General features: G+C 68.7%; 47 protein-coding genes and 1 pseudogene (2 of these 48 only partly in view). 20 read left to right on the top strand and 28 right to left on the bottom strand.

Annotation, left to right across the window (positions count from 1 at the left end; translation table 11 throughout):
* Positions 1-1,337 carry the 5' portion of a CocE/NonD family hydrolase gene (locus OHA61_RS37830; RefSeq protein ID WP_406307606.1) on the bottom strand. The gene continues 292 nt to the left of window position 1, outside the view, so only the first 1,337 of its 1,629 coding nucleotides appear in the window; it begins with the start codon at positions 1,335-1,337; its stop codon lies off the left edge, out of view.
* Positions 1,338-1,515: 178 nt separating this feature from the next.
* On the opposite strand from OHA61_RS37830, the gene OHA61_RS37835 reads away from it, so the two are divergent.
* Both OHA61_RS37835 and OHA61_RS37840 read left to right on the top strand, forming a co-directional pair.
* Positions 1,516-2,232, top strand: coding sequence for a TetR/AcrR family transcriptional regulator C-terminal domain-containing protein (locus tag OHA61_RS37835; protein ID WP_406306919.1), 717 nt, complete (start codon positions 1,516-1,518; stop codon positions 2,230-2,232).
* Positions 2,233-2,491: 259 nt separating this feature from the next.
* Positions 2,492-2,713: a DUF5999 family protein gene (locus OHA61_RS37840; protein ID WP_361910560.1), complete on the top strand. Its 222-nt coding sequence runs from the start codon at positions 2,492-2,494 to the stop codon at positions 2,711-2,713.
* Positions 2,714-2,744: 31 nt separating this feature from the next.
* On the opposite strand, the gene OHA61_RS37845 is transcribed toward OHA61_RS37840, so the two are convergent.
* From OHA61_RS37845 to OHA61_RS37855, 3 genes are all read right to left on the bottom strand, one after another.
* On the bottom strand, positions 2,745-2,891 hold the full coding sequence (locus OHA61_RS37845; RefSeq protein WP_406306920.1) for a hypothetical protein: 147 nt from the start codon (positions 2,889-2,891) through the stop codon (positions 2,745-2,747).
* A gap of 78 nt (positions 2,892-2,969) precedes the next feature.
* A complete protein-coding gene (locus OHA61_RS37850; protein WP_406306921.1) occupies positions 2,970-5,405 on the bottom strand; it encodes a SpoIIE family protein phosphatase in 2,436 nt (811 codons plus the stop codon).
* A gap of 2 nt (positions 5,406-5,407) precedes the next feature.
* Positions 5,408-7,537, bottom strand: coding sequence for a SpoIIE family protein phosphatase (locus OHA61_RS37855; protein ID WP_406306922.1), 2,130 nt, complete (start codon positions 7,535-7,537; stop codon positions 5,408-5,410).
* Positions 7,538-7,794: 257 nt separating this feature from the next.
* On the opposite strand from OHA61_RS37855, the gene OHA61_RS37860 reads away from it, so the two are divergent.
* Positions 7,795-9,231, top strand: a complete 1,437-nt coding sequence (locus tag OHA61_RS37860; RefSeq protein WP_406306923.1) for an amidase — start codon at positions 7,795-7,797, stop codon at positions 9,229-9,231.
* 32 nt (positions 9,232-9,263) lie between these two features.
* On the opposite strand, the pseudogene OHA61_RS37865 reads toward OHA61_RS37860, so the two are convergent.
* Both OHA61_RS37865 and OHA61_RS37870 read right to left on the bottom strand, forming a co-directional pair.
* Positions 9,264-9,450 (bottom strand): annotated as a pseudogene (locus tag OHA61_RS37865) (type III effector protein); the annotation flags it as partial.
* A 72-nt stretch (positions 9,451-9,522) separates the two neighbouring features.
* Positions 9,523-9,798: an isoamylase early set domain-containing protein gene (locus tag OHA61_RS37870; RefSeq protein WP_324988494.1), complete on the bottom strand. Its 276-nt coding sequence runs from the start codon at positions 9,796-9,798 to the stop codon at positions 9,523-9,525.
* 583 nt (positions 9,799-10,381) lie between these two features.
* Here OHA61_RS37870 and fusA point away from each other — a divergent pair.
* Entirely contained in the window at positions 10,382-12,484 is a 2,103-nt protein-coding gene (gene fusA, locus OHA61_RS37875; RefSeq protein ID WP_406306924.1) for an elongation factor G, read from the top strand.
* 97 nt (positions 12,485-12,581) lie between these two features.
* Here the strand turns inward: fusA and OHA61_RS37880 are convergent, their stop codons facing one another.
* On the bottom strand, positions 12,582-13,016 hold the full coding sequence (locus tag OHA61_RS37880; protein WP_406306925.1) for a nuclear transport factor 2 family protein: 435 nt from the start codon (positions 13,014-13,016) through the stop codon (positions 12,582-12,584).
* A 237-nt stretch (positions 13,017-13,253) separates the two neighbouring features.
* Positions 13,254-14,786 (bottom strand): HD domain-containing phosphohydrolase, encoded by a 1,533-nt coding sequence (locus tag OHA61_RS37885; RefSeq protein ID WP_406306926.1) that lies wholly within the window; start codon positions 14,784-14,786, stop codon positions 13,254-13,256.
* A 102-nt stretch (positions 14,787-14,888) separates the two neighbouring features.
* Here OHA61_RS37885 and OHA61_RS37890 point away from each other — a divergent pair, with 102 nt between their 5' ends.
* The 6 genes from OHA61_RS37890 (at position 14,889) to OHA61_RS37915 (ending at position 23,434) form a co-directional block, all read left to right on the top strand.
* Entirely contained in the window at positions 14,889-15,746 is an 858-nt protein-coding gene (locus tag OHA61_RS37890; RefSeq protein WP_406306927.1) for a type 1 glutamine amidotransferase domain-containing protein, read from the top strand.
* Positions 15,747-15,862: 116 nt separating this feature from the next.
* On the top strand, positions 15,863-17,794 hold the full coding sequence (locus OHA61_RS37895) for an NAD-binding protein (RefSeq protein WP_406307607.1): 1,932 nt from the start codon (positions 15,863-15,865) through the stop codon (positions 17,792-17,794).
* Positions 17,795-17,875: 81 nt separating this feature from the next.
* On the top strand, positions 17,876-19,510 hold the full coding sequence (locus OHA61_RS37900; protein ID WP_406306928.1) for a LuxR C-terminal-related transcriptional regulator: 1,635 nt from the start codon (positions 17,876-17,878) through the stop codon (positions 19,508-19,510).
* A 126-nt stretch (positions 19,511-19,636) separates the two neighbouring features.
* On the top strand, positions 19,637-20,758 hold the full coding sequence (locus tag OHA61_RS37905) for a flavin-containing monooxygenase (protein ID WP_406306929.1): 1,122 nt from the start codon (positions 19,637-19,639) through the stop codon (positions 20,756-20,758).
* Positions 20,759-20,777: 19 nt separating this feature from the next.
* Complete coding sequence (locus tag OHA61_RS37910; protein ID WP_406306930.1) at positions 20,778-21,170, top strand: tetratricopeptide repeat protein; 393 nt, start codon at positions 20,778-20,780, stop codon at positions 21,168-21,170.
* A gap of 185 nt (positions 21,171-21,355) precedes the next feature.
* Positions 21,356-23,434: a SpoIIE family protein phosphatase gene (locus OHA61_RS37915; RefSeq protein ID WP_406306931.1), complete on the top strand. Its 2,079-nt coding sequence runs from the start codon at positions 21,356-21,358 to the stop codon at positions 23,432-23,434.
* 12 nt (positions 23,435-23,446) lie between these two features.
* Here OHA61_RS37915 and OHA61_RS37920 read toward each other — a convergent pair whose 3' ends face one another.
* On the bottom strand, positions 23,447-24,067 hold the full coding sequence (locus OHA61_RS37920; protein ID WP_324988508.1) for an L-threonylcarbamoyladenylate synthase: 621 nt from the start codon (positions 24,065-24,067) through the stop codon (positions 23,447-23,449).
* 134 nt (positions 24,068-24,201) lie between these two features.
* Between OHA61_RS37920 and OHA61_RS37925 the strand changes: the two genes are divergently transcribed.
* The 4 genes from OHA61_RS37925 (at position 24,202) to OHA61_RS37940 (ending at position 27,638) form a co-directional block, all read left to right on the top strand.
* On the top strand, positions 24,202-24,726 hold the full coding sequence (locus OHA61_RS37925; RefSeq protein ID WP_406306932.1) for a GNAT family N-acetyltransferase: 525 nt from the start codon (positions 24,202-24,204) through the stop codon (positions 24,724-24,726).
* 264 nt (positions 24,727-24,990) lie between these two features.
* On the top strand, positions 24,991-25,911 hold the full coding sequence (bla, locus tag OHA61_RS37930) for a class A beta-lactamase (RefSeq protein WP_406306933.1): 921 nt from the start codon (positions 24,991-24,993) through the stop codon (positions 25,909-25,911).
* Positions 25,912-25,972: 61 nt separating this feature from the next.
* A complete protein-coding gene (locus tag OHA61_RS37935) occupies positions 25,973-26,533 on the top strand; it encodes an HAD domain-containing protein (RefSeq protein WP_406306934.1) in 561 nt (186 codons plus the stop codon).
* Between the two features lie 127 nt (positions 26,534-26,660).
* Positions 26,661-27,638: a glycosyltransferase family 2 protein gene (locus tag OHA61_RS37940; protein WP_406306935.1), complete on the top strand. Its 978-nt coding sequence runs from the start codon at positions 26,661-26,663 to the stop codon at positions 27,636-27,638.
* Here OHA61_RS37940 and OHA61_RS37945 read toward each other — a convergent pair.
* On the bottom strand, positions 27,613-29,115 hold the full coding sequence (locus tag OHA61_RS37945; RefSeq protein ID WP_406306936.1) for a DUF6056 family protein: 1,503 nt from the start codon (positions 29,113-29,115) through the stop codon (positions 27,613-27,615). The two genes, OHA61_RS37940 and OHA61_RS37945, sit on opposite strands and share 26 nt — an antisense overlap.
* A gap of 122 nt (positions 29,116-29,237) precedes the next feature.
* Here OHA61_RS37945 and OHA61_RS37950 point away from each other — a divergent pair, with 122 nt between their 5' ends.
* Complete coding sequence (locus OHA61_RS37950) at positions 29,238-30,077, top strand: alpha/beta fold hydrolase (protein ID WP_406306937.1); 840 nt, start codon at positions 29,238-29,240, stop codon at positions 30,075-30,077.
* Positions 30,078-30,127: 50 nt separating this feature from the next.
* Here the strand turns inward: OHA61_RS37950 and OHA61_RS37955 are convergent, their stop codons facing one another.
* From OHA61_RS37955 to OHA61_RS37975, 5 genes are all read right to left on the bottom strand, one after another.
* Entirely contained in the window at positions 30,128-31,144 is a 1,017-nt protein-coding gene (locus tag OHA61_RS37955) for an ABC transporter ATP-binding protein (protein WP_406306938.1), read from the bottom strand.
* 44 nt (positions 31,145-31,188) lie between these two features.
* A complete protein-coding gene (locus OHA61_RS37960) occupies positions 31,189-32,292 on the bottom strand; it encodes an ABC transporter ATP-binding protein (protein ID WP_406306939.1) in 1,104 nt (367 codons plus the stop codon).
* Entirely contained in the window at positions 32,289-33,299 is a 1,011-nt protein-coding gene (locus tag OHA61_RS37965) for an ABC transporter permease (RefSeq protein ID WP_406306940.1), read from the bottom strand. Before OHA61_RS37965 ends, OHA61_RS37960 begins: the two co-directional genes overlap by 4 nt.
* A gap of 111 nt (positions 33,300-33,410) precedes the next feature.
* Complete coding sequence (locus OHA61_RS37970; protein ID WP_406306941.1) at positions 33,411-35,174, bottom strand: ABC transporter substrate-binding protein; 1,764 nt, start codon at positions 35,172-35,174, stop codon at positions 33,411-33,413.
* Positions 35,175-35,214: 40 nt separating this feature from the next.
* Complete coding sequence (locus tag OHA61_RS37975; protein ID WP_389374121.1) at positions 35,215-36,210, bottom strand: ABC transporter permease; 996 nt, start codon at positions 36,208-36,210, stop codon at positions 35,215-35,217.
* Positions 36,211-36,571: 361 nt separating this feature from the next.
* Here OHA61_RS37975 and dnaK point away from each other — a divergent pair, with 361 nt between their 5' ends.
* Positions 36,572-38,452 (top strand): molecular chaperone DnaK, encoded by a 1,881-nt coding sequence (gene dnaK, locus OHA61_RS37980; protein ID WP_406306942.1) that lies wholly within the window; start codon positions 36,572-36,574, stop codon positions 38,450-38,452.
* Positions 38,453-38,524: 72 nt separating this feature from the next.
* On the opposite strand, the gene OHA61_RS37985 is transcribed toward dnaK, so the two are convergent.
* From OHA61_RS37985 to OHA61_RS37995, 3 genes are all read right to left on the bottom strand, one after another.
* A complete protein-coding gene (locus tag OHA61_RS37985) occupies positions 38,525-39,976 on the bottom strand; it encodes an FAD-dependent oxidoreductase (RefSeq protein ID WP_406306943.1) in 1,452 nt (483 codons plus the stop codon).
* Positions 39,973-41,157 carry an MAB_1171c family putative transporter gene (locus OHA61_RS37990; RefSeq protein WP_406306944.1) on the bottom strand — a complete coding sequence of 395 codons (1,185 nt, stop codon included), beginning with the start codon at positions 41,155-41,157 and terminating at the stop codon, positions 39,973-39,975. The genes OHA61_RS37985 and OHA61_RS37990 overlap by 4 nt, the downstream gene beginning before the upstream one ends.
* 214 nt (positions 41,158-41,371) lie before the next feature.
* The gene (locus tag OHA61_RS37995; protein WP_406306945.1) at positions 41,372-42,592 is read right to left on the bottom strand and encodes an MAB_1171c family putative transporter; all 1,221 of its coding nucleotides are present in this window, start codon (positions 42,590-42,592) and stop codon (positions 41,372-41,374) included.
* Positions 42,593-43,254: 662 nt separating this feature from the next.
* Between OHA61_RS37995 and OHA61_RS38000 the strand changes: the two genes are divergently transcribed.
* On the top strand, positions 43,255-44,934 hold the full coding sequence (locus OHA61_RS38000) for a S8 family peptidase (RefSeq protein ID WP_406307608.1): 1,680 nt from the start codon (positions 43,255-43,257) through the stop codon (positions 44,932-44,934).
* A 103-nt stretch (positions 44,935-45,037) separates the two neighbouring features.
* Here OHA61_RS38000 and OHA61_RS38005 read toward each other — a convergent pair whose 3' ends face one another.
* The 3 genes from OHA61_RS38005 to OHA61_RS38015 all read right to left on the bottom strand — a co-directional run bounded on the left by OHA61_RS38005 (position 45,038) and on the right by OHA61_RS38015 (position 46,763).
* A complete protein-coding gene (locus OHA61_RS38005) occupies positions 45,038-45,556 on the bottom strand; it encodes a DUF3592 domain-containing protein (RefSeq protein ID WP_406306946.1) in 519 nt (172 codons plus the stop codon).
* Positions 45,557-45,580: 24 nt separating this feature from the next.
* The gene (locus OHA61_RS38010) at positions 45,581-46,003 is read right to left on the bottom strand and encodes a hypothetical protein (RefSeq protein WP_406306947.1); all 423 of its coding nucleotides are present in this window, start codon (positions 46,001-46,003) and stop codon (positions 45,581-45,583) included.
* 130 nt (positions 46,004-46,133) lie between these two features.
* Complete coding sequence (locus tag OHA61_RS38015) at positions 46,134-46,763, bottom strand: TetR/AcrR family transcriptional regulator (RefSeq protein WP_406306948.1); 630 nt, start codon at positions 46,761-46,763, stop codon at positions 46,134-46,136.
* A 65-nt stretch (positions 46,764-46,828) separates the two neighbouring features.
* On the opposite strand from OHA61_RS38015, the gene OHA61_RS38020 reads away from it, so the two are divergent.
* Entirely contained in the window at positions 46,829-47,485 is a 657-nt protein-coding gene (locus tag OHA61_RS38020; protein ID WP_406306949.1) for an O-methyltransferase, read from the top strand.
* An 89-nt stretch (positions 47,486-47,574) separates the two neighbouring features.
* Here the strand turns inward: OHA61_RS38020 and OHA61_RS38025 are convergent, their stop codons facing one another.
* On the bottom strand, positions 47,575-48,189 hold the full coding sequence (locus OHA61_RS38025; RefSeq protein WP_406306950.1) for a dihydrofolate reductase family protein: 615 nt from the start codon (positions 48,187-48,189) through the stop codon (positions 47,575-47,577).
* A 126-nt stretch (positions 48,190-48,315) separates the two neighbouring features.
* Positions 48,316-49,506 carry a damage-control phosphatase ARMT1 family protein gene (locus OHA61_RS38030; RefSeq protein ID WP_406306951.1) on the bottom strand — a complete coding sequence of 397 codons (1,191 nt, stop codon included), beginning with the start codon at positions 49,504-49,506 and terminating at the stop codon, positions 48,316-48,318.
* Between the two features lie 255 nt (positions 49,507-49,761).
* Between OHA61_RS38030 and OHA61_RS38035 the strand changes: the two genes are divergently transcribed.
* The gene (locus tag OHA61_RS38035; protein WP_406306952.1) at positions 49,762-50,163 is read left to right on the top strand and encodes a DUF4234 domain-containing protein; all 402 of its coding nucleotides are present in this window, start codon (positions 49,762-49,764) and stop codon (positions 50,161-50,163) included.
* A 76-nt stretch (positions 50,164-50,239) separates the two neighbouring features.
* Here OHA61_RS38035 and OHA61_RS38040 read toward each other — a convergent pair whose 3' ends face one another.
* The 3 genes from OHA61_RS38040 to OHA61_RS38050 all read right to left on the bottom strand — a co-directional run bounded on the left by OHA61_RS38040 (position 50,240) and on the right by OHA61_RS38050 (position 53,434).
* Positions 50,240-51,382: a N(5)-(carboxyethyl)ornithine synthase gene (locus OHA61_RS38040; protein ID WP_406306953.1), complete on the bottom strand. Its 1,143-nt coding sequence runs from the start codon at positions 51,380-51,382 to the stop codon at positions 50,240-50,242.
* 115 nt (positions 51,383-51,497) lie between these two features.
* On the bottom strand, positions 51,498-52,313 hold the full coding sequence (locus tag OHA61_RS38045; protein WP_406306954.1) for an alpha/beta fold hydrolase: 816 nt from the start codon (positions 52,311-52,313) through the stop codon (positions 51,498-51,500).
* A 245-nt stretch (positions 52,314-52,558) separates the two neighbouring features.
* Positions 52,559-53,434 carry a helix-turn-helix transcriptional regulator gene (locus tag OHA61_RS38050; RefSeq protein ID WP_406306955.1) on the bottom strand — a complete coding sequence of 292 codons (876 nt, stop codon included), beginning with the start codon at positions 53,432-53,434 and terminating at the stop codon, positions 52,559-52,561.
* A gap of 387 nt (positions 53,435-53,821) precedes the next feature.
* On the opposite strand from OHA61_RS38050, the gene OHA61_RS38055 reads away from it, so the two are divergent.
* The gene (locus OHA61_RS38055; protein WP_406307609.1) at positions 53,822-54,727 is read left to right on the top strand and encodes a helix-turn-helix domain-containing protein; all 906 of its coding nucleotides are present in this window, start codon (positions 53,822-53,824) and stop codon (positions 54,725-54,727) included.
* Positions 54,728-54,866: 139 nt separating this feature from the next.
* On the opposite strand, the gene OHA61_RS38060 is transcribed toward OHA61_RS38055, so the two are convergent.
* Entirely contained in the window at positions 54,867-57,344 is a 2,478-nt protein-coding gene (locus tag OHA61_RS38060; protein ID WP_406306956.1) for an alpha/beta fold hydrolase, read from the bottom strand.
* Between the two features lie 49 nt (positions 57,345-57,393).
* A protein-coding gene (locus OHA61_RS38065) for a nuclear transport factor 2 family protein (RefSeq protein ID WP_406306957.1) crosses the window boundary here: on the bottom strand, positions 57,394-57,671 show its 3' portion. It continues 124 nt past the right edge of the window; only the last 278 of its 402 coding nucleotides appear in the window; its start codon lies off the right edge, out of view — the gene reads right to left on this strand; its stop codon occupies positions 57,394-57,396.

A 57,671-nucleotide genomic window follows, 5' to 3' on the forward strand; every position in this document is an offset into this window, starting at 1 on the left:
CGGCCTTGTGTGTCCACGTCGCACAGGCGGGTGAAGACGTCGGCATGACCGGTGTCGGTGGAGATACTCAACCGCGCGCAGACCGGCCCGAGGATGTCCACGGGCTCGGTCAGCGGGGGGCCGGTGAACGTCAGTACGTCTTCCCGCGCCTCCAGGGTGCTGTTGTCGCGAGGACCGGCGGTGCGGGAGAGCAGAGGGCCGCCAAGGGAGGGGGTGGGGTCGTCCGGGTCGTAGCGGAACGACGTCAGTGGTGCGCAGTCCGTGGGACCCTGCTGGGTGAGATGCCCTTCTGGGGTGGGAAACCACGGGCTGACGGCCGTGGCCGGTGGCCAGTCGTCGAGGTCCCGCCAGACGTTTTCGCCGCCTATGTGCGCGCGCACCCTTGTGGGACGGAGGCCGGAGGGATCGTCGTACAGGTGGGCGCGCAGCCAGGCGAGGCTCTCGGCGAACACCTCGGGCCATCCCTGTTGCAGGGCGGAGGTGTGGGTCCAGGGGCCGACGAGCAGGGCGGTCTCGCATCCGGCCTGACGCAGCCGTTCGTACTGCTCGAAGGTCTGGTCGGCCAGCGCGTCGTGCCATCCGGTGATCAGACTCGTGGGCACGCGGAGCCGCTCCGCCGACTGAGCCAACGACGCGCCGCGCCAGTACGCGTCCTTGGCGTCCGGGTGTGTCATCACGTCGTCCAGCCAGGGCACTTCGCCCCCCATGGCCGACACGTACGCCCCGCGAAGTGGCCGCGCGGTGGTGACATCGCGCAGGCGGCGCTGCAGGCGCAGTGTCGCCCTCAGGAACGGTGCCATGCCCTGGTGCTGGTAGGTCATACCCGCGCAGACAGCGAGCGCGTTCTCCAGGCGTAGCGCACCGTCCGCGTGGAACAGGGCGTGGGGATCGTGCAGGCCCACCTGCACCACCATCGCTTTGAGTTCTGGCGGCGGGTTCGCGGCAAGGGCCCATTGGACGTAGCCCAGGTAACTGGGGCCGACGGTTCCCAGTGTTCCGTTGAACCAGGACTGCTCGCGCAGCCAGGACACCGTGGCCCGGCCGTCGGCGCCCTCGTTGCGCCACAGGTCGAACGTACCCCCCGAACCGCCGGTGCCGCGGCAGCTCTGCAGGACCACGTGAAAACCCTGTTCGGCGAAGAGCAGACCGTACATGGGGGACCACGGCAGGCCCCTGCCATACGGCGAGCGCACCAGGAGGGTGGGGAAGTCGCCCTCTGCGCGCGGGAAGTAGTGGTCCGTGATCAGCGGGCTGCCGTCGGCGGCCGGCACCACCTGCCCCGGCTCCCACCCGACGTCGTGCAGTTTGGCCGGCAGGCGGCGCCACATCGCCCTCATCATCCGTGAGGCCAACGGTGGTTTACCTGGAGGCGGTGCCCAGGTCGGCCTCGGAACAGGACCGTGCGTGCGTGATGTCATCGTTCCCCCCCCTGCATTTCCGTACGGTGTACGATAATAGAGGATGCTTGACTGAGGCCCGCGAGGTTCGCCGTGATCAGGAAGAGGAGCGTGGACCATGCCCCGCGACGGAGCAGCCGGCGCCCCGGGCATCGACCCCCAGCAGCTCTGGCTGCGCCCTGTGCAGCCGCGCAGAGGCCGCAAGCCTGTCCATAGCCGAGAGGCCATCACCGCGGCGGCCGTCGCCCTGGCGGACACGGAGGGGCTCGAAGCAGTCACCATGCGGCGGGTCGCAGCCAAGGTCGGAGCCGGCGTCATGTCGCTCTACAGCTACGCCCCCGACAAGGAGACGTTGCTGAACCTGATGGTCGACCACGTCAGCGGCGAACTGCCGACCGCGAGCACGCCCGTCGGCGACTGGCGCGCCGACCTGAAGGCCATCGCCCACCTCCAGCGCGCCCTCATGCTGCGACACCCCTGGCTGCCCGTCGCCCTGTCCACCCGCCGCGTCCCCGGCCCTCATACCCTGGCCTTCCTGGAACGCGCGCTCGCCGCCCTGCGGCCCACCGGACTGGACGGTGCGGCGAAGGTGGAAATCTTCGCCCAGCTCACAGCATTCGTGGCCGGACACGTCGGGCATGAGATCGCGCAGGCCGCAGCCTCGGATTCTCCGGACCGAGCCGCAGCCGAAGCCCGTTACCTCGCCGCCGTCGCCGCGGACGGCCACCATCCGGAACTCGCCGAAGCCCTCTCCGCCCCCGGACGCCCACTCGCCCCCGAAGCCACCTTCGCCCGGTTCCTCAACCGCCTGATCGACGGTCTCGACACCGACTGATCCCGCTCCGCCTTTCATCGTGGCGAGGCGGGCGGTGGTGCCGTGCCAGGGCTGTGTCAGATCCGGGTGCCAGGCTGTCGCGTACGAAGGAATGCCGCACAACGACCGCCGCGGGCCGGTGAGTTCTCGTTTCCGGCCCGGTCACATCCAGTGACACAAGCGGTACGAACAGAGCGCACCATCATGCGTGAGACCCGCGAAGCCAAGTCCAGCAGCAAGGATCAGCGAGTACCGGACGATCAAGAATCGGAGACGTGAGATGTGTTCACATCGGCCCGCATGCCCCACCGCCGACCATCCCGACCGTGACGCCGCCCGCGTCATCGCCGCGCATCCCGAGCAGGGCTGGAGCCTTCTGTGCAACGGCACGGTCGTCTTTGACGACACCGGTGAGCTGCTGCCGGGCGGTGAGATCATTCCGCCGCATCGGCCTGTCATCACGACAATGCCCTCCCGCGGGCGGCTGGCCGTCGCGGCCTGAGGCCACAGCGAATCGGTGGCGGGGTCCGTGCTCAGGCGGTCAGGTCCTGGCAGAAGGGGCAGAGCTGGTAGCGGCCATCGTTCACCACGCTCCCCCAGCCGCGGCACTCGTCGCAGTCGCGAGCCAAGGCGATGTTCGCGCGGGGGGCAGGAGCGTTGGGGTGGGCTCCGGTGTTCATCAAGTCATGTTCCTCGGGTAGAGGGCTATGCATGGCAAAAGTATGCCATTTGGTGCATAGACATGCAAATATGGGCCCTCATACCGGCTGCTCGGTCCAGATCGTCTTGCCGTCGCGCGTGTACCGCGTCCCCCACCTCTCCGTGAGCTGGGCCACCAGGAAGAGTCCGCGGCCGCCCTCGTCGGTGGATCGGGCCCGGCGGAGGTGCGGTGAGGTGCTGCCGGTGTCGGACACCTCGCAGATGAGGTGGCCGTCACGGATGAGCCGCAGGGTGATCGGCCCGCCGCCGTACCGATAGGCGTTGGTGACCAGCTCGCTGACGATCAGCTCCGTGGTGAAGGCCATCTCGTCCAGTCCCCACTGGGCCAGTTGGGACGCCACCAGCGCCCGGGCCCGAGCGGCGGCGGTGGGCTCGACGCGCAGCTCCCACGTGGCCACTTGCTCCGCCGCAAGGACGCGGGTACGGGCGATGAGCAGAGCCACGTCGTCGGCGACGTCGTCGGTGGGCCGGTCGTGCAGCAGCGCGACCTCGATCGCCCTGCACGTGTCCTCCAACGAGCGGGCGGGTGCCGCAAGCGCCGCGGACAGATCGGCCAGACTCTCGTCGACGTCTCGCTTCCGGCCCTGGATGAGGCCGTCCGTGTAGAGGGCCAGGAGGCTGCCCTCGGCCAGTTGCAGCTCGGCGGCCTCGAACGGCAGCCCTCCCAGGCCCAGCGGCGGACCTGCGGGGATGTCGAGGAGGTGGACCTGCCCGCCCGGGGTCACCACCGCGGGCGGCGGGTGGCCGGCCCGGGCCAGGGCGCAGTGCCGGGAGACCGGGTCGTAGATCGCGTACAGGCAGGTCGCGCCGACGACTTGAGGGGAACGTTCATCGGTCGGCTCCTGCTCGGCGGCCAGTCGGTCCACCAGATCATCGAGGTTGGACAGGACCTCGTCCGGGGTGAGGTCGAGATTCGCCAGGGTGTGTACGGCAGTACGCAGCCGGCCCATGGTGGCGGCTGCGTGGATGCCGTGGCCGACCACGTCGCCGACGACGAGGGCGACGCGAAGCCCGGAGAGCGGGATGACGTCGAACCAGTCGCCGCCGACACCGGTCGTGGCGTCGGCAGGCAGATAACGGTGGGCGATTTCGACCGCCGGGTGCCCGGGAACCTCGTGCGGGAGCAGACTGTGCTGCAGGGTCAGTGCCGCCTGGTGCTCCTGGGTGTAGCGGCGCGCGTTGTCGATGCAGACGGCGGCGCGGGAGGCGAACTCTTCGGCGAGAGTGAGGTCGTCCGCCTCGAACGGCTCGAGCCGCCGGGACCGCCACATACTGATCAGGCCGAGCACGAGTCCCCGCGCCACCAGAGGCACCACCATCAGCGAGTGGATGCCCAGTGCGCGAGCGCGCTCAGCCCGGTCCGGGTCCATGGTGAGCCACGTGTTGGCGCCCTCCAGATGCGCGTCGAGGATGGGACGCCGGTCGGCCAGGCACCTCGCCTGCATGGTTTCCGGCGGGATGTGAATCGTGTGTCCCAGCGGATACATCACCTCCGCCGTGTCCGACAGAACGCTGCGGACCGCCGTCCGGCGCAGGGGGCCGAGCACTCCTCCCTCAGTGGGCTCTTCGCCGCGGGTCACCGGCTCCAGCAGGTCCACGGAGACGCAGTCGGCGAGGTCCGGGACCGCCACCCCGGCCAGTTCGTCCGCCGTCTTCGCCACGTCCAGCGTGGTTCCGATGCGGGCGCTGGCCTCGTTGAGCAGGGCGAGGCGGCGCCGGGCCCGGTAGCGGTCGGTGACGTCCTCGACCGTCTGCGTCACCCCGAGGATCCGCCCGGAGGAGTCGTGCATCCGGAACGCCGATACCGATACGACCAGTTCACGGCCGGGATCCCGCCGCAGACGGGCGGGCTGCTCGGTGAAGATCGACGACTGGCCCGTCTCCAGGACCTCCCGCAACTGCCTCTCCACCGTGTCGGTGTCCTGCTGGATCAGGAAGTCGCTGGTACGCAGCCCGCGGTGCTGCTCGACCGATATCTCGCTGAACCTCGCGATCGCCCGGTTCACCCGCAGGATCGACAAGTCCGGGGCATGGACGGACAGACCGATGGGGGAGCGGCGGAAGAGTCCGTCCAGGACCGACCGGTCCGTCTCCCACTGGATCACCTCCTCCGCCGGCGCACCGACGAGAAACCACTCGCGTGGGGAGTCGTCGCCCCTCGCGATGACCCTGGCGCGACAGCCGAATTCCATGCGACGGCCGTCGCGGTGCCGGACGGGCACGATCCCGTACCACCCCAGGTCCCGTACGCATTCCGCCACCGCGTCCATGACGACCTCGTAGTCGCGGGGATCGAGCAGGAAACCGACCGCCGGCCGCCCGAGCGCTTCCTCGGGCGGATAGCCGAGCAGCTCCTCGGCCCGCTCGCTCCAGCCGACGACCCTCCCGCGGTCGTCCAGCACCCCGCAGGCGGCACGCCGCACCGCGAACGGGTCGTCCGGGCCCTCGCTGAACGTCGTCACCGGTGTGTCCATCACTACCACCCTGGCACTTCCCGGGCGGGACCGCCCATGCGATAGGGCTCGGGGTGATTCCTCACCGGCGCCGGTCGAGGCAGAGTTCTCGCCAGGAGCACCGCCACATCGTCCTGCGCCGCGGAGGGCAGCAGCCGGCCGAGGACGCGGTCGCAGATCTCCTCCAGAGGGAGGTCGAGGTTCCGCAGCGCCTGGGCGAGTTCCTGCATGCCCTGGTCGAGGTCTCTGTCGCGGGCTTCGATGAGGCCGTCGGTGTAGAGCACCAGCAGACTTCCGGGGGGCAGGGGCACCTCTTCGGTCCGGAAGTCCTGTCCCCCCGTTCCCAGGGGCGTACCCGAGGGGCCGTCGAGGAACGCGATCGCCCCCCGGGCGTCGACCAGCGCCGGGGGCGGATGGCCCGCCCTGGCGATCAGGCAGCCGCCGGCGGCCGGGTCGTGGACCGCGTAGACGCATGTCGCCATTTCGTTCTCGCCCAGATCGGCCACGGCGGCATCCAGGGAGCGGAGCATCTGAGCCGGGGGGATGTCGAGGCGTGCCAGCGTTCGCACCGCTGTGCGCAGCTGGCCCATGACCGCCGCCGCATGGATTCCGTGCCCCATGACGTCCCCGATGACAAGACCGGTCCTGCCCTCGGGCAGGGTGATGACGTCGAACCAGTCGCCGCCGACCTCGTGGTCGCTGGCGGGGAGGTAGCGCCCGGTGAGTTCCAGGCCGCTCACGTCCGGCAGCGCGTAGTTCGTCAGGCTGCGCTGCAGAGTGAGGGCCGCCTCCCGCTGGCTGGTGTACATGCGGGCGTTGTCGATGTTCAGCGCCGCCCGGGCGACCAGTTCGTCCATGAGTACGCAGTCCTGCTCGTCGAAGGGCTCACGGCTGCGGGTACGCGTCACCACGACCGCGCCGAGCACCTTGCCGCGGGCCACCACGGGGATCAGCCGCGCGCACCCGATGCGGGCACTGAGGTAGGCCCGCAGCCGCTCGGCCTGCGGATCGGGGATCAGCTCGGGGATGTCGGCCTGGTAGAGGTTCATGGGGCGCCCGTCCGCGATGACCTGCTCGTACACAGAGCCGAGGGGGACCTGGAAGGTCATGCCCGGCGCCAGTTTCGCGGTGGGGGCGGACGGGTCGGGGAAGGCGGCCGCCATACGACGCACGACGCCCTGGGTGGATGCGGCGGCGTCATCGGGGTCGAGCACCGCCTCCAGCAGCTGTACGTCGGCCGAATCGGCCAGCTGGGGCACCAGCACCTGCACCACTTCCTCGGCGGTCTGGCGCAGGTCCAAGGTGGTACCGATGCGCTCGCCGGCCTCGGCCAGCAGGGCGAAGCGCTGCCTCGCCCGCTCGGCCTCGGCCTGCGCCTGCTGCCCGTCGGTGATGTCGATCAGGGAACCGATCAGTCCAAGCGGCCGCCCGTCGTTGCCGAGCAGCGGAGCATAGGAGCAGGACCAGGTCCGGTCGTGATCGGGATCGCCCGCGGTACGACCGGTGCGGCGTACGTCGACCACCGCCTTGCGGCGGTCCAGCACCTGCTGCATCACCATCTCCAGCGCGGCGGCGTTGACTCCCGGTGTGATCTCGGCCGGCCGCTTGCCGAGGTGCTGGGCCGCGGAGACGCCATTCATTCGCGCGAGCGCGTCGTTGACCCGCAGAAAGCGCAGATCGGGGCCGAACATGGCCAGACCGATGGGGGACTGGGTGAACAGGCCTTCCATGGCCGCCAGCGAATCGCGCATTCTCAGTACCGCCGAGGTCTCCACCGCGATGGCCAGAATGCCTGTGCCGCCCTGCGGATCCGCACTCGGGCAGATCCACATCTCCATCGGCACGAGGTATCCGTCGCGGTGCACCAGAGGGAGGGCTCCGACAACCGCCTCACCGGCCATGACCTTCTGCGTCAGCTGATCGGCGAGCTCCCGTTTGGGCTCGGGGACCAGCGTAGGAATCCCGTACTGGCCCAGCAGCTGCTCCGGCGCGTAGCCGAGCAGCTCCCGGGCGGCGAGCGACCACTCCACGACGCGGCCCTGCGCATCCGCCCGCCACAGTGCGATGGGGAGCAGGTCACGGAGCACACCCGCGTATCCGACCGCCGACAGGGGGTGGTCCGGCACATCACTCGTCGACTGGTGTGTGTCCACGCGATGACCTCACACCGGGGGGTGGGGGCCTCTGCCTGCCGACCACTCCCTGGCGATCTTCCGGTGGGGTGCAGCTTTCGGGTGCCGTTATGCACATATCAGCCTATCCGAGGCGGTGCACGGTCGATCGGTGCCGGTTCCGGTGCCTTTGCTGGGTGCCCGCTGCAGTCGCCATCGGCCAAGAGGCTGGGGACTCGTTGTGGCCGACGCCTGCGCGGCATAGCGTTGACTGCGTCCCGACAACCGCGGAGGCCTGTGTGAGCGATCCCCTGAGCGCGACCGTTGTCCATGCCTTTGGCGACGACGTGCTGGGAGAGCACGACGCCGTGAGCCTGGCCCGGCTGATCCGCGACGGAGAAGCCGATCCGGCCGAGGTGGCGCGGGCCGCCGTGGAGCGGGTGCGGAAGGTCGGCGGGGATCTGCACGGCGTACAGGTACCGGCGTACGAGCAGGCCGTGGCCTCCGCCACGGGCGGGCCGGGGACCTTCGCGGGGGTGCCGACCTTCATCAAGGACAACATCGACTACCGCGGTCTGCCCACGGGTTTCGGCAGCTCCGCGTACGTGGCGCGGCCCGCGCGGCGGCACGCGCCGTTCGCCCGGCAGTTCCTGAGCACCGGCGTGACGGTGCTCGGCAAGACCCGGCTGCCGGAGTTCGGTTTCAACGCCACGACCGAGTACGAGAACGCGCCACCGGTGTGCAACCCCTGGCACACGGGGCACTCCGCAGGCGGCTCGTCGGGCGGCAGCGCCGCGCTCGTGGCCGCCGGCGCCGTGCCGATCGCGCACGCCAACGACGGCGGCGGCTCCATCCGCATCCCCGCAGCCTGCTGCGGGCTTGTCGGCCTCAAGGCCACCCGCGGCAGGCTCGTCGCCAACGAAGAGGGCCGCACCCTGCCCATCAACCTGGTCAGCGACGGGATCCTGAGCCGGTCGGTACGGGACACCGCCGCGTTCTTCGCTGCCGCGGAGCAGTACTGGCGCAACCCGAAGCTGCCACCGCTCGGCCTGGTCGAGGGCCCGTCACAACGCCGTCTGCGCATCGGCCTGTTGCTCGATTCCCCGACCGGCATCACCACGGACGCCGCCACCCGCGCTGCCGTGACGGACACCGCGACCGCGCTGGAGAAGCTGGGCCACACCGTGGAGCCGGTACGGATGGTGGTGGACGAACACTTCGCCGAGGACTTCATCACCTACTGGGGCCTGTTGTCCTTCCTCGTGGGCGCGACGGGCAAGCGGCTGGACCGCCACTTCGACCGGCGCCGCATGGACGGTCTCAGCCGGGGCCTGCGCGACCACTACCGGCGCCGGCTGGGCAGCACTCCGGCGGTGCTGCGCCGCCTGGGCCGCTCCCGCAAGGCGTACGCGGCGGCCTTCCGCGACCACGACCTCGTCCTCTCGCCGGTCCTTGCTCACACCACGCCGCGCCTTGGCCACCTCAGCCCCGGTGTGCCGTACGAGACGCTGATCGAGCGGCTCACCTCCTACGTCGCCTTCACCCCGCTGAACAACGTGGTCGGCAGCCCCGCGATCTCCCTGCCCGCGCGTATGGCGACCGAGGACGGCCTGCCGATCGGGGTGATGTTCTCCGCCAGGAACGGTGACGAACGCACGCTGCTGGACATCGCATTCGCGCTGGAGGCCGACCAGCCCTGGCGCCGCATCCAGGACCGCCGGGGGGCCACGCCCTGACAAGGCTGTGAGCCGCGGCGCTCAACGCCGTGGGCCAGGGCGGTGACGGATCGGTCGGCGGCGCGGCGGTGCGGTGGCCTGCACGCGCTGTTCCCCGGTGGTGCCGACGGCACCGGGGCGGACCCGCAGGTGACGGCGCTCGGCGGCCGGGCGGCCGGCGACGCCGAGGGGCGGGAGAGGCCGGCCCAGCTGGGCGCCCGCCTCGCGGGCGATTCCCGGCCACCTACCGACGGTGGCCGGACTTCGCCGCCCCCGCGATTTCGCGGCGGCGGGGACAGTGGGCGGCGGGGATCAGGTGTGCAGAATGCTGTTGTGGCCGTCGTGGGCGTCGGCGTGTTCGTCGTCGAACCAGTAGTCGCCGGCTGCCAGATAGCGGAATCCGTAGCTGTGCTCAGGAGGCAGGTTGAGGGTGACGGCGCGGGTGCCGTCCTCCCTCGCCACCAGAGGATGGGCGCCGGGCTGCCAGTCGTTGAAGTCGCCGACGACACTGACCTGGCCGCAAGGCTGGTCCGAGGGGATGACGAACGTGATCTCTGTGTCGTTCTTGCGGCGGGAACGCTCCAGCATGGAGAAACCTTCCTCTTCGGAGAACAGTGGGGGACAGCATTGCCCTGTTCGTGCTCTCCCGTCGCGCCCGGCTGCGCCAACGGCGCCGCCGGTCGCCCGTATGGCCCCCGGGACACGATGTCTGCCTCGCCATGGAGTCCCTCGGGCGCCGTTCGCGCGAGTGTTCAAGACCGGGTGGGTGGGCGCGCGGCGGCGAAGACTGGGCCGGTCGCAAAAAACTCCGTGCTCCCGCCCCACCAAGTTCCCTACACTCACCAGGAATCGCGCGCTACAAGATCGCAGCGCGCGCCTTGACGAGTGAGGGGAGCCGGGCCGTGCGTGACCGCACCGCTGTCGTTGTTCCCCCGTCACGGTACGAGGTGATCCTGGTGTCTTCGTCTGTCCGGCGTCGGCTGCGCGGCCCACGCCGGATCTCCGCGACGAACACCTGACCCCCTGTCTGTTCGGCCTGAACCAACGCCCTCGGAAACATCATGGGACGTTGCGCCGCCTTGAGGGGTTCGTGCCTGACCTGAGTGCAGGTCGTGGTCCGTCCGGGAAATCGCGCTGACTTGCTGTCGGTCATTCCTGAAAGGCCAGAGTTGTGCGCACCGAAAACCGTCACTTCGACAATCCGCTCACCGGCGTCCGTAATCTGGGCATCCTCGCCCACGTCGACGCCGGCAAGACCACCGTCACCGAACGGATCCTGTATGTCACCGGCGCGACGTACAAGCGAGGCGAGGTCCATGACGGTACGACCGTCACCGACTTCGACTCGCAGGAGCGAGATCGCGGGATCACGATCTTCGCTGCTGCGGTGAGCTGTGACTGGGACGGTCACCGGATCAATGTGATCGACACTCCCGGCCACGTCGACTTCGCCGACGAGGTGGAGCGCTCGCTGCGCGTGCTCGACGGCGCCATCGCGGTGTTCGACGCCGTCGCCGGGGTCGAGCCCCAGAGCGAGTCGGTCTGGCGACAGGCCGACCGCCACGGGGTGCCGCGTATCGCATTCGTCAACAAGCTGGACCGTACCGGCGCCGACCTGGACCGGGCGGTCGAGTCGATCCGGGCAAGGCTGCATACGGTTCCGCTGGTGGTCCAGCTGCCGATCGGTCAGGAGGACGGGTTCACCGGCGTGGTGGACCTGCTCCGTATGCGGTCGCTGGTCTGGTCCGACGGGTGTGACACCTTCGAGGACGGTCCCGTACCGCAGGACGTGCAGGAGGAGGCACGCCGGCGCCGCCGGCTGCTCGAGGAGGCGGTGGCGGAACTCCACCCGATCGCCCTGGAGGAGTTCTGTGCACAGTCGACGGTCTCCGCGCAGACACTGGCGGCGGCGCTGCGGGATCTGACACTCGCCGGTGACGCCGTGGTCGTGCTGTGCGGATCGGCTTACCGCAACCGCGGGATCGAGCCGCTGCTGGACGCTGCCGTGGCCTATTTGCCCTCGCCGCTGGACGTACCGGCCGTACGCGGCACGGTCGACGGCTCGGAGCAGGAGCGGGCCGCCGACCCGGCCGAGCCGTTCGCCGCGCTCGTGTTCAAGGTGAACGCGACCGCCACGGGACGGCTGACCTACCTGCGGGTGTATTCGGGAACGATCAGCAGAGGAGAGGCGGTGCTGGACGTGCAGGCGCGGCGCACCGAGCGGGTCGGCCGGATCCTGCGGGTGCAGGCGGACCGGCACGCGGAGGTGGAACGGGCAGTGGCCGGAGACATCGTCGCGGTGGTCGGAGTGAAGGCGGCACGCACCGGTGCCACGCTGTGCGCACCCGCGGCGCCGCTGATCCTCGAACCGCCGACGGTGGCCGATCCGGTGGTCTCCGTGGCGGTGGAGGCCCGCAGGAGCATCGACACCGACCGTTTGGTGTCGGCGCTGGCACGACTGGTCGAGGAAGATCCGTCGCTGCGGGTCCGCACCGACCGCGAGACCGGTCAGACGGTCCTGTCCGGCATGGGCGAGCTGCATCTGGAGGTCGCGGCGGAGAAGATGCGTCGTGCGCACGGGCTGGATGTCAGCGTCGGCCGGCCGCAGGTTGCCTACCGGGAGACGGTCTCCCGTGGGGTGTCCGGGCTGGTGTACCGCCATGTCAAGCAGGATGGTGGCGCCGGGCAGTTCGCCCATGTCGTCCTCGACGCACAGCCGTTGGACGCCGCAGAGTTCGACGGCGGCGGCAGTGCGGTCGCCTTCGCGTTCGCGTTCGCCTCGAGTGTTGTCGGCGGACGCGTGCCGGCGGAGTACGTACGGGCGGTGGAGGCCGGATGCCGGGACGCTCTGGCTGAAGGGCCCCTGGGCGGCAACCCGGTCACCGGGCTGCGGGTCACCCTGACGGACGGGGCCACCCATCCCAAGGATTCCTCGGAGATGGCGTTCCGTACGGCCGGTCGGCTCGCTCTGCGGGAAGCACTGCGCGCCTGCGCGATGGTGCTGCTGGAACCGGTGGCCGAGGTCACGGCCACGGTGCCCGAAGACGCCGTCGGCGGAGTCCTCGGCGACCTGGCGGCACGGCGCGGCCGGATATCGGGCTCGACCACCCGGGCAGGCACGGCTGTGATCACCGCGACCGTGCCGCTGGCCGAACTGTTCGGCTATGCCTCCCGGTTGCGCAGCCGAACGCAGGGCCGGGGCACCTTCACCAGCCGGGCCACCGGCTACGCCCCGGTACCGAGCGGCGTGTTGAGCGCTCTGCCGTCGCGGTAGAACGCACTGGTGGCCCCGCCCTCGTACGGGCGGGGCCACCACCAAATCGCCGGCTGCCGAGCCGCCGAGGAGGCAACGCCGCGTGCCGCGGCGCTGGTTATGACATGGCACCGACCATGGCATCGACCATGACTCCGGTGTCCGCGATGGTCTCGAAGGCGACCGGCACACCGTTCTCCAAACGCCACACATGCGCGAAGCGTGCCTTCATCGCCTTGCCCGTCGCACGGCCCCGTCCCTGATAGTGGCCGAGGGCGACCACCAGGTCCGGAACGGCAATGAGCTCTGTCGGGGCGACGGCGAAGTCCTCCCAGTCGATGTCGAACCGGGCGAAGACGTTGGCCAGCACCTCGTCACGTCCGCGATAGGTTCCGCCGTACGGCAGCCCGGCGGTGACCACCCACGTGATCCCGTCGCTCAGCGTGCTCAGGACCGCCTCACCGTTCCCGCGGCTCAGGTCCTCGTACATCTGGGCCACGACCTCCCTGTCCTTCGACGCACGGGCGTCCTGCAAGTTCACCATGGCAGTCATCTGTGCTCCCGTTCCTCGTTCTTTTGCGCGGCCTGGCGTCGCAAGCGTGAGCGTCGACAGGTCCGATCGCAGACCGAGACGCGTTGCCTCGGCCCGACACTCCTCGTGACCGTCATGGCTGATGGCCGGCCGGGAGGAGCTGCGGCACCCATGGTCACCAGGGCCGGCCAAGGGCGGCATCGGTCAACTGACCTATCCGGCGGCGAGGATGTGCGGACACGATCGACAACGCGCCGATCAGGGCAGTAGCCGATGCTCCATGGCGAAGACCGCGACGCCGGCTCTGCTGCGCCTGCCGGTCTTGTCGTAGATGTGGGCCAGGTGGTGCCCCACGGTCCGGTTCGAGATCGACAGCCGTTCGCCGATCTGACGGTTGCTCAGGCCCCGGGCCGCCAGGCAGAGCACCTCCACTTCTCGCTCCGTCAGGCCGGATGGCAGCACTCGGCGAGGCTTCGGGAGACCCGCCGCCTCGATGACGGCCGCGCACGCCTCCCGGTCGAGTCCTCCGGTCTCGGCCTGCTGCACCAGCAGATCGGCCGCGGCAGGCACGGTGTACGCCTCCCGGTGTGCGCGCGGTTCGGTGAGTGCGGCGAAAACGTCTGCCGCGGCAAGGATGCGCGCGGCGATGGGAAGGTGCCGGGAGGGATCTCCGCGGTGGTAGCCACCGCCCTCCACCCGCTCATGATGGGCGGAAGCCGTCGGCGCCAGCCCCGCGAGGGCCGGCACCCGCTCCAGGATCCGATGGGTCCAGTAGGTATGCATGCGGACCTTCTCGACCTCGGCCATTCCCAGTGGACCGGACCGGTCCCAGATATTGGTCGGAATCCCGACCCGCCCGAGGTCGTGCACCAGAGCCGCACAACGCAACTCGCTGACCGCGGCCGGATCCAGGCCCGCGAGCGCGCCTGCGTCCGCGGCCAGCGTTGCGACATGCTCACTGTGACCGAGCAGCCATCGGCTCTTCAGATCCACCACTTGGGCAAGCACCGCGCACAACTGCGGCAGCGAACCGAAGGGAACGGTGACATGCGGCACCGGTTCGAGATCGAGAACAGCGGCGAGTGCGTTCGGCTGTTCCAGCGGCTTGAGTGCGAGCGAGGTATCGGCGACGAACGCCCGAGCCAGGTCCGGGTCGAGATGGCCCCCGCTGCGCCGGCGGATCTCGAAGACCGCGGCCGGTTCACCACCCAAGTCATGTGCGAGGACTGCCTGTTCCGCAATGTGCACGATCCGCGCGGCCTGCGACAGCTGGGTCCCGCGGCGGCCTTCGGGAATGCCGCGCCCGTCCCATCGCTCGTACACGTCGTCCAGTGCCGCCACTGAGTCCGGCAGCAGGCCCAGCCCGGTGCCGAGGGCGCGGCTGGTCTCGCAACCGCTGCGCATGGCCTCGACCCCCATGGTGGGGAAGACGTCGACGAAAGTCCGTGCCAGACGTGGCCCTTCAGCGCCCGCCCAGTCGCCGAAGGTGCGCAACTGCGATGCGAACACTGCCTCGTCGCCGTGGTCCAGCCGCTTCAGAGCAGCCTGGAAGGCGACATCGTCACCGAAGACGTCCGCGAGTTCCGGCGCGAACGACGTGCAGCCGACCGAACGCAGCAGGGCCACCTCGAAGACCACACGGCGGGTCACGGAGTCGACACCGAGTACAGAATCCGCGAACGCCGTGGCAACCGCGCACACGCGCAGCCCCTTCTCGAAAGACATTCCCGCAGCGACATCAGTGGTGAGCGACAGGGCTGCGAGCACCTCGGCCACACGGATCTTCTGCATCAGCGCATCGTAACGACGGGCCGACCCGCGGCGAAGATGAGCCCGGCGGGGAGGCGAAAGCCGCCCAGGAGCAAGATGATGCCGGCATCGAGGGAGGTAACCATGGCAACTGTATTGATGCCCATTCCCGCACAGGACTTCGACCCCAGCGAGGTCGCGGTGGGGTGGCAGGTCCTTACCCGGGCAGGACACAGCGTTGTGTTCGCGACGCCCGACGGCAGGACCGCGAGGGGGGACGAGGTCATGCTCACGGGGCAGGGGCTCGATCCGTGGGGACGCGTTCCGGGACTGAAGGGGTTCCTCGGCATCGGGCGGGCCCTGCGGGCCAACGCCGATGCCCGGTCCGCATACACGGAGATGGCCCAGTCCGAGGAGTTCCGCGCCCCGCAGTCGTGGGATGCGGTGACCGTCGAGGGCGTGGACGGCCTGTATCTGGCGGGCGGCCACCGGGCACGGGGCATGCGCCCGTATCTGGAGAGCAAGACTCTGCAGGCCATGATCGTGGAGGCATTCCGGCGCGACCTGCCGGTTGCCGCGATCTGCCACGGCGTTCTGCTCGCCGCGCGCAGTACTGACCCCGCCGACGGCCGCTCTGTTCTGTACGGCCGCCGCACCACGGCGCTGACATGGCGCCTGGAGAGGACGGCGTGGCGGATCGCCCGACGTACCCGCTACTGGGACCCCGATTACTACCGCACCTACCGGGAGGAGCCGGGCCAGCCTGAGGGCTACATGTCCGTACAGCAAGAGGTCACACGGAATCTGGCGCATCCGGAGGACTTCCTTGATGTGGTGCCCGGAACCGCGGACTACCGGCGCAAGGCCGGCGGCAGCCGCCGCGACACTCTGAGCGACGAGCGACCCGCGTTCGTCGTCGAGGACGGGAACTACCTGTCCGCTCGCTGGCCGGGCGACGTCCACACCCTCGCCCGGCGATTCGCCGCCGCACTCACTCGCTGATACGCGTTGCCGACCCCGATACCCCGGGTTCAACCCCGCGGGCCCGGCAAGGGAGTCTTGGCGCTGTGTCCTCACTTCTTCCTCAGCAGGCCCAACACAGCGTCCCCGCAGGGCAGATGATTGTCTGCGGTGACGACGCGTTGGCTGCCCGTCTCGCCTCCGAGCTGCACGACGTCTACGGGGAGCGGGTCACGCTGGTCGTCCCGCCCGTCCGCTCATCGACCGGTGGGCAGCCTGCCGTGGCGCCGAACCGCATCCGGACCTCTGCGCTCTTCGGGCGGGTGTCCGCTGCGATGAACCGGCCGGGTGGTGGCGACGACGTCGGCTCCAGTGGCCAATTCCTCCTTCCGGTACGGGAGGTGGAGGCTGCCGAGCCCTCGGAGGAGGCACTGCGTCAGGCCGGTGTGGAGCGGGCCGCAGCCCTGGCCCTCGTGTATGACGACGACGAGATGAACATCCGGGCCGCGCTGGCCGCCCGGCGGCTCAACCCCCGGCTTCGGCTGGTGATCCGGCTCTACAACCGCAAACTGGGCCAGCACCTGGAGAGCCTGCTCGACCAGGCTGCCGTCGTCGCCGTGCCAGGTCTGGACGTCACCGCGCTGGACGCCTCCACCACTGTGCTGTCCGACGCGGACACGGCAGCGCCCGCCCTGGCAGCAACAGCGGTGGCCGGTACGAGCAAGGTCGTGCAGGCCGACGGGCTGCTGCTGCGTGCTGTTGAGCGCAACCCGCCGGGGCGCGGCGAGGTACCCGATCCCGGCTTGTGCACGCTGGCCCTCCTGTCGTCCACCACCAACGACCCTGCGGGCGCCGAGGGTTCGGACGGCAGCGGCCCTCAAGGTCCGAGTCTGCTGCCCGACGACGCCACGGTCGCGGCGGCCACCGGACGGGGGACTGTTGTGCTGGAGACGATCTCGTACGCCGGGCTGCCGGTGCCGTCCCGTCGTCTGGCCGGCCGGGGTGCCCCACTCAGGGAGATCTTCTCGCGTCGGCTGCGCCGCGCGCTCGCCGGTGCCGCCGCGGCCGTCTTCGCCCTCGCCGTCGCGTCCTGGCTCACGACCGGCGACCATCCGTTGCACGCCGCGTATCTCACGCTCCTCGACCTCTTCGCGATCGGGGACCCGGCCGTCGGGGAACCCACCGCCCGCCAGGTGCTCCAGCTGCTGTCCGGACTGGTGGGTCTTGCGCTCCTGCCGGTCCTGGTCGCCGGATCACTGGAAGCCCTCGGTGCGTTCCGCGGAGCGGCGGGACTGCTGCGCCCGCCGCGGGGACTGTCCGGGCATGTCGTACTGCTCGGCCTGGGCAAGGTCGGCACGCGGGTGCTGGCACGGCTGCGTGAACTCGGCATCCCCGTGGTGTGCGTGGAGGAGGATCCGCAGGCGCGGGGCATCCCCCTCGCGCGCCGGCTGCGCGTGCCCGTGGTGCTGGGCGATGTCACCCACGAGGGTGTGCTGGAGGCTGCCAAGATCCATCGGGCTCATGCCCTGCTGGCGCTGACCAGTGCCGATACCACGAACCTCGAAGCGGCGCTGTACGCCCGTACCGTCAAGCCGGATCTGCGGGTCGCGCTGCGGCTGTACGAGGACGACTTCGCCACCGCCGTCTACCGCACCCTGCGGGCCGCGCACCCCGACGCGCTCACCCGCAGCCGCAGTGTGTCCACGCTCGCGGCCCCGGCCTTCGCGGGGGCGATGATGGGCCGTCAGATCCTCGGCGCCATCCCGGTGGAGCGCAAGGTTCTGCTGTTTGCCGTGCTCGATGTCGCCGGGCATCCGCAGTTCGAGGGCCGCACCGTCGCCGAGGCGTTTCGGCCCGGCGCGTGGCGAGTGATCGCTCTGGACACGGCGGAGCCCGCGGAGCGCCGGCCCGACCTCGCCGCCTCCCGTCCGTACGGAGCCGACCGGACTGGCGCCGGGTTGCTGTGGGACCTCCACCCCGGCTACGTCCTGCGGCCCCAGGACCGTGTCGTTCTCGCCGCCACCCGTCGCGGGCTGGCGGAACTCCTGGGACGGCGCACCGGATCCCGCCCCGGCCCGCCTGCGGTCTGAGCGCTCGGAGATCCTGGGAGCGCGGGCCTGACAAGCCCGTGGTGGCGAGGTGCAATAGGTGTGGGAGGCGTGGGAGGCGCCATGAATGTGGTCGCGGAACTCGAACAGGCTCGGGACTCTTTCGGTCGCCAGGCCTGGCGGGACGCCTACACGCGGTTCTCGCACACCGATCATGAGGAGCCGCTGGGGCCCGACGACCTTGTACGGCTCACCGTCGCCGCCTATCTGGTCGGATACGACGCCGAGAGCGCTGCGGCCCTGGAGCGGGCACATCACGAGTACCTGCGTCTGGACGAGGCGGCCCAAGCCGTGCGGTGCGCGTTCTGGCTGGCGGTTCCGCTTCTCCTGAAGGGCGAGGCGGCCCGTGGGGGAGGCTGGCTCGCCAGAGGGCAGCGGCTGATCGACGACCGGCAGCTGGACTGCGTGGAGCAGGGCTATCTGCGGTTCCCCGCTGGGCTTCGCCTTGTCGCCGAGGGCGATTTTGCCGCGGCGTACGCCACCTTCACCGAGGCCGTCGAGATCGGTGAGCGCTTCGGGGACCCGGACCTCGTGGCCATCGCGCGGCACGGCCAGGGCCGGGCGCTCATCAGCATGGGAAAGACCGCCGCCGGGCTGGCGCTGCTCGACGAGACGATGGTCGCGGTCTCGGGCGGCGAGTTGTCGCCGATCGCGACCGGGCTGATCTACTGCAGCGTCATCGAGGCCTGTCAGGAGATCTTCGACCTGCGCCGCGCGCAGGAGTGGACGGCGGCACTGTCCGACTGGTGTACCTCCCAGCCGGATCTCGTGCCCTACCGCGGTCAGTGCCTGGTCCATCGTTCCCAGGTCCTGCAGGTACGCGGGTCATGGCCGGACGCGATGCACGAGGCACAGAGGGCGTGCGAACGGCTCTCCGACCCGCCGGGCCAGCCGGCGCTCGGCATGGCCCTCTACCAGCAGGCCGAGCTGCACCGGCTGCGCGGTGCGTTCGCCAAGGCGGAGGACTCGTACCGCCGGGCCAGCCTGTGCGGCCACCGGGCGCAGCCCGGACTGGCACAGCTGCGGCTGGCCCAGGGCCGGGTCGACGCGGCCGTCGCAGCGATCCGCGGCGCTGCGGACGAGATGCCGGACCGGCTGGGCAGGGCGAAGGTGCTGGCCGCGTACGTGGAGATCATGCTGTCCGCCGGTGACATGGTCGCCTCCCGGGCCGCGGCGGACGAGCTGTCGCAGATCGCCGCCGACATCGGCGCCCCGCTGCTGCGTGCGATCGCCGCCCACACGCGCGGAGCCGTACTGCTCGCCGAGCGCGAGACCGCGGCGGCGCTCGATGCCCTGCGCGAGGCGTGCCGGGCATGGGGCGACCTGGAAGCGCCGTACGACGGGGCGCGCTCGCGCGCCCTGGTGGGACTGGCGCGCCAACAGCTCGGCGACGCCGACACGGCCCAGCTGGATCTGGACGCGGCCCGCCACGTGTTCCGTGAGCTGGGCGCGGCCCCCGACCTGGCCAGGCTCGCCAGTCTGACCAGTGGCCGCCCCGACACCGACGCCGGGCTCAGTCCTCGTGAGGCCGAGGTCCTGCGGCTCGTCGCCGCCGGCAAGACCAACCATGCGATAGCCGTCGAACTGGTTCTCAGCGACAAGACGGTGGCCAGGCATGTGAGCAACATCTTCACCAAGCTCGGGCTCTCCTCCAGGTCCGCGGCCACGGCGTACGCGTACGAGCACGGCCTGGTCTGACCGCGGCGCCCGGCTGCACAGAAATACCCATCGTGTTCGGGCTCCGCGTTTGGGCCGTTCTCCCGATGCCGGCCCGCCCCTCGCGTTCCTAATGTCGATCTCGAGGAACGCGGGAAGGTGAGGACGATGAATGACACGCACAAAGCCGACCGCATCGAGACGGTCATCATCGGCGCTGGTCAGGCAGGTCTCGCGGCCGGCTTCCACCTCGCCAGGCGCGGCCGGCCGTTCGTCATCCTGGATGCCAACGCCCGGGTCGGTGACAACTGGCGCTGCCACTGGGACTCGCTGCGCCTGTTCAGCCCGGCGCGCGTCGTCTCGCTGCCGGGGATGCGCTTCCCGGCGCCGCCGATGTCGTTTCCCGGCAAGGACGCCATGGCCGACTTCCTGGAGACGTACGCCGCGGCCTTCGCGCTGCCCGTCCGAGGCGGCCACCGGGTCACCCGGGTGTGCCGCGACGACGGGAAGTATGTCGTGACGACGGACCGGTCCTCCTTCGTGTGCGACAACGTCGTGGTCGCCTCCGGTACCTTTGGCCGCACCCCCTACGTCCCCGACTTCGCCGACAAACTCGACCCCGGCATCGTCCAGATGCACTCGAGTGCCTACAAGAACCCGGATCAGCTCCGGCCCGGCGGCGTGCTGGTGGTGGGAGCGTCACACTCCGGCGGGGACATCGCCTTCGAGGCGGGCTCGGCCGGACACGCGACCGTGCTCAGTGGCCCCATCCACGGCGAGGTGCCGGTCGACATCGAAGGCAGGGCGGCGCACGCGGTCTTCCCGGTCCTGTGGTTCCTGGCCCAGCATCTGCTGACTCTCCGTACGCCCATCGGCCGCAAGATGCGTCCCGAGGTCAGAGCCCACGGCGGGCCGCTGATCCGGATCAAGCGGGCCGATCTCGCCCGTGCCGGTGTCGAGATGGTCCCGGCGCGCACCGTCGGCGTGAGCGACGGTCTTCCGGTCCTGGACGGCGGGCGTGTGCTGGACGTCGCGAACGTCGTGTGGTGCACCGGCTTCCGGCAGGACTTCTCGTGGATCGACCTCCCGGTCACGGGTGACGACGGCTGGCCGGTCGAGGAGCGTGGTGTGGTGCCCTCCTCGCCGGGGCTGTACTTCGTCGGCCTGGCCTTCCAGTACGCCTTCGCATCCATGCTCATCGGGGGTGCGGGCAGGGACGCGGAGCATGTCGTGAAGCACCTCACGGGAGGTGCCGTACGCGGCCGGCCCAGGGCGAAGGCCCTCGCCTAGCCTCCCGCGGGCGGACGTCGTGGACGCGAGGACAGCCGGGCGGCGCCGCGTGCAGGACCACCTGGCGAGCGCACAGCTGCACCGGGCAGACGGACGGTACGACGAGGCGGAGCGCGAACTGCGCGAGGCGCTCCGGGTCGCCCGAAGCACGGCGGGCCCGGCCTCGGCCGAGGTGGCCGAGGCGGCGTCGGCCCTGGGAATCCTGCTCGAATCAGTGGGCAGGCCCGCCGAGGCCGAAGGAACCCTGCGCCTCGCGGTGGACATCTGTGAACGGATCCACGGCCCCGACGACCCTCGCCTCACCGGGCCGCTGAACGCCCTGGGCGCCGTCCGTCAACGACGCGGCGACCTGACCGAGGCAGAACGGCTCTACCTGCGGGTCATCGGCATCATGACCGGCACGGCGACCTGACCCGCGCACACCAGCTCAGCGCCACGGAAGCCGAGGCGGCCCGGCGCCCGGTCCGCTCAGCCGATGCGTCGCCCGTACACAGTCGCCCTGATGCCTGCACAATGTAGGACAAAGGCGCCTGAGCCTCGTCCGGCCTTCCCTGCGCGGTCGAGGGGGTGCGTGCCGCGGGTGGAAGGCGATGGTCGGTGGCGTCCGTTCGGTCGGAGGGCGAAAAGGCTCCTGGTCCGCTCTGGTCCGAGCCCGGGACGCTGCTGCAGCACGTCCCCGTTGCCGTCTTCGCCATCGATGAGGACGACCGCGTCTGCTACTGGGGGCCCGGCGCGCAGGACCTCTTCGGGCACGACGCCGCGGCGGTGCTGTCCCAGCCTGCCGGTGTTCTCTTCGCGGATCCGCCCCGAGGTGCCCCCGACGCTTCGGCACGGCTGGCGGAACGGGGCCGCCGGCTGGGGTACTGGCGCGGCCGGCTGCCGGCACGGCACCGGGACGGCGCGGATTTCGACTGCGGATTCAGAGTGTTTCCCGTGACCGGCGCCGGGGGCCGTTCGGTGGTCATGGCCCTGGCGAGCCGCAGTGACGAGCTCGATCGGGTGAAGACGAACCTGGCCTTCCTCGACGCCCTCTTCGAGACCTGCCCCATCGGCCTTGTCATGCTCGACGAGGAGTTGCGCTACGTCCACCTCAACCAGGCGCTCGCGGACATGGACGGCCTCCCCATTGAGGAGCACCTCGGACGGCCGATGGAAGAAATCATGATCACGTCCGACGGCGGTGAGTACCAGCGGATGCTGCGTGCTGTCGCCGCTGGCGGACGGCACGTCGTGGGCGCTCTCGTGGGTGTACGCACGCCGGGGCACCCGGATCGCGATCAGGTGCGGTCGGTGAGCCTCTTCCCGCTCAGCGGCGCGGTCGGCTCCCACCCCGGAGTGGGCGGACTGCTGGTGGACGTGACCGACCGGGAGCAGGCCATCATGGAGGCAACCGCAGGCCGTCAGCGGCTGGCCCTGCTGGACCGTGCCGCGGCCTCCATCGGCACCACCCTGGACGTGGATGTCACCGCCCGGGAACTGGTCGCGGCCGCCGTGCCCGACTTCTCGGACGCCTCCGTCGTCGAAGTCGTGGAGTGGATGGACGAACCCGAGGTGTTCAACCCGCAACTTCCGCTGGTCACCCGCCGGATCGCCTCCGGCACCGTCCTGCCCCCTCCCGCCACCGAACTCGTGAGTGGGCTGGAGACCGTCACCTACCCGCCCGGCTCGGCTATCCATCGGATGCTTCAGACGGGCCGCCCCCTCTCGGTCCTGGTGAACGACGAGTTCATGACCCGGACCGTCATTCACCAGGCTCGCGCCCAGCTGCTGAGAGACAGCGGTCTCGTCGGCATGATCATCGCCCCGCTCATCGCCCGGGGCACGGTCCAGGGCATCACCATTTTCGGACGCTCCGCCGCGCGTCCCGCCTTCACCGACGAAGACCTCAGCCTGGCCGGTGAGCTCGCCTCCCGCGCCGCACTCTGCCTCGACAACGCGCGCCTCTACAGCCGAGTACAGGACATCGCCCTCACCCTCCAGCGCGCGCTGCTTCCGAGTGCACCGGCGACCAGCCCTTACGTGGAGGTCGCCCACCGCTATCTGCCCGGCAGCCACATCACCGAGGTCGGCGGCGACTGGTACGACGTGATCAACCTGTCCGGCGACCGGGTCGCCCTGGTCGTCGGCGACGTGATGGGACACGGAGTGCCGGCAGCCGCGGCCATGGGCAGGCTGCGCCTCACCGCCAAGGCGCTGGCCAGGCACAATCAGGAACCGGACGACCTGCTCGCCGAACTCGACGCCTGCGCCCAGGAGGCAGGAATCGAGCTGGCGACCTGCCTCTACATCGTGTACGATCCCACGACCGGCCGCGCCCGCATCGCCAGCGCCGGGCACCCCCCGCCTCTCGTGCGCCACCCGGACGGCACGGTCGAGACCATCAGCGAGGTCCTGGGAATTCCCCTCGGGGTGGGCGGGCACCGCTTCAGAACGATCGAGATCACTCTGCCTGAGGGCGCCGTTCTCGCCCTCTACACCGACGGCCTCATCGAAGCGCGCGGCAAGGACATCGAAGTGGGCCTGGCGGCGGTTCGCGCCGAACTGCGAGGAGCTTCGGGCGAGTTGGAGGAGACGGCGGACCGCATGCTCGCGAGCCTGCTGCCCGACCCGCCGGACGACGACACGGTGCTCGTCCTCGCCCGCGTCCGCCGCACTCCACGGAACCAGCGCGGGTGACCATCGACGCGGCTACTCGAAGCGCGCGGTGTCACCTGCCCCTCGGCGTACGATCTCGAGTTCGCCGCCGGAGAAGTCGATGACGGTCGTCGGCTCGGTGCCGCAGTCGCCCGAGTCGACCACGGCGTCCACCACGTGGTCGAGTCGCTCCTTGATCTCCCAGCCCTGTGTCATCGGCTCGTCCTCGTCGGGCATGAGCAGGGTGCTGGAGAGCAGCGGTTCTCCGAGCTCGGCGAGCAGGGCCTGGGCCACGGCGTGGTCAGGAATCCGCACTCCGACCGTCTTCTTCTTCGGGTGCAGCAACTGGCGCGGCACCTCTTTCGTCGCGGGCAGGATGAAGGTGTAACTGCCGGGTGTCGCCGCCTTGATCGCGCGGAACACGTCGTTGTCGATGTGCACGAACTGGCCGAGCTGCGCGAAGTTCTGGCACACGAGGGTGAAGTGGTGACGATCGTCGAGGTTCCGGATCGACCGGATCCGGCTGAGGCCGTCACGACTGCCCAGCTGGCACCCCAGCGCGTAGCAGGAGTCCGTCGGATACGCGACGAGCGCGCCGGACCGGATGCTGTCAGCCACGCTGCTGATGGTGCGCCGCTGAGGATTGTCGGGGTGTACGTCGAAATACTTCGCCATTCACCGAGTCTAGAGGCCCGGTCGCTGCGCCCGCTCCGGCCCCGGTCGCCGCCCCGGCTCCGGCTCCGGTCAGCCCGGCCCCGGCTGCTCCGGCCGCGCCCGCCGCCGGGGCGAGCGACGCGTAACATCGCGGCATGCCTGAACTCCAACGCCTCCGCTTCGACCATGCCCCGGCGCTGCTCCGGTTCGAGCAGGAGAACCGTGCCTACTTCGCCGCGTCGGTTCCCGACCGTGGGGACCACTACTTCGCCCACTTCGATGCGCGGCACCGTGAGCTGATGGCCGAGCAAGCGGCCGGGCTGCACTTCTTCCATGTACTGGTGGGCAGCAGCAGTGAGGTCCTGGGGCGGGTCAACCTGGTTGATGTGGAGGGTGGTTCGGCCGAGCTCGGATACCGGATCGCCGAGCAGGCCGCTGGGCGGGGACTGGCTACTGCCGCCGTTCGTGAGGTCTGCGCCCTGGCTGTCGCAGAGTACGAACTGACCACGCTGCGGGCCGTCACGACACTCGACAACCCCGGCTCGCGAGCCGTGCTGGCTCGTACGGGATTCGTGACTACCGGCGAGATCGAGCTTGACGGTCGCCAAGGCCTCAAGTTCGTACGGGACCTGCAGGACGCTCGCGTCGAAGCCGAGCCGGCGCCGGGGGTGATCGGATGACGAGCGCGCCCAGCGCGAGGAATTACCCGCCGTCCGTCAGTACCGGATGGCGGTAGCGGCGCTCGGCCCACCGGCGTGACAGGCGGAGCATGTCCTTGCCGTTTCAGCAAGGAAGAGCTGGTGTGAGGTGATGGGTCTCGGCCAGCGGGGGCGTAATGACGTCACATGGCATCTATGGGGGAACCGAAGGAACCGTCGAGCTGTCTGGATCTACGAACTGTCTGGATCTACGCACGCTGGTCGTCGTCAGAGGAGAGAGTGATCTTGGAGAGCTTCACAACGCGCCCGAGCCGCCGCGCACTTCTGACCCTGGGTGCCGCGACGGCACTGGCCGTTGCTGTGTCCACGGACGCTCAGGCCTCGGCGGTGCCGCCGGGCGCGGGGGACGACATTTCCCGGGCCCTGGGCAACCTTGAACGGGAGCACTCCGCTCGGCTGGGTGTGTTCGCGCGCAACACGGTCACCGGCAGGAGCGTGCTGCACCGCGCGGACGAGCTCTTTCCGATCTGCTCGGTGTTCAAGACGATCGCCGCCGCTGCCGTCCTCAGAGACCTCGACCGGCACGGCGAATTCCTTGCCAAGCGCATCCGGTACACCGAGAAGGATGTCGCCGACTCCGGCTACGCCCCCATCACGGGCACGCCTGAGCACCTGGCAAACGGCATGACCGTCGGCGAGCTGTGCGCCGCCGCCGTCGAATACAGCGACAACACCGCGGCGAACCTCCTGCTCCACGAGCTCGGTGGCCCGACGGCCGTCACCTGCTTCTGCCGCTCGATCGGGGACCGGACGACCCGGCTCGACCGGTGGGAGCCCAAGCTGAACTCGGCCGAACCGTGGCGCGTGACAGACACCACGAGTCCGGGCGCCATCGGGCGGACCTACGCCCAGCTGGTACTCGGCGACGCCCTCACACCCCGGGACCGGCAGCAGCTGACCGCCTGGCTGCTCGCCAACACCACCAGCGGTTCTCGCTTCCGCGCAGGCCTCCCCAAGGACTGGACCCTGGCGGACAAGACGGGCACCGGCGAATACGGGACCACCAACGACGTCGGCATCGCCTGGACGCCCGACGGGACACCCATCGTGCTGGCCGTCCTCTCCACCAAACACGACGCCCGCTCCCGGGCGGACGAACCGCTCGTCGCCAAGACGGCGGAATTGCTGGCGGCAGCACTCGCATGACGGGCGCCGGGGCCGCCCTGCGCCACGCCGGAGGCACCGGGGCCCGGGATATCGTGCGGTCGTGACCGGTTCTGCCGAGAGCCCATTGCTCTTCCTCGATGTGGACGGACCACTTATCCCATTCGGCGCGGCGCCGGAGCGGTATCCGGACGGGTATCCGACCTATCACTCGGGTTCCGACCCGCTGGGCCCCGACTCCCGTCCACTTGTGGCCAGGATCAATCCCGAGCACGGGCCCCGATTGGCGGCGCTGCCGTGCGAACTGGTCTGGGCCACAACATGGATGGGCGACGCGAACGAGTGCATCGCCCCGCGGATCGGCCTGCCGCAGTTGCCGGTGGTGATCTGGCCGGAGCCGTCCGAGGCTGATGAGCGGGACGAGAGGATAGGGCTGCACTGGAAAACCCGCGCCCTCGTCGAATGGGCAGCAGGGCGCTCGTTCGCCTGGGTCGACGACGAGATCACTGACACCGATCGGGTCTGGGTGTCCGCACACCATCGAGGACGAGCCCTGCTTCATTGTGTCGATCATCGCCAGGGCCTCACCGACGCGGACTTCGTCGCTCTCGACGAATGGCTGCGAGGGACTCACGGGACGCCAACGCCGCGTGGCGTGACGTAAAGCCGCCCGAGAGGCAGGCTCGCAGTGAGTGCGGGGAGGCAACCTCTGCGGCCCGCCGACCATCCTCCATACGCGACGAGTTGCACCCGTTACGCAGCCCGCCACGCACCTCAGCGCATGGAGAGAGATGACAACGGTCCATACATCGGTCGTCGTACCCTGCTTCAACGAGAGCGAGGTGATCGGCGCCTTTCACGCGGAACTTGTCGCCGCTCTCGAGCCCACCGGGACGGTCTTCGAGATCTGCTACGTCGACGACGGCAGCAGCGACCGGACCCGTATTCAGCTCCAGGATCTTGCGGCCGTCGACCCCCGCGTGCGCTACACCTCCTTCAGCCGTAACTTCGGCAAGGAGCCGGCGATGCTCGCCGGGCTGAGGATGTCCCGCGGCGAAGCGGTCGTCCTCATGGACGCCGATCTGCAGCATCCTCCAGAGCTCGTGCCACGCATGCTGGAGCTGCACCGGCACGGCTTCGACCAGGTCGTCGCCCAGCGCGACCGGGCCGGAGAAGGCCCCGTCCGCAGGACGCTCAGCCGGGCGTACTACGGTCTCGTGCGCCGGTTCATGGAGGTCGAAATCGTCGACGGGGCAGGCGACTTCCGGCTCCTGTCGCGTCGTGCCGTCGACGCCGTCCTCTCCCTCCCGGAGAGCAACCGCTTCTCCAAGGGGCTCTTCTCCTGGATCGGCTTCGACACCGTCAGCTTCACCTACCAGAATGTGCAGCGGGCGGCCGGGGAGTCGAAGTGGGGCGGCCGGCATCTGCTCAACTACGGCATCGACGGGCTGCTCTCCTTCAACAGCCGCCCCTTGCGCATGGCGATCCACACCGGACTCTGGCTGTTCCTTTCCGCCGTCTGCTACGCACTGTGGATCATCGCGAACGTCCTGCTCGACGGTGTGGACACCCCCGGTTACGCGACGCTGATCACCGCCATCGTCGCCCTCAGCGGCATCCAGCTCGCCACGCTCGGTGTCATCGGCGAGTACGTGGGCCGCATCTACCACGAGGCGAAGAGGCGGCCCCACTACGTGGTCCGGGAGACCAACACCTCCCACGCGGCCGCCTCTGCCCGCGAGCTCACGGACGCTGTCTCGCGTCAGTGACCTTGTCCAGGTGGTAGTAGTCGGCGACGCATTGCGCCGGCCAGATCCTGCGGCCCTGGTTGCTGAAGGGCTCCAGCATCTGGGCGACCGAAACCGGCGTGTACGGCGCGACCTTGACGCCGTGTGCCGCCTGCTCGCGCAGATACCGGTCCTGGCGGTCCCATTTCTCGGCCCGTACCTGCATCGCGTCCCCGAGCCCGTGCAGCGGGCCGACCAGTCCCAGTACCGCCGTGGCGCACACTGCCGCGGCCCCGAAGGCCGCCACCCCCGTACGGCGCACATGCTGCCGAAGTGAGCGCCCGATGAAGGCACCGGCGCCGGCCAGCAGCATCACGTAGAGCAGGAGGTAGTCGTTCCACGTGCGTTCCGTCGTCACGACGTCTGATCCGAAGACGGGGTACGTGATGACAGTGCACAGGTAGCCGGAGACCAGGAAGGCCGCTGCACCGAGGCTGGTGAGCAGCAGCGGACGGCAGGGGAGCAGGGCGGCGGGCCGCCGGGCACGGCCGCGTGCCAGCAGGCCGAGGAGTACGCCGGCGGCGACTGCTCCGGCGTACTGCCAGGTGGTCAGGATCGTCTCGAGGATCTGCCCGTACCCGCGCAGGGAGCCCAGCAGCGATTCGGGGGCGAGCATGGACGCGCGGTCGGCGCCGTAGTGCTCGCGGCGGTTGCGTGACCCGGGAGACGTCATCAGCACGACGGTGCCGACGACGACACCGGCCATCCCGAGGAGCGACCAGCGCCGTGCGAACGCCCTGACCCGCACTGCGAAGACGCGGTGCGCGAACAGCACCACGCAGGACAGCACCACCAGCGCGACGACCGACGCCTCCTCGGAGAGCGTGCCCATGAAGATGCCTGCCGTGAACACGACGGCCAGGGCGGCCATACGGCTGCGGCGGCCGCCTGCCCGCAGCAGCGGGATGACGACAGCACACGCGAGCACCGGTGCGACGGTGTGCGAGACGGAGGCGGCGGGCCAGTAGAAGGTCTTGTACGTATTGGGGGTCGCGAAGAGGAACACCGCGGTGATCATGGAGGCCACGAGCAGCGGGAGACCGCGCGGCACCTCCAGATCTGCCCTGCGCAGGAGTTGAACGGCCAGCGCCCACAGCAGCGCAAGCATGAGCACGCCGCTGATCAGCCCGAACCACTGGTGCCCGGCGACCGGGAACCGGGCGTAGAGACCGACCAGCAGACCGTTGCCGACCCGTCCGTTGTCGGTGAAGTAGAACTTTCCGATCAGCCCGGATATGCCGTGGTCGCGCACGCTCGGCAGGAAGCACCACTCGTCCGCACTCGGGCGCACGTACCGGCCGATCCACGACGCCATGACGAGCAGACCGAGCGGCAGCAGCGACAGAGCCAGGGGCCAGGCGGTCCGCCATGACGCCGAGGTGCCTCGGCCGCCGGTGCCTCGCTCGTCGCGTGACTCGTGATCCTGCTCTTGTGTGACGCTCGATGCGTCGACGGCCATATCAACGGTGCCTTTCGGGAAACGACTGGTGCGAATCCCTAGAGGCGATTCCGGGATATGCCGTTCCACAGCCAGGGGTAACCCAGTTGCTCTGTCCGAAGGCTGCTGACAGGGTTTTGGCCATGCCTACCTTCTGCGCCCCTGACGGAACCGAGCTTGCCTACCACGTGTCCGGAGACGGCGCTCCTGTGGTCTGCCTGCCCGGAGGGCCGATGCAGGCCTCCGTCTACCTCGGCGACCTCGGCGGCCTTTCCGCGCACCGGCAGTTGATCATGCTGGATCTCCGGGGCACCGGCCGGTCCGCGACACCGGAGGACACCGCCTCCTACCGCTGCGACCACCAGGTCGATGACGTGGACGCCCTGCGCAAGCACCTCGGCCTGGAGAAGATGGACCTGCTCGGGCATTCCGGCGGCGCGAATCTGGCCGCGCTGTATGTGGAACGCCACCCGGAACGCGTCAGCAAGCTCGCGTTGATCACGCCGGGTCCCATGGCCGTCGGGGTCGCGGTCTCAGGAGACGTCCGGCGCGAGACTGCGCAGCTCCACAACGACGAGCCGTGGTTCCCCGCGGCGTTCGCGGCCTTGGAGGCGATCGTTGCCGGCAAGGCGACGGACGCCTCCTGGCAGGCCATCGCACCCTTTGCCTACGGCCGCTGGGACGAGGAGGCTCAAGCCCATCAGGCCGCTGAGGCCGGGCAGAAGAACATGGAGGCGGCAGCCGCCTTCGGCGCCGAAGGCGCATACGACCCGGAAGCCACCCGTGCTGCGCTCGCACGGTTCGAGGCGCCGGTGCTGCTGCTCGCCGGAGAGGGCGATCTGAACTCTCCGCCTCCTGCGATGGCCGAGTTCGCCGGGCTGTTCCCGAACGCCGAGCTCGTCGTTCAGCCCGGAGCCGGTCACTTCCCGTGGCTCCACGATCCCGACCGGTTCGTGGCGACCACCGCGGCGTTCCTGGGATAGGTGACCGCCGCGCCGCGTCGAACGCCGGGTCGCGGCTTACCGGACACTACCTAGTCGGACTCGCCAGAGATGTTCTCCGGGAAGTGGCAGGCCACCAGGTGTCCCGACTTGAGCTCTCGCAGCGGCGGTTCCTGCATCCGGCAGATGTCCTGCGCCTTCCAGCAGCGGGTGTGGAAACGGCACGCGGGCGGTGGGTTCACGGGCGAGGGCACGTCGCCGGTGAGGAGGATCCGTTCGCGTTTGGTGCGGCGCTCGGGGTTCGGGACGGGGACCGCGGACATCAGTGCCACGGTGTAGGGGTGCATGGGCCCGCTGTACAGCGACTCCCTGCCGCCGATCTCCACAACCTTTCCCAGGTACATCACCGCCACCCGGGTGGAGACGTGCCGGATGACCGACAGGTCGTGCGCGATGATCACGTAGGTGAGGCCCAGTTCCTCCTGGAGATCATCCAGCAGGTTGACCACCTGGGCCTGGATGGAGACGTCCAGCGCCGACACCGGCTCGTCGGCCACGATCATCTTCGGCCGCAGTGCCAGCGCCCTGGCCACGCCGATGCGTTGCCGCTGGCCGCCGGAGAACTCGTGCGGGTAGCGGTTGTAGTGCTCGGGGCTGAGCCCGCACAGTTCCAGCAGGTCCTGGACGGCGCTTTTCACTCCGTGCTCCGTCTCCACCTTCTGCAGCCGGAAGGGGGCGCCGACGATCGTGCCGACGGTGTGCCGGGGGTTGAGGGAGGAGTACGGGTCCTGGAAGATCATCTGGATGTCTTTGCGCAGGGGCCGCATCGCGCCCGGCGACAGGTGCGTGATGTCGTGGCCCTCGAACTCGATCTTCCCTGCGGTGGGCTCGAGGAGGCGGATGATCAGCCGCCCGGTCGTGGTCTTGCCGCAGCCCGACTCGCCGACCACGCCCAGCGTCTCCCCGGGCAGCACGCTGAAGTCGATGCCGTCCACCGCCCGAACCGCGCCGACCTGACGGCGCAGCAGGCCCTGGGTGATGGGGAAGTGCTTCACCAGTCCCTGGACGTTCAGCAGGGGCTCATCATCGGTCGTCTGCGTGGGTCCCATGAGTCCTCCACCTCCTTCGTCCGGCGTCAGGGCCCTCGTCGGCCTCACAGCCGGGGCGCCACTTCCTTGGCGAAGATCCGGCGCCGTTCCTCCGGCAGCAGATGGCAGGCCACGAGATGGCCGGTGCCCGAGGCGTCGGTGAGTTCGGGGACCTCCGTGCGGGACTTGTCGCCGTTGCGGTCGGCAAAGGGGCAGCGCGGGTTGAACGCGCATCCGCGCGGCAGTCTGATCAGGCTCGGCGGGTTCCCGGCGATCGGGATCAGCCGCGCCTGCATCTCGCGGTCCATGCGCGGCATGGAGCCCAGCAGGCCCCAGGTGTACGGATGCTCGGGCGCCGTGAACAGCTGCTTGGCCTCGCCCTTCTCCACGCACTTGCCGGCGTACATCACCAGGATGTCGTCGGCCAACTCGGCCACCACCCCCAGGTCGTGGGTGATGATGATCACCGCGGAGCCGAACTCCTGCTGCAGCTCGCGGATGAGGTCCAGGATCTGCGCCTGGACGGTGACGTCGAGCGCGGTCGTCGGCTCGTCCGCGATCAGCAGCGAGGGGTCGTTGACCAGAGCCATTGCGATCATGGCGCGTTGGCGCATACCGCCGGAGAACTGGTGCGGATAGTCGTCGACGCGGGTGGCGGGCTGAGGGATGCCCACCCGTTCGAGCATCTCCACCGCCTGCAGGCGGGCCTCCTTGCGGCTCGCTTTGGGGTGGTGCACCCGGTAGGCCTCGGTGATCTGGGCGCCGATTGTGTAGAAGGGGTGCATCGCGGTCAGCGGGTCCTGGAAGATCATCGCCATCTTGCGGCCCCGCAGATGCTGCACGCGCTCGGGAGGGGCGGAGATGAGTTCCTCGTCGTCCAGCCAGATCTCGCCGGAGATCTTGGCCTTGAGCGTGCGGTGCAGGCCCATGATGCCCAGCGAGGTCACCGACTTGCCGGAGCCGGACTCGCCGACGATCCCCAGCGTCCGGCCGCGCTCGAGCTCGAAGGATATGCCGTCCACGGCCCTGACCAGGCCGTCGTCGGTGTCGAAGTGGATGCGCAGGTCGCGTATTTGGAGAAAGCCGGTACCGGGCGGGGCGCCGCGGCCCGCCTCCACACCGCCGATGGGCGCCTCCATCGGCGTGTGTTCGCGAGGTTCGCGGCTCATGAGTACCTCACCCGGGGGTCGACGGCGACGTAGAGCACATCCACCACGAGGTTGGCCACGACGATGAAGAAGGCGGCCAGAGTGGTCACGGCCATGATCTTCGGAAGGTCGTTGTCGGTGATCGCCTGCACCGCGTACTGCCCGACGCCGGGCAGCGAGAAGGCGGTCTCAGTCAGTACGGCGCCACCCAGCAGCAGACCGATGTCCAGACCGAAGATCGTGATGATCGGGGTGAGCGCGGAGCGCAGCCCGTGCTTGACGACCACCGTCCGTTCGCTCAGTCCCTTGGCGCGTGCGGTGCGGATGTAGTCCTCGCTCATCGTCTCGAGCATGCCTGCCCGGGTGAGCCGGGCGTACAGCGCCGAGTACAAGAAGGCGAGGGTGACCCAGGGCAGCACCAGATTCTTCGCCCACATCAGCGGGTCCGAGGTGAAGGGCACGTACTGCAGGTTCGGGAAGATCGGCCACTTGTAGCTGAACAGTGCGAGCGAAACCAGGGCGGTGAAGAAGATCGGCAGCGATACGCCTGCGAGAGCGATGCCCATGGAGAGCCGGTCGAAGATCGAGCCGCGCTTGAGCGCCGACAGCACGCCGATCGACACACCGCTGACCAGCCAGATGATCGCCGCACCCACGGCCAGCGACAGCGTCACGGGGATGCGTTCGGTGATCTGCGGCCAGACTGGCAGGTGGCTCTTGAACGAGTAGCCGAAGCAGGGCACCTGGCAGTAGGACGCGTCAGGCCCGTAGTGGAACGTGCGGCCGGCGAAGATCCCGTGCACGAACTGCCAGTACTGCGTGTACAGCGGCTGGTCGAAGCCCAGGTTCTTCTGGACGGCGGCCAGCGCCTCGGGACTGGGGTCGCGGCCGACGTACTGAGCCGCCAGCTGGGTGCTGGTCTCGCCGGCCAGCCGGGGCACCAGGAAGAAGATCGCGAAGGTGATGGCCGTCACGACGAACAGCAGGATCACCGCCGCCGCTATGCGCCGGATGATGTACGCACCCACTATCGGGCGGCGGGGCCCCAGCCGGCCGGACCTCGGCCCGGTCGGCGGGCGCCTCGCCCTTCACCTCCTCAGCTCCTGAAGTTCCGGTACGGTCCGCGCGTCCGCCACGGGCTACTTCACGCCGACGTTCAGGTAGTCGTACATGCCGTAGGCCTCGGTGACGAACACGTTGGTCGCGTGGTCCGGGCGGTACAGCGGATCCTTGCGGTACAGCAGGGGCACCAGAGGTGCCTGCTCCATCGCGGCCTTGTCGATGTCGCCCCACGCCTTGGTGCGGGCCGCGCTGTCGGTGTTGCCGATGGCGTCGTCGAGCATCTTGTTGATGGCGGGATTGTTCAGCTCCGACAGGTTGCTGTTGCCGGAAGCCTTGATGGCTCCGCCGTCGACGATCTGCTGGAGGAAGCCGTAGCCGGTCGGCCAGTCGGCGGCCCACGCCATCATCATCAGCCCGAGACCGTGCGAGTGGACGAAGGCCGGAGCGCCGGCGTTGTCGGTGAAGTACTTGCCCGACGGGTACTGCTGGATGCCGACGTTGATCCCGACCTTCTTCAGCGAGGCCTGGACGGCCTGGGCGATCGCGATCTCGTTGGGCCGGTCGGCCCGGGCGGAGATGTTGGTGGAGAAGCCGCCAGGGTGGCCGCACTGGCTGAGCTCATTCTTGGCCGCGGCGAGGCCCTCCGGCGAGTTCGCTCCCTTGTAGCCAGGGGTCTTGTACAGGTCGTACGTGACATGGCCGGAGACCGTGGGCGGCAGGATCGTCGTGGCGATGTCACCGTGGACGTCGCCGCCGGTCGCGGTCTGCGCGGAGACCTTGTCGACCGCGTACTCCACCGCCTTGCGGCAGTGCACATTGTCGAACGGCTTCACGGCCGTGGAGATCGCCACGTAGGCGAGCGCGCCGCTCTGCGCGTCGTCGATGTGTCCCTTCTGGGTCGGGTTGCTCAGGGCGGCGGCCTGGCTCTGAGCCGCGATGCCTGCGCCTGCGAGGTCCATCGTCGCGTTACCGGCGATCAGGTTCTGGTCGACCGTGGTCTGGGCGATGTTGAACTGGACGGTGATCTTGTCCGGGAGCTGCTTGCGGATCGGGTCGGAGGACGCACTCCAGTGCGGGTTCCTCACCAGCGTTGCGCCTTTGCCGTCCTGGTAGCTCTGGAACATGTACGAGCCGGACGAGATCACGTTCTTCACGTAGTCCGCGCCGGTGTCCTTGGCCTGGGGGACAGGCGCCGTCTGCGGATTGCTGACCAGGAAGTCGAAGTCCGCGAACGGCTGACTGAGGTGGAAGACGATGGTGGTGTCGTCAGGCGTCTCGATGGACTTCAGGTTGCCGGTCTTGTCTTTGTACGGCCCCTGGTACTCGGGGGTGTTGTTCACCAGATAGGCGTTGAAGTACGTGGGCCCGTTGGACATCACCTCGGGCGCGTAGTTGCTGCGCTCGATCCCGTACTTGACGTCCTTGGTCGTGATCGGTGTGCCGTCGGAGAACTTCAGGCCCGGACGGATGTGGTACGTCCAGGTCTTGCCGTTGTCGCTGGGCTTGCCGAGCTCCGCCGCGAGGTCCGGCACGAGCTTGAGACCAGCCGTTCCGGGTTGCGGCTGGAAGGTGGTCAGCGCCCGGGCATAGACCCGGGAGAAGTCCCACATGAAGGCGTAGTAGGTGTTACCGGGGTCCATCGAGTCGGGTGTGCTCGAGAGCTGGTACACCACTGTCCCGCCTTTGTGGTCGGAGGGATTGACCACGCCGGTGATGCCGGCGTTGTAGGCGGGGGCCTTCCCCGCCGATCCGCCACCGCCGTTGCCTCCGCCGCACCCTGACACGACCAGCGCCGCGACTGCGGCTCCCGCAAGAACGACTGTGGACTTTGATGTCCTCATGACGAGCTCCCCTCGCCTGAGACGGGAATCGGTACGCGCATCACTTGCTCCGCGGGTCCAGGGCGTCCCGGAGTCCGTCGCCGAGCAGGTTGAATGCCAGGACAGTGATGAAGATCGCCAGACCCGGGACCAGCATGAACCACGGGTCCGCCTGGTAGAGGCTGATGGCCTGATTGAGCATGCCGCCCCAGGACGCCTGCGGCGGCTGGATGCCGACGCCGAGGAAGCTCAGACCGGCCTCGAAGAGGATGTTCGTCGGGATCAGCAGCGTCGAGTAGACGATGATCGGTGCGACGAGATTCGGCAGCAGTTGCTTGAACAGGATGTGCGGCCCCCGGGCGCCGAGGGTGCGTGCGGCGTCGACGAATTCGCGCTCGCGCAGCGAAAGCGTCTGGCCGCGAATGATGCGGCCCATATAGGGCCAACTGAAGAAACCGATCACGAAGATCAGCACGCTGATGTGGAGCGTCAGCCCGTGCAGTCCGAAGGCGCCGCCCTGCAGCGATGCGGACAGCGCGATCGCGAAGAGCAGCAGCGGGAAGGCCAGGAAGACGTCCATGAGGCGGCTGATCACGGTGTCGACCCAGCCTCCGTAATAGCCGGCGGCCACGCCCAGCACCGTGCCGAGGGTCACCGACAGCACGGTCGCGCCGAACGCGACCGCCAGCGACACCCATGCGCCTTCGATGATCCGCGCGAGCAGGTCGCGGCCGAACTGCGGCTCGACGCCGAGGGGATGGTCCCAGCTGATCCCGCCCCAGGCACCCTTGGGCCTGAGCAGCACCGGGTCGATCAGGTTCTGGTGGAAGGCGTTCGGGTCAAGCTTGAAGATGGATTCGATGACCTTGGCGAAGACTGCCAGCACCATCAGGCAGAGAACGACGATGCCGCCCGCGACCGCGACCTTGTCACGCTTGAACCGCATCCACGCGATCTGCCCGAGCGACCGGCCCTCGATTCCCTCGCCCATCCCGGACAGCACGGACTCCGGCTGCGCCTCGGCGGCTGAGCCGGTGACCTCGATGGGGGCCGTCATGGCCGTGCACCCCCTATCCGGTGGTGACCGGTTCCAGGTGCAGCCGTGACGGACGATTGCCCGGTGGGCGGTGATCATCCATCCAGCACCGGTCCGAAGGGTCGCCAGACCAGGGCGGATCAGAACGCCTCATTATAGGTCCAATTGCGCAATAAGGATGCAAATTTAAAGGGAGAGGAATACTCGGGGCGCGCCAAACGGCACGAGAGGGTCGGAGCGGCAGGGTGGGCTATATGCCCTGAACCGGGACATCTTGACAGGCGCACGATGACGTCCTAAGCAGGATCCAGAGGAGGTTCGCTCCATATCGGCAGGTGAGAGCACCTGTGACCTGCACGGACGGCTGGGTGAGGAGAAGGCCATGGCGCGCGCGGTAGGTATCGACCTGGGAACGACGAACTCGGTGGTCTGCGTTCTGGAGGGCGGTGAGCCCACCGTCATCACCAACACCGAGGGCGCCCGTACGACCCCGTCGGTGGTCGGGTTCGCGAAGAGCGGCGACGTACTGGTGGGTGAGGTCGCCAAGCGGCAGGCGGTCACCAACATCGAGCGCACCGCACGGTCGGTCAAACGTCACATGGGCGAGGCGGACTGGCGTTTCCCCGACAGCGGCGACATCGACGGCAAGCGCTACACGGCGCAGGAGATCTCCGCCCGGGTACTCCAGAAACTCAAGCGCGATGCCGAGGCGTACTTGGGCGAGGACGTGACGGACGCCGTCATCACTGTCCCGGCTTACTTCAACGACTCCCAGCGCACCGCCACCAAGGAGGCCGGTGAGATCGCGGGCCTGAAGGTGCTGCGCATCATCAATGAGCCGACTGCGGCCGCGCTGGCCTACGGCCTGGACAAGGAGAACGACCAGACCATTCTGGTTTTCGACCTCGGTGGCGGCACCTTCGACGTGTCGCTGCTGGAGATCGGCGAAGGGGTCGTCGAGGTGAAGGCCACCAATGGCGATACGCACCTGGGCGGTGACGACTGGGATCAGCGCATCGTTGATTACCTGGCCAAGCAGTTCAAGAACGCGTACGGCATCGACCTGTCCAAGGACAAAATGGCCACGCAACGGCTGCGTGAGGCCGCGGAGAAGGCGAAGATCGAGCTGTCGGCGGCGACGGAAACGAACATCAATCTGCCGTATCTGAGCGCGTCGGCCGAGGGGCCGCTGCACCTGGACGAGAAGCTCACGCGTGCTCAGTTCCAGCAGCTCACCGAGGATCTGCTCGAGCGCTGCAAGACCCCGTTCCACAGCGCTGTGAAGGATGCGGGGATCAAGGTCAGCGACATCGACCATGTGATCATGGTCGGCGGCTCGACCCGGATGCCCGCCGTGACCGAGCTCGTCAAGGGGCTCACGGGCAAGGATCCGCACAAGGGCGTGAACCCGGACGAGGTCGTCGCCATTGGCGCTTCGCTGCAGGCGGGTGTGCTCAAGGGTGAGGTCAAGGACGTCCTGCTTCTCGACGTGACCCCGCTGTCCCTGGGTATCGAGACCAAGGGCGGCATCATGACCAAGCTGATCGAGCGGAACACCACGATCCCGACCAGACGCTCGGAGATCTTCACGACGGCCGAGGACAACCAGCCGTCCGTGCAGATCCTGGTCTACCAGGGCGAGCGCGAGATCGCGGCGTACAACAAGAAGCTCGGGATGTTCGAGCTGACCGGTCTGCCGCCGGCCCCGCGCGGGGTCCCGCAGATCGAGGTCGCCTTCGACATCGACGCCAACGGCATCATGCACGTGACCGCGAAGGACCTGGGCACGGGCAAGGAGCAGAAGATGACCGTCACCGGCGGCTCCTCGCTGCCGAAGGACGACATCGACCGGATGGTCCGCGAAGCGGAGCGGCACGCGGAGGAGGACCACCGCCGCCGCGAGGCCGCCGAGTCCCGCAACCAGGGCGAGCAGCTCGTCTACCAGACCGAGAAGTTCCTCAAGGACAACGAGGACAAGGTCCCCGGTGACGTCAAGACCGAGGTCGAGGCCGCACTCAGAGAGCTGAAGGAGAAGCTCAAGGGCGAGGACACGGCCGAGATCCGCACGGCGACCGAGAAGGTCGCCGCGGTCAGCCAGAAGCTCGGCCAGGCGATGTACGCCAAGGCACAGGCCGAAGGCGCCCCCGGCTCCGGCACCACCGCCGGCGAGCAGTCCAAGGCCGAGGACGGGACCAAGGCTGAGGACGAGGTCGTCGACGCCGAGATCGTCGACGACGACAAGCGGGAGGGGAGCGCGGGATGAGCCGCCAGGATGACGTTCATGGCCTCCCCGGCCCGCCGCGACTTCGGCGACCACCTCCCGAACAGGGCCGACTCAGCAGTTCTCCGCAACCGGCGTGGCGCCCGAATCGCGGTCGCCGGGTTCCAGTGCTGCGAGTTCCTCGTCGGTGAGGGGCGGCTTCTCCAGTTGCGGTCTGCGGGGACCGCGCAGCGCCGAGAGGATCACACCGGGGCGGACCAGACGCTCGACACCGGTCTGTAGCGTCATGACATCGCTGAGCGCCTTGGCCATGTAGAAGGAGCCGGTCGCCGTCTCGATGAGCCGGTTGACGTAGCGGCTCAGGAGCCGGTCGACCGCGTTGGGGGTCTTGCCGCGCGAGCCCGGGAAGTAGATGTCCTGTCCGGTGGCGAGGGTCCACGCCGCGCTCGTGGGCCGTGAGATGGCGCGCTGGGCCCGGCCGGCCAGGCCCGGGGCGGAGATTCCTGTTCGCCGGAGCTCGGTGCGCAGGGCAAGGGCGCCCAGCGCGGCGACGGACATGCCGTGCCCGTAGACGGGGTTGAGGGCGGCGACCGCGTCGCCGATCACCACGTAGCCTTCGGGGGCCTTCTTGAGCTTCTCGAAGAGGCGGCGCCGGTTGACGGTGCTGCGCGTCACGACGATGTCGCTCAGGGGCTCGGTCCGGGAGAGGATTTCACCCACCAGGGGATGCCGGACGCCACGGGCGAAGTCGAGGTAGGCGGAGTCGTCGTCGGTGGGCTCACCGCCGCGGGTGCCTGAGAGGCTCACCAGCCATCGCTGGTCTTCGATCGGGATGATCGTGGCGACCTGTCCCGGCCGGGGGAGTCGGGCATCGGCCTGGATATTGACGACCGGGAATGCCTCGGTGCCCTTCGGGGCCCGGTAGACCCGGCTCGCGTACACCACGCCCGCGTCGATGGTGAGCTCGCGGACGGGGCCGACCCCGAGGTCCTTCAGCCAGTGCGGACCGCGGGAGGAGCGGCCGCTGGCGTCGACGACGAGATCGGCGTCCAGGCGCTGCTCGGATCCGTCCGCCAGCCGCACGCGGACTCCGTCAACGCGCCCCGCACTGCCGGTCAGGCCGAGCAGTTCGGCCTGGGACAGCACCCGGATGCGCTTGTCGCGCAGGACCCGGTCGCGTATCGCCCAGTCCAGGAGGTCTCGGCTGCAGGCGATGAGATAGTGCGATTCGGGCCAGCGCCGGTACCAGCCCTCCGGCGACAGGGACACCATGTCGGTGGGCAGGGCTATGCGCCGGGCACCTGCGTCGCGCAGCTGGGACATCACGCCCGGGACGAGGGTCTCGATGGCGTCGGCTCCACCGGACCACAGCATGTGTGCGTGGCGTGCCTGGGGGAGACCCTTTCGCGGGGCGGGGCGGCTGGGCAGCATGTCGCGTTCCACGACGGTGACTTCGTCGACGTGGGAACTGCAGGCCGCGGCGGTGAGCATGCCGCCGAGCCCACCTCCGATCACCACGGCCCGGCGGGGGACGCCGGCCCGGCGGGGTCTGGAAGGTTCGCTCATGGGGTGCTGCTCTCAGTCAGGGCCGCGCGGCGGCACGCTTCGTGGACGAGTGGCGAGCGGCGCACGGCATGGGACATCTGCACGAGATCGTCCGCTGTCCTGGACGGCTGCCGGGCGGTTTCGGGCGCGGCGAGGTTGTTCCGGCCCGGGTTCGCTGCCTGTGCCGTGCTGGCCGCCGCGATCATGGCGGCGTCCGCCAGGCTCTGTGCATGATCGTCTGTCTGTCCCTGCGCCAGCGCTGCGGCGTAGGTGTCAGTGTGGATGCTGTGGTCGAAGTAGGGCGTCAGGGCGAGGATCCGGTCGTGGATGGCGGCCTCGCGTTTCATGAGGCGAAGGTCCAGTGACGCCCACCGCCCGATGGTCACGCTTGCCGACATGGAGCTGGCCGCGCTGTTCAGCGCGCGGGCCAGGTACCCCAGCCGCCGGTAGCGCACGGCGGTGCTCCAGCTGACGCTGATCCGGTGACCGATGAGGGGGAAGACAAAGCCGGTGCCGATCAGGAGTGCGGACACCTGCGCCAAGGGCGGGGCGACGTAGGTGCTGAGCCCGTCCCAGTCGTGGCCGGCCCAGCGGGCGCCCATGGCGGCGAACTTGACGCCGTCGAAGCCGAGGTTGAGCAGATAGCCGAAGACGATGAGTCTCAGTCCGTACTGCAGCATGCGCCCGACCCGCCGTGACCACCGCCAGCACAGCACCGTCATGACGACGGCCGCGACCGTGTGGGCCAGCAGATACAGGACGATCATCTCGCGGATGAACGGCGTGTTGGCGTAGTACGTGTCCAGGTCCCGCAGCCGTTCCACCGGTGCGTCCCCGAGCGCGAACAGGACGATCAGGGCCACGACCACGAGGCTGTATGCCGCAATGCTGAGGCGGGAGGTGCGTCGGGTCTGCTCGGGAGGCCCGCCCCGCCAGTTGATGATGAGGACCAGGCAGGCGCCGCTGAACGCGGTCAGGATGCAGTAGACCAGCGGTGCGGAGAAGTTCGGTATCCCGGTGATGCGGTTCACGGCCGCGATCGTGGACGGTGCGGCGAAGAGAAAGACGAAGCTGGCGACCAGGAGCAGGCCGGACACCGACCGCAGGAGCGTGTCGTCCGGGTTCCGGCGCAGGGCGGGCAGCTTCAGGAGAAAAGCCGTGAGCATCACCGCGCCCGGTATGTAGAAGCTCAAGCCCTCCATGGTCGGCCGACCCCCTCCGCGAATCGTAAGTGATGAGACGAACTGCCCTGTTCTGCTTGGCCAATGGGGCGATGCCTGAATGGTGCCAGGGCTGCTGGCCGGACCACACTCGTCGTGTCTGTCCTCACGACGCCGCCCGGGCGCTGCACGGTCCGCAGGACGAGGCCTGTTGGCATCGGAATGCGCCGTTCGCCGGCGCGCCCGTTGAGTCGTCTCATACGGACAGACCTTCGGGACTGGCTGCCTGCCGACGGGCAGCGGCGACGACGGGCGACGTCGCGAAGGCACGCGACACCCGCGCCAGATGCCGGCGGCCCGAGCCCATCGCCGCGCTCAGGCCGGGCAGGGGAGCATCCAGGTCGGACAGGGAAGAATCCGACGCAGTCTCATATGGGTGCGGCTCCCGGCGGAGAGAGGCGTGCAGGGTGGCGGCCACCATCGCGGCGACGGCGATGACCTCTGCGTCCTCGGCGGACTTGCCTCGCTCCAGCGCCGCGTCGTAGGCCCTGAGGCGTGCCGTGGTGTCGAAGTAGGGGGCCAGGACGAGCAGCATGTCGTAGATCGCCGCCTCGCGGTGCGTCACGCGCAGGTCCAGCGACGACCATCGGGACAGCCGCAGAGGCACGGTGGAGCTGCTCGATGCGGCCAGCAGCTCGCGCCAGAGGGGCCCCAGCCATCGGTAGGCGCGCCAGGCGTGCCAGGTCTCCGACAGCCGGGGCGCCATGAGCGGAAGCAGAAAGCCCACAGTGGTCAGCAATGCCCCGGCGGAAGCCACCGGTGGCGCGATGCTTGTGCTCCAGTCGTCCAGATTGTTTCCGGTCCACCGCGCAATGACAGCAACGAACTTGGCGATGCCGAAGCCGAGGTTGAGCAAGAACCCGACCACCAGAATCACCAGGCCCGCCCTCAGCCAGCGGGTTACCTTGCGCGACCAGCGCCAGCACAGCGCCGTCACCATGACAGCGGCCACCGTGTGACCGGCCAGGTAGACCAGGATCATTTCGCGGATGTAGGGCGTCGTGGCGTAGTACGTGTCGAGGTCCCGCAGTCGCTCTTCGGGAGCGTCTCCCAGGGCGAACAGGACGAACAGAGCCACGATGACAACGCCGTAGCCGGCGATCCAGACGCGGACGGTGCGACGGATTTTTTCCCTGGGGCCGCCGCGCCAGTTCACCAGCAGTACCAGACTGGCACAGCTGAAGGCGCACAAGATGGCGTAGACAAGCGGCGCGGAGACGTTGGGGATGCCAATGACGCGGTTGACGACCGTGATCGTGGGCGGCGCGGCGAAGAAGAACCCCGCGCCGGCCATCAGGATGAGTGCGCACACCGAGCGCACCAGGGGATTGCGCCACCCGTGCCGCAGCGCAGGCACCTTCGCGGCGAACGCGATACCCAAAGCCGCGGCGGGATAGTAGTAGTCCGTCCCGTTCATGACTCAGCCCCAGAGCTCGCGGCGTCCCGGGGAAGCTTGAATCCGCCCCCTCTGCTCACCGGTCTCCCCGTCCATAGCCGTCGTCAACGATGCAGCCTCCATGCGGAGTCCGCGTCCTGCAAGCGCGCCCTGCACGCGGCCCGGAAGACAGACGGATCGTCGCCCGGCGGCGCCGCTTCCTTTGCTTCTGGCCTACTTGACGTTGCTGAACACGATGATCTCTCACGTGTCACCTTCCGACAAACATCATCCTGGGGCGGTGCAAGAGCCTGAGGGGGTTCGTATGCGGATAGAGGTGACATCGACAGACATATGCGCGTCGACGGGAGTCCGGTGCTCAGACGCTCACCATTGAAGCCGGGCCCCCGATCGCACCGGAACCTCGTGCACCGTTTTGCGGGACGGCGGATTTGCGGCCAATCGCCCTTCCTGCAAGGGCACTTGTGTGATCGAACTCTTCCCATGCGGGGCCGATTTCTGACATCTTGCGTTCACCACTTCCCACACTCGGCCCGGTAGGCGCCACCAGCGCCACCGGGCTCTCGGAGGATGCCTTGCATACCCTCATATCCAGCCGGCTGAGACGCTCGGTCGTGGCCGCTGCCGCCCTTGGAGCGGCCGTCGTGTTCGCGACTCCCCTCGGGGCGGCACACGCCGCCCCGATCGCGTCCGAGACCTCAGCGACCGCTGTAACGTCCCCCGCCGCATGGGCCGCCGGTACCCGCGCCTACCTGGTCATCACCGCGCCGGGTGACAGCTCCGCCGTACGGACGGCCATCACCGGCAACGGCGGCACGGTCTTCGCGAATTACGACGCGATCGGCGTGATCGTCGCGCACTCGGCCTCCTCGGCCTTCGCCGGCGCCATGCGCGGCGTCAACGGCGTCCAGATGGTGGGCGCCACCCGGACTTCGGACGTACCGGCAGATGCGTACAACCCCGCGCTGCCCGCGACTCCCACGCAGGCCACGACCACCCTCACCGAGTCCAACCGCTGGGACATGACCCAGATCAAGGCGGACAAGGCCTGGGCTGTCACCACTGGCTCCTCGGCCGTCAAGGTCGGCGTCCTCGACACCGGCGTCGACGACCTTCACCAGGACATCGCGCCGAACTTCAACGCCGCCGACTCCGTCTCCTGCGCCTACGGCAAGGCGGACACCCGCACCGGCGCATGGCGACCCTTCGGCGACCACGGCACGCATGTGGCGGGCACGATCGCGGCCGCCAAGAACGGCAAGGGCGTCATCGGCGTCGCGCCGAGCGTGAAGATCTCCTCGGTCCGGATCGCCGAACCGAACACCAGCATGTTCTTCGCCGAGAACACCGTCTGCGGGTTCATGTGGGCCGGTGACCACGGCTTCAAGGTCACCAACAACAGCTATTACACCGACCCGTGGATGTTCAACTGCCCTGACAACGCCGACCAGGCGGCCATCATCGAGGGCGTCAAGCGGGCCCAGGAGTACGCGGAGAACAAGGGCTCGCTGCAGATCGCGGCGGCGGGCAACTCCAACTACGACCTGGCCAACAAGCGGACCGACACCTCGAGCCCGAACGACTCCACCCCCGTGACCCGCACCATCACCAACGCCTGCATCGACATCCCCACCGAGCTGCCGGGTGTGGTGACCGTCGCGGCGATGGGCAACGGCAACGTCAAGGCCTCGTACTCCAACTTCGGCCGGAGCATCATCGACGTCGCGGCCCCGGGCGGCGACGGCGCGTCCGGTGTCTACTCGACGCTGCCCGGCGGCAAGTACGGCACCATGAACGGCACTTCGATGGCCTCCCCGCACGTCGCGGGTGTGGCGGCGCTGCTGGCGAGCACCGACCCTTCCGCCACGCCGGCCGACCTGCGGGCCAGGCTGTCGTCCCAGGCCACCGACACCGCCTGCCCCTCCGACAGCCGTTGCACGGGCACGACCGCCGCCAACAGCTTCTTCGGTGAGGGCCAGGTCGACGCGCTCAAGGCCGTCGGCGGCACCCCGCCGCCCGGCGCGTACTTCGAGAACACCGCCGATGTCGCCATCGCCGACAACAGCACGGTGGAGTCCTCGATCACCGTGACCGGCGTCAGCGGCAACGCTCCGGCCACGCTCAAGGTGGGCGTGGACATCAAGCACACCTACCGGGGCGACCTCGTGCTGTCCCTGGTGGCCCCCGACGGCACGGTCTACACGCTCGAGGACTTCCCGAACAACGACGGCACCGACAACGTCGCCAAGACGTACACGGTGAACGCCTCTTCGGAAGTGGCGGCAGGAACGTGGAAGCTGCGCGTCAGTGACGTGGCTTCCCAGGACATCGGCAAGATCGACGCCTGGAACCTGACCTTCTAGGGGCACGCGCGCGTCAAGGGTCCCGGGTGGAGCTGTTCGCGGTTCCCCCGGGACCTCTCGGCGCGTGGGCGCTCGGGCACAGTGAACCGCAGGGCTACCCCGTTCAGGGTTCGGAGGTCCAGGACTGCCCGGGACTGGTCCCGCCGTCGTCGGTCGACGCGTCCGTGAACCCGGCCAGACCGAAGCCGGTCGCGGCGAAGAAGAGGCCCACGGACGTGAAGACGACCAGCACACCGATGGCGAGGCACGAGGCGACTCCCAGCCCGGGCGAAGCCCCGGCCGGCACCGCCCGCTCGGGGCGCTGCGGCAGATACCGCACGGGCACGATGTCCCCCGCCACATACGGCTCCTGCGAGGCGATCTCGGCCCGCACATCACGCCCGTCCGACGTCCGGAACCCGAGAATCAGACGGCGCCGGCTGTGCCCGGGCCCGTTCGGGGAACGGCGGTGCACTACGAAGGTGTCCAGACACTGAGCCTCGGCCACCAGCCCTTCGCACAGGGTCCGTCTGTACTCGGAAGCCCTTCGCGCCATCCAGGTGAGCATCCCGATCCCGAGGGCGGCAAACAGCAGCCCGAACGCCCCGAATACAAGCCCGAACGCCCCGCCCACATCAGACATCTCGCATCAGCCCTGTTCTGCGGTCTACTTGGCCAGCAACGCCGCAAGGCGGGTGGCGGTCTGCTCGCCCGCCCGCTGCTTGATCAAGCCTTCCTTGGCAGCCGCACGAAGCCTGACCTCCGAGCTGGTCTCCCCGCCGTTCTTCACCAGCGCAGTGACCAGGACAGGGTTCATGCCGCCAACCCCGCCGGGGGCGATCACACGGATCGTCTGCTGGCCTGGGCCAGGTTCAACCGGCATGGGATCGACTGTTCGTCCCTCTCGTCCGAGCACGTGGACGACGTACTTGACGGCCTCTTCGAAGGGCAGGGGGACGACCAGGTCGATCTCCGACACGTTCTTCTTCATCCGCTTGGTCACGAACCTGGTCAAGCGACCGCCATCCCCGGCAAACGCAGCCACAGCGGCAAGCTCCGCGGCCAAGATCTCATCTTCACTCTGGTGCACGTGCCCTCCACCCGCTTCTTCCTGTCTGCACACTTCATGAAATCAGTTGAGGGGATGCCCGCCAAGCGGGAAAGGATCACCGACGGCCCGGCACCGGCGCGGCCGACCGCATCGGCGGGAGAGGGTGTTGTCACTGCGTGCGGCGGAGAAAGGCGTCGACCAGGCGATCGGTGAAGTCCTGGCCGACCGGCTCGTCCGATACCAGGACGCGGTAGTAGAGGGGTCCTACGAGCTGGTCGGTCTCGGCCGCCAGGTCGAGGCCGACGGGCAGTTGGCCCCGTCGTACGGCGCGTTCCAGTGGCAGCCGGTCGCGGCGCCGCTGTTCGTCGAGGTACCTGGCCCGGAAGTCCTCCGCGAACGCCGGATCGTGCTGCGCCTGTGCGATCAGGGCCTTGAAGACGGCTCCGGAGTCGGACTGGCCCAGGAATCTGGCCAGTTGACGCAGATGGGCACGTAGGTCGAGGGCGATGTCGCCGTGATCGGGCGGGATCAGCTCCTCGGTCATGTCCTGGAGGAAGGCGTCGACGAGAACGTCGGTCTTGGTGTTCCACCAGCGGTAGATGGTCTGTTTGGCGACACCGGCTCTCGCCGCGATGCCCTCCATGGTGATGCCCGCGAAGCCCTTCTCGGCGAGGAGGTCGTCGGCCGCCTCCAGGATCGCCTGCCGGGCCTTTTCGCTCCGCCCGTGCCGGTTGCCGTGGTGCCCCCGGCCTGGCCGGCTGGTGGAGCTGTCCTCGGCGGTTCCTGTTGCGGGTCCCATGTCGCCTCCCTGGTCTCAGGTTAACGACTCTAGACTCAACGCAACGGTGCGTCTATTCTAGGTTTATGACGCTCACTCACACACTCGCCGACCCCCGGGTCGAAGTCGCCCTCAGCCGGATGTTCGCGCAAGCCGCGCACGACGAAGCGACAGCGGCGCGCGTGCAGGCGCAGCGGCCAGGTGGCTTCGGAACGCCGCAGGAACAGGCCGACGCAGCGGCGGAGATCTATATGCCGATCTCAGCCGCCGGCGGGCAGTTGCTCTACAACCTGGTCCGGGCTGTCCGGCCTGCCACGGTCATCGAGTTCGGTACGTCCTTCGGGATCTCCACGCTGCACTTGGCTGCCGCTGTGCGGGACAACGGAGCCGGACGCGTCATCACCACGGAGTTGAGCAGGGACAAGATCGCCGCAGCCCGCCGCACCTTCGTCGAGACGGGTCTGGACGACGTGATCACCGTGCTGGAGGGAGACGCCCGCGAGACGCTCAGCGGCATCGACGGCTCCGCGGACTTCGTCCTGCTCGACGGCTGGAAGGACTTGTGCCTGCCCGTACTGCGCCTGCTCGAACCACAGATGAAGCCCGGCACCCTTGTCGTCGCCGACGATGTCGACCTGAGTAGTCTGCAGCCCTATCTCGACTACGTACGCTCCCCGGAGAACGGCTACCAGAGCGTGACCTTCCCGGTGGAGGAAGGCATGGAGATCAGCTGCCGCCTCTGACGGCCTACGAGCCGGGACCCAACCCCTGCAGAACGGCGCCCCACCGGGGCGCCGTTGACTGCTCGATGTGAAGTTCCGTAACGACGGAGTCAGAGGACGTCGTAGGTCAGGTGCGTCGCGGTCGATGTCGAGGTCACGCTCCGTTGCACCAGTGTCCGCGGCGCTCCGCCGGTGAACAGTGGCGTCCCGGCGCCCAGCACGACGGGCGCCAGGTGCAGCGTCAGCGCGTCGACCAGCCCGGCGTCGAGCGCGGAGCCGATGGTGGCGCCGCCGCCCATGAGGACGACGTCGAGGTCCTCGCCGCTGTCCGACGACGCCGCCTCGGCGCGCTCGCGCGCGGCGGTGACGGCGTCGGGCAGACCGGTGGTGACGAACGTCCAGTCGAGGTCGGTGAGCCGCACCGACTCCGGCGGCGAGCTCGTCACGACGACGAACGCGGGCTTGCCGACCTCGCCGGCGCCGTAGCCGGACTCGTCGTCCCAGCCGTTCGGCCCGTCGACCACATCGAAGAGATGGCGGCCGAGGATGACGGCGCCCGAGCGGGCGGTCGCCTCGCGCAGGACCCGGCGGTCGTCGGGGTCGTCGGAAAACGCCCAGGTGTGCAGGGCCTCGCCGCCGGTGCCCAGGCCGTTGTCGGGGCCGGGGTCGGGCCCGGTGACGAAGCCGTCGAGGGAGACCGAGATGTCAGCGATGATTCGAGTCATGCGAGAGCCCACTTCTCTATGTCCAGCCCGAATGGACACCATATGTCCCACCATTGGTGGGGGACGCGGAGGCTGTTCACGAGATTGCGTGCGAACCGGCAGCCGTGGGGCTCACCTGACGCACCTTCATACCCTGACTTGAACAAGGGCGTGTGTGCCGCTCGTACGCCAGGCGCTGCCTGTTGCCTCCAGCTCGGTCAGCGTGCCCGGGGCGAGGCCGGTGATCACGTCGGACTTCAGCGTCCGTAGCGCGGCGACCGGCCCGGGGAAGTATGCGGTGACCTTTGAGAAAAGAGTGGTGGCGGGCCAGTGGCGGTCGCCGACGAGTCGGCGGTAGTTCAGGTCGCCCTTCATGACGGTCAACGTGGCAGAAGCGAAGTCCTCTCGGAGCTCGACGGGCATGTCCGGATAGGGGAGTGGAGCACACGCGAAGGGATGGGCGCGCAGGACGAGACGTCCGTCGGTCACCGCCTGCCGCAGCCGCTCACCGATCTGCGAGGCTCGTCCGGAAGCTGCGGACATACGTGCCAGGCAGTCCAGCACGTCGGAGGTGGTGGCGTCGGAGACGTAGTACGGATACGGCTTGATGTGCAGGCTCACGGACGAGGCGCGGTCCGTGGCGAGCAGATGGTCGGTGAGCACCAGATCGGGCAGCAGCTCCGGCCCGGCATTGTCGGCGACCAGGCACACCTTGCCCGGTCGTCGGCTCTCCAGCAGTTCCCAGAGCGTCGCCGTGTCGTCGACGACGAGCCCTGTGACGCGCTCGCCCAGACCGGACTTGCCGGTCGACAGCTGGAAACCGAGGTCTGCCCTGTTCCCCCACAAGGACGCGTGCAGCAGAACGGTGTCCTGTTCTGCTCTCGACAGGCGGGGAGTCTTCTCGAGCGCAGCGAGCTCCGAATCGACGGTCGTACCCATGAGTTCGGCGCGCTTGAAGGGTGCGAACGGGTCGATGCCCTGCCACGGCCCGGGAGAGAAGTAGCCGAGCGCGGCCAGCAGCTTCCGGTAGAAGTAGCTCTCCGCCCACAGGAACGGCACGTCTGCCCAGCGACGCCCGATGTGGCCCTCGCCCCACTGCCGCCACGGAGCGGCGTCCGGTTCGGCGGCGTCGAGAGCCTCGATGAGGCCGCCCTCGGCGATCTCCCGCAGCAGGGCATCCAGTGCGTGTTGCGCTTGAACGGGATAGGCGGTCGCCTTGCGCACGCGCTCGATAAGGGCGGGGTGCCGCTCATGCAGTACGCCCCAGGCGAAGGAGCCCACGATGTTGCTTACGACGACGGGGGCGTCGCCCGCGTCGGCGGGGTTTGACTGTGACATGCTCGACGGACTCCTTCTGCGGATACCTCGGACGGTGCGGACGCACACGCGAGCGGCGTCACCGTACGCCGCGCTCGTTCGTAGGACGACTCTCGCAGTGAGTGTGCCGTCACCCGCTTCCCGCCCGGGCCTCGCCGACGCGCGCAGCGGGACCGGTCGTGATGCACTGGAATGAGTAGGAAATAGCTGCAACGGTCCCCTCGGGACCCCTTGCTGTGGTCGCTGTGCACCGCCTCCACTGGAGCGGAGATACTCATGACCGGCCTCGTAGGCAAGACCAGGAACATCTTTCTGGTATGGCTCGTCTGGCCATTGATCACGTTGGGCATCTATCAGCTGGTCTGGTACTTCAAGGTGAACCGTGAAGCTCGTGACTTCGATGGGCGTATCGACGTCAGGCCAGGGCTGGCTGTTCTGGCCATCACCCTGGGTTGGCTGGTGATCGTGCCCCCGTTCGTGTCGATTTACAACACGGGTGAGCGAATCGCGCGAATGCAACGTACAGCCGGGATGCAACCCACCTGTAATCCGTGGATCGGGGTCATTCTCATCTTTGTCTTCGGCCTGTACCCGCTGTACTACCAGCAGGAAATGAACCGCATCTGGGCCCAGTACGAGCATGTCGAAGAGGGCGAGCGTGTCCCCTTGGCTGTCTGACGCGCGACAACTCATCGAGCACCACACGCTCAAGCCGGAGGCTGAGCGGGTGGTGCTCTTTCGCCGTGACCGCTTGTCAGTCGGGCAGGTGCGGGTACTGAGCCGAACGGTGCTGGAACGCCAGGATGCTGGGGTTCTGGATGACACCGTCGCGGATCTCGATGGCGCGGCGGATGGTCTCGTTGGACTCCCAGGTGCTGGGTCCGGTGAGCACGGCGCGCAGGAAGGGGAGCAGTGCCTCGCTGTTCTCCCAGGTCGCGGAGTTCCACAGATAGGACGGGCTGTGGTCGACGCCGTAGTAGAGGATGTTCTCGCCGACCACGAACGTCGGCTCGATGAACGATGTCGGCCGCGCCCAGCTGAAGCCCATGCCCTCGTCGCAGGAGACATCAATGATGAGGGTGCCCGGTGTGAGCAGACCGAGGTCGTCGTCGCTGAGGAACATCAGCGGCGCCGCGGTGTCCTGCAGTACGCAGTTGACGATGATGTCGTGTTCGGCGAGGAATCCGGCCAGTGGTACCCGGCCGGCGTCGGAGTGAACGTAACTGAGGCTGGGGTCGGCTTCGTCACGGTCGAACTGGATGATTCGCGCGGAATGGATCGGCGAGCTGACGGCTGTGACACCACGTTGGGTCAGGACGTCGACATCGTGCACGCCCAGGGCGCTCAGAGCTGTCACGGCTCCGCGGGCGGTCGCGCCGAAGCCGAGCACGGCCGCTCGGAGCCGACGGCCGTAGTCGCCCGTCGAACCGTTGATCTGCAAGGCGTGAAGTACGGAGGAGTAACCGGCCAGCTCGTTGTTCTTGTGGAAGACGTGCAGGTTGAACGAGCCGTCGTTGGTCCAGTGGTTCATCGCCTCGAAGGCGATCAACGTGAGCTTCCGGTCGATCGCCAGCTGAGTGAGCCTTTTGTCCTGGACGCAGTGCGGCCAACCCCAGAGGACCTGTCCATCGCGCAGTTCCTCGAGATCTGCGAGCAGCGGCTTGGCCAGCAGGACGACATCGCACTCAGTGATGAGCTGCTCACGGGAGCGGAACCCGGCTATGAGGGGCGCCAATTGCTCGTCGGGGATGCCGAAGCGCTCCCCGTACCCGCGCTCAAGGAAAATACGTTCCCGGAGGTCCGGGTCGATCCGGTCGAAGTGTGAGGGGTGAATCGGCAGTCGACGCTCGTTCTCTTTGCGCGACTGTGCCATCACTCCGAGAGTGAGAAGGTGCACGTGAACCCCTTTGAGTGATGCTGTCCAGCATAGATCGCCAGGTTCACAAACGCGTTGGCCCGGCAGCGCCGGGCGATCGCAGCCTTGTCGCGTAAGGGGCGTGGTCTCCCGCCGATCAAGGCCGGGGCCGGGTCAGGAACTCCGCGATGCGTTCCCCCCATGTACGGATGTCAGCGCCCGTCCGGGACACGTGCAGCTCGGCCTGTGGCAGCCAATGGGCCAGCGTTTCCGCGGTCGACAGGGGGTGGCCAGGGTCGTCCGCCCAGGCCAGGATCAAGGCCGGCCGGCGCAGCGCGGCCATTGCCGTGGGGGAGGGCAGGTCGGACAGCGCCAGGCCGCGCAGGATGGACGGCAGTACACGCTCGGTGGGTGTCGGTGGGAATTCGGGAACATCGGCTGCGACTGCAGGGCGAGGCTGTTGTGCCTTGGCGGCGAGCCAGGCGTCCACGCCCTCTCTTTCGATGATGTGAGCGGACTCCCGGTTGGCCTGCGCATGCGCCTGGCGCGTGCTCCAGGCGGTGGGTGGGATGAGCAGGACCAGCCGGGAGAACCGGTAGGGCGCATGGACAACGGCGTGCAGCGCGGTGCCGCATCCCATCGACGCGCCCATGGCGGTGACGGGCTCGGTGGCGCCCAGGTGGTCGAGCAGGGCCAGCAGATCGTCGGCAAGCGCGGCGTAGGTGTAGTCGGTGTCCACGGGGTCGCCGGTGGATCGCCCGTGCGCCCGGGCGTCGTAGCGGACCAGGCGCAGCCCCGCGTCCAGTAGCGGCGCCCAGTCGAACAGGCCCATCCGGTCCTCGGTGGCCTGACTGACGAACCCGCCGTGCGCATACACGGCGAGAGGTCCCTCACCGGCGTCGTAATAGACCAGCTCGGCGCGGCGATGCCAGAAGCGGCCTTCCCTGACCGTGTGCCCTCCGACTGCCCTCATAGCGCGCGCCTCGTCTCGGCCGCGTCAGCGCAGGAGCTTCTTCGGGCGGGACAGGCGAAAGGGGCGCCCGTCCGACCACCTCTGGCAGCGGCTCGTCGGGATGAATTGTCGGATGGGGACAGTAGGCGATGTTCCCCCGACCAGGCTGTATGCCGCGCCAGGACCGGTGGCTGATTGCTGCGGCACCGGCGCAAGGCGCGCCACTGCGAAGCCCTGCACGGGGCGCGGAGGTACCTCGTCCCCTCTCATTGGGCGGGCGGCCAGGTCCGCCGCCCCGTGGGCTCGCCGGGCCATGCCGACCCAGCGGCGAGGCGACTGAGGGCCTTCTCCGATGAGGTGTCCGGTTCCGCGCTGAAGACCAGAACCTGCTGCCCCGGACTGTCCGGGGGCTCCACGTTCTCGAAGGCCAGCTCCAGGCACCCCACCACAGGGTGCCGGAAGTGCCGGGTGCCGAAGGCCCTGGCACGCACAAGCGGTTGGGACCACAGCGCCGCGAACCCGTCGTCGGATTCAGCGAGTTCACCGATCAGGGCTGCCAGCCTGCCGTCCCGGGGATTGTCCGTCGAGGCGAGACGGAGGCGGGCGGCCATCTGGCGGGCTTCGTCCGCCCAGTGCGGATACAGCTCGCGGGTGTGCTGGTCGAGGAACAGCATCCTCGAAAGGTTAGGGCGGTGGCGTGCGCTGAGAGGGCTGTCCCTGTCGAGGTGGCAGGCGAGCAGCGCATGCCCCAGCGGATTCCAGAAGAGGACGTCGTGGCGGTGGTTGAGGGCGACGGCGGGCATGCCCTTCAGTCCCCGCATCAGGTGCCGGACGCCCTGTCCGGTGCATTCGTCGGGTGCCGGTTCGTCTCCCTGTGCGAGCCGGTACATGTGGTCGCGTTCGCCGGCGTTGAGCCGTAACACCCGGGCGATAGCGTCGAGTACGTCGGGCGGGGCGTCGCGGTGACGGCCCTCTTCGAGGCAGATGTAGTGGGTCAGGCCAAGCCCAGCGCGTCTTGCCACATCCTCGCGCCGCAGGCCCGGGCTGCTGTGGCCCGAACCAACGGCGGGAGTGGGTTCTTCCGGGGGCATGCGGGTACGCCGGGTGCGCAGGAACTCCCCCAGGTCGGCAGGTACGTCCATGTGAACAAGTCTCCAGGAGCCGGGGAGGTTGGGGGAGGGGCCCAGCCTGCCCCTGTCAGCCCCACCCCGCGAATGGCAGTCGCTCCGCGCAATCACAATTTTGCTGACGGTTCAACAATGTCACCACGCTTCACGGATCTTGGGCTATTTCGCTCTCTCAATTGACCGAACAGTGCGAGACTTTGAGCGCCGACTGGCTGATTATCATCGGACCGTGTGTGCTGACCCGGATGACCCGTGACCAGGGCATTTTTGTCGACACCGCGTGGAATCGCCCTTCGCGAAACACGGATTTCACTCCACAGCAGACAGGAAAGCACATGCGTCACAGACGACAGTGAGATACGTCACCATGGCTTCTTTTCGATGTCTGTCCGCCCGCACGGCATGACGCGCGCCCCTGTATCACCATGCGGAAGGAGACCAGCCTTGCAGAGGTCCACGGGGGATCGAGGAACCGAGTTGGGGAGATTCCTCCAGTCAGTGCGCAGCAGGCTGCGCCCGGAAGACCTCGGCCTCGCCGGTGACGGCAAGCGCCGCCGGGTGGCCGGACTCAGGCGTGAAGAAGTCGCGCTTCTCGCCGGAGTGAGCGTCAACTACTACACACGGCTGGAGCAGGGACAGAACCGCAACGCCTCACCAGAGGTGCTGGACGCACTTGCCACCGCGCTCAGGCTCAGGCCCGACGAGCGGGCCCACCTGCACGACCTCGTCCGGCCGACCCACGCCACCAAGGCGCCGCGGACGACCGAGCGGGTGCGCCCGGGCCTGGAGCGGATGATTGCCTCCTTCGAGAGCGGGCCCGCCGTGCTCCTCGGGAGACAGACCAAGGTGCTCGCCTGGAATCACCTGGCCCGCATCCTCTTCACCGGATACATCGATCTCACCGGCCGGGACGGCGACGTCGAGGCGCCGAACCTGGCCCGGTTACTCTTCCGCGCCCCGGGTGCGCGGCAGCTCTACACCGACTGGGAGTACGAGGCCCAGGACCTGGTCGGCTATCTGCGACTGATGCACGGCCGCTACTCCGGCGATCCCGAACTGACCAACCTCATCACCGAACTCTCCTCGAACAGTCGGGAGTTCGCCGCGATGTGGTCGGAGCACCGGGTCTGGGACAAGTCCCACGGCACTCGCCGGCTCAACCACCCCGAAGTTGGTGCGCTGACGCTCATCTATGAGACGTTCAGGCTTCCCGAGGCTCCTGACCAGGCCATCGTGCTGTACCAGGCCGAGCCCGGATCGCCGTCCGAAGCCATACTTCGCAGGCTTCTGGAGAAGCGGGAGACGTGAGCGCGCCGGAGTCTTGAGCGGCCCGCCAGATATGCGTTGTCCCTCGGGAACCTGCTGGAAGCCCTCTGGAAACGCCGACACGGCGGATACCCGGCCACCGACAGGAGGGCCATCAGGTATCCGCCGTGAGTTCTCGGCACTACGCGGCGAGGAACTTCTCCAGCGCAGTGGCCAGCGCGATGGGCGTCTCCACCATCGGGTAGTGGCCCGCGTTGCCCATGACCAGCAGCTCGGCGTTCGGATAGTGCTTCATCCAGGTCTCGTTCATGTCGTCGGCGGTGACCGCCGGATCGTTCTCGCCGACCACTGCCAGCGCGGGCACCTCGGCCCCGGTTATGCGGGCCGAGAAGTCCGTGGAGCGGAACGAGTCGAGGTAGCCGCGGAAGGCCACCGGGCCGACCTCCTTCATCGACTGCTGCGCCCAGGCGTCCACCCAGTTTGCGGAGAGCCGGTTGCCCGTGGTCATATCCACGATGATCCGCCGGTTCGCCACCTGGTGGGCGGCTTCGGCGAAGAGTGGGAAGTCCGAGTCGGGTATGGGCATTCCGGTGGCGGGCACCGGGCTCAGGCCGATCAGCTTGCGTACCCGCTGGGGCGCCTTGAGGAGTACTTGCTGGATCGGCATGCCGCCCAGCGAGTGGCCGATGAGCGAGAACTCCTGCCAGCCGAGGTTGTCCGCCAGCGCGAGTGCGTCCGACGCGATCTCGTCCGTGCTGTACGTGCCTGCTACATCGAGCGCCTTGCCGAAGCCCCGGGCGTCCATGAAGGCATACGTGAACCGGGTCCCGTCCAGATAGGGCCACCAGGCGCGGAACGATTCGAGCCCGCCGAAGATTGAGTGCAGCACGATGACCCGGTGCGGGCCATTGCCGACGACATGGCTGTTGGGGACGTAGCGGCCGTTGCCGGACATGGTTTCCTCCATGGAATCGGTCGGACGGGTAGTGGCTTCCTGAAGGTCGGGAGCCAGGTCGGGGGACGGATCGGGAGCCGTGAAGATCCGGTTCAACTCGCCGTACAGGATGTCGAGTGCGTCGTGGTGGCCGTGCATGACGATGTGCCCGTCGGGGCGCACCAGGTGGAATCCCGCGCGCCTGCAGCGCAGTTCCCGGTGCGCGCGGCGCAGCAGTTCGGCGCCGCGCCGCCCTCCGCCCGTGGGGCCGGCCCCGGCGTCGATCACCCGGACCTGGCGGTGCCAGGGCCGGGCGAGGTGTCGTACCGCCTCGGCGAGCCGGCCGTCATCATTGCCCTTGGCGGGCGGGACGACTACGACGGCGAACCGCGTGGGGTCGGCTTCGGGCCCCGCGGCGCCCAGGCCGAGGGCCAGGCCCCTCGGGAGCGCGGCGCCCTGCCTGGCGTGCCGGCGCAGGGAGGACCTCATGTCGCACCAGTCCGCGGGGACCAGTCGGCGGGGGCTCTGCGTGGTGGCCGGGGCCGTGGGATAGACCCAGCGGCGGCCGGCCGCGATGGGGACGTAGAACCGTTCGAGGGTCCGGGTGCGCTCCAGCGCGCGCATGGCGGTGTCGCGCAGCGCCACCTGCGTGCTCTTGTTCCACATGGCCGCGCGGGTCTGCAGATCGGTGTCCCGGACGACGGCGTCGGCCACAGCGGCCCGCTCGGGGGTGTAGCTCTCCAGCAGTCCGGTGCGTGCGTCACCACGGATGACGGATGCCAGCTTCCAGGCCAGGTTCTGGGCGTCCTGGATACCGGTGTTGAGGCCCTGGCCACCCATCGGGCTGTGCGCGTGCGCCGCGTCTCCCGCGATGAACACCCGGCCCAACTGGAAGGAGGCGGCACGGCGCCGGTGGACCCGGAAAGTGGTGACCCAGTCCGGCTCGATGAGCCGCAGTCCGCCGGGGCCGCGCACGTCCACCAGGCTCTGCATGTCCGCGAGCGTGCCGTTCTCCAGGTCCGCGGGGGCATTGGTGAAGAAGCGGTACAGGCCGTAGGGCTGGGGGACGATCGCCAGCACGCCGATCCGCGACTGGTAGTAGTGGATCTCGTCGGGGTCGAGCGGATTGTTCGCGATCCGGGCGTCGGTGATGAGGAAGCGGTTCTCGTACGTCGCTCCCTCGTACGGGATGCCGAGCTGGTTGCGTACGACGCTCGCCGCCCCGTCCGCGCCGATCACCCAGGGCACGGTGAAGCGCTCGACCGAGCCGTCGGCACGTTCCAGTGTGGCGGTCACCCGGTGGCCGGGTGTGATCCGGCCGCTGAAGTCGAGGCCCTGGAGCCCGAGCAGCCGCACCTCGCGCTCGATCGCGCCGCCCAGGTCCTTGAGGCCGGAGATGAGGATCTCCTCGGTGTGCCGCTGCGGAAGGCAGTACGGGGCGAGGGCGTCGGGCATCCGCATCCGGGTGACCGGGCGCCGCTCCGAGTAGTAAGTCATCTGCCGTAGTTTCACGGCGACTTCGTCCACTGATCCCGCAAGGCCCAGATCCTGCAGGACATCCAGGGTGCGCGGCCAGACGAGCATCGCCTTGGAATGCACACTCGCCTGCGCGGCGGCGTCGACAAGACGCACCCTGATGCCGCGCCGCAGGAGTTCGCACGCCGCGGTCAGACCGGTCGGCCCGGCTCCGACGATGAGCACATCGCAGTCATTCTCGGTGGTCATGGAGAGCCTCCTACGTGCTCGGCCACTGGGGCTGGAGTACTGCTCGGCTTCAGGTGAGGAAGGCCAGCGAAATGGCGTAGCTGTCCTCGTGCATGCGGTAGCGGTCGATCAGCCCGTCGGTCACGCGGAGTTCGAGGGCGAAGTCCGACGCGAAGCTCTTTCCGGTCGCCTTCACCTTGTACTGGAAGTGCCCGAGCACGATGGCGAGCTCGCCTTCCACCACGATCCGGTGCACCTGGAATTTCTCCGTCTCCATGTTCTCGCCGGCCTGCCGGAAGAATTCATGCACCTGCTCGTGGCTCGACCTGCTGCCCATCCAGGGAATGA

Source organism: Streptomyces sp. NBC_00885 (assembly GCF_045207475.1).
Classification (GTDB): Bacteria; Actinomycetota; Actinomycetes; order Streptomycetales; family Streptomycetaceae; genus Streptomyces.

Coding starts and splice junctions, on each gene's coding strand:
- OHA61_RS38025 (WP_406306950.1), bottom strand. CDS start 48,189: ATGACTCGAATCATCGCTGACATCTCGGTCTCCCTCGACGGCTTCGTC.
- OHA61_RS37985 (WP_406306943.1), bottom strand. CDS start 39,976: ATGAGCGAACCTTCCAGACCCCGCCGGGCCGGCGTCCCCCGCCGGGCC.
- OHA61_RS38045 (WP_406306954.1), bottom strand. CDS start 52,313: ATGAGGGCAGTCGGAGGGCACACGGTCAGGGAAGGCCGCTTCTGGCAT.
- OHA61_RS37945 (WP_406306936.1), bottom strand. CDS start 29,115: ATGGCCGTCGACGCATCGAGCGTCACACAAGAGCAGGATCACGAGTCA.
- OHA61_RS37925 (WP_406306932.1), top strand. CDS start 24,202: ATGCCTGAACTCCAACGCCTCCGCTTCGACCATGCCCCGGCGCTGCTC.
- OHA61_RS37835 (WP_406306919.1), top strand. CDS start 1,516: ATGCCCCGCGACGGAGCAGCCGGCGCCCCGGGCATCGACCCCCAGCAG.
- OHA61_RS37990 (WP_406306944.1), bottom strand. CDS start 41,157: ATGGAGGGCTTGAGCTTCTACATACCGGGCGCGGTGATGCTCACGGCT.
- OHA61_RS37975 (WP_389374121.1), bottom strand. CDS start 36,210: ATGACGGCCCCCATCGAGGTCACCGGCTCAGCCGCCGAGGCGCAGCCG.
- OHA61_RS37850 (WP_406306921.1), bottom strand. CDS start 5,405: ATGGACACACCGGTGACGACGTTCAGCGAGGGCCCGGACGACCCGTTC.
- OHA61_RS37870 (WP_324988494.1), bottom strand. CDS start 9,798: ATGCTGGAGCGTTCCCGCCGCAAGAACGACACAGAGATCACGTTCGTC.
- OHA61_RS38035 (WP_406306952.1), top strand. CDS start 49,762: ATGACCGGCCTCGTAGGCAAGACCAGGAACATCTTTCTGGTATGGCTC.
- OHA61_RS38020 (WP_406306949.1), top strand. CDS start 46,829: ATGACGCTCACTCACACACTCGCCGACCCCCGGGTCGAAGTCGCCCTC.
- OHA61_RS37960 (WP_406306939.1), bottom strand. CDS start 32,292: ATGAGCCGCGAACCTCGCGAACACACGCCGATGGAGGCGCCCATCGGC.
- OHA61_RS37880 (WP_406306925.1), bottom strand. CDS start 13,016: ATGACTGCCATGGTGAACTTGCAGGACGCCCGTGCGTCGAAGGACAGG.
- OHA61_RS37905 (WP_406306929.1), top strand. CDS start 19,637: ATGAATGACACGCACAAAGCCGACCGCATCGAGACGGTCATCATCGGC.
- OHA61_RS37940 (WP_406306935.1), top strand. CDS start 26,661: ATGACAACGGTCCATACATCGGTCGTCGTACCCTGCTTCAACGAGAGC.
- OHA61_RS38030 (WP_406306951.1), bottom strand. CDS start 49,506: ATGTCACAGTCAAACCCCGCCGACGCGGGCGACGCCCCCGTCGTCGTA.
- OHA61_RS37970 (WP_406306941.1), bottom strand. CDS start 35,174: ATGAGGACATCAAAGTCCACAGTCGTTCTTGCGGGAGCCGCAGTCGCG.
- OHA61_RS37840 (WP_361910560.1), top strand. CDS start 2,492: ATGTGTTCACATCGGCCCGCATGCCCCACCGCCGACCATCCCGACCGT.
- OHA61_RS37890 (WP_406306927.1), top strand. CDS start 14,889: ATGGCAACTGTATTGATGCCCATTCCCGCACAGGACTTCGACCCCAGC.
- OHA61_RS37995 (WP_406306945.1), bottom strand. CDS start 42,592: ATGAACGGGACGGACTACTACTATCCCGCCGCGGCTTTGGGTATCGCG.
- OHA61_RS38015 (WP_406306948.1), bottom strand. CDS start 46,763: ATGGGACCCGCAACAGGAACCGCCGAGGACAGCTCCACCAGCCGGCCA.
- dnaK (WP_406306942.1), top strand. CDS start 36,572: ATGGCGCGCGCGGTAGGTATCGACCTGGGAACGACGAACTCGGTGGTC.
- OHA61_RS38060 (WP_406306956.1), bottom strand. CDS start 57,344: ATGACCACCGAGAATGACTGCGATGTGCTCATCGTCGGAGCCGGGCCG.
- OHA61_RS37900 (WP_406306928.1), top strand. CDS start 17,876: ATGAATGTGGTCGCGGAACTCGAACAGGCTCGGGACTCTTTCGGTCGC.
- OHA61_RS37845 (WP_406306920.1), bottom strand. CDS start 2,891: ATGAACACCGGAGCCCACCCCAACGCTCCTGCCCCCCGCGCGAACATC.
- OHA61_RS37885 (WP_406306926.1), bottom strand. CDS start 14,786: ATGCAGAAGATCCGTGTGGCCGAGGTGCTCGCAGCCCTGTCGCTCACC.
- OHA61_RS37950 (WP_406306937.1), top strand. CDS start 29,238: ATGCCTACCTTCTGCGCCCCTGACGGAACCGAGCTTGCCTACCACGTG.
- OHA61_RS38055 (WP_406307609.1), top strand. CDS start 53,822: ATGACGCGCGCCCCTGTATCACCATGCGGAAGGAGACCAGCCTTGCAG.
- OHA61_RS38050 (WP_406306955.1), bottom strand. CDS start 53,434: ATGGACGTACCTGCCGACCTGGGGGAGTTCCTGCGCACCCGGCGTACC.
- OHA61_RS37955 (WP_406306938.1), bottom strand. CDS start 31,144: ATGGGACCCACGCAGACGACCGATGATGAGCCCCTGCTGAACGTCCAG.
- OHA61_RS37895 (WP_406307607.1), top strand. CDS start 15,863: ATGATTGTCTGCGGTGACGACGCGTTGGCTGCCCGTCTCGCCTCCGAG.
- OHA61_RS38005 (WP_406306946.1), bottom strand. CDS start 45,556: ATGTCTGATGTGGGCGGGGCGTTCGGGCTTGTATTCGGGGCGTTCGGG.
- OHA61_RS37920 (WP_324988508.1), bottom strand. CDS start 24,067: ATGGCGAAGTATTTCGACGTACACCCCGACAATCCTCAGCGGCGCACC.